This is a genomic window from Neobacillus sp. KR4-4 (genome assembly GCF_042136325.1).
In the GTDB taxonomy this organism is placed as follows: Bacteria; Bacillota; Bacilli; order Bacillales; family Cytobacillaceae; genus Neobacillus.
The window spans coordinates 57672-115342 of sequence record NZ_JBHHJU010000016.1 but is presented as its reverse complement, the minus strand read 5'-3'; the positions used below and the strand labels follow the sequence as shown (position 1 = coordinate 115342).

The 57671-nt window shown below is 39.9% G+C and carries 43 protein-coding genes (1 of these 43 only partly in view); 2 read left to right on the top strand and 41 right to left on the bottom strand.

The genetic code is table 11. The annotated features are described in order from the left end of the window. Nucleotides 1-58: 58 nt before the first annotated feature. From glpK to ACE198_RS16870, 25 genes are all read right to left on the bottom strand, one after another. Nucleotides 59-1549 carry a glycerol kinase GlpK gene (gene glpK, locus ACE198_RS16990; RefSeq protein ID WP_375376356.1) on the bottom strand — a complete coding sequence of 497 codons (1491 nt, stop codon included), beginning with the start codon at nt 1547-1549 and terminating at the stop codon, nt 59-61. Between the two features lie 25 nt (nt 1550-1574). Next, nucleotides 1575-2399 carry an MIP/aquaporin family protein gene (locus tag ACE198_RS16985; protein ID WP_375376355.1) on the bottom strand — a complete coding sequence of 275 codons (825 nt, stop codon included), beginning with the start codon at nt 2397-2399 and terminating at the stop codon, nt 1575-1577. Nucleotides 2400-2752: 353 nt separating this feature from the next. Then, the gene (locus ACE198_RS16980) at nt 2753-3316 is read right to left on the bottom strand and encodes a glycerol-3-phosphate responsive antiterminator (protein WP_098570968.1); all 564 of its coding nucleotides are present in this window, start codon (nt 3314-3316) and stop codon (nt 2753-2755) included. 330 nt (nt 3317-3646) lie between these two features. Next, complete coding sequence (locus ACE198_RS16975; RefSeq protein WP_375376354.1) at nt 3647-5839, bottom strand: alpha-galactosidase; 2193 nt, start codon at nt 5837-5839, stop codon at nt 3647-3649. Between the two features lie 201 nt (nt 5840-6040). Then, nucleotides 6041-7078 (bottom strand): sensor histidine kinase, encoded by a 1038-nt coding sequence (locus ACE198_RS16970; protein ID WP_375376353.1) that lies wholly within the window; start codon nt 7076-7078, stop codon nt 6041-6043. Then, nucleotides 7075-7749, bottom strand: coding sequence for a response regulator transcription factor (locus tag ACE198_RS16965; RefSeq protein ID WP_375376352.1), 675 nt, complete (start codon nt 7747-7749; stop codon nt 7075-7077). The genes ACE198_RS16970 and ACE198_RS16965 overlap by 4 nt, the downstream gene beginning before the upstream one ends. 19 nt (nt 7750-7768) lie before the next feature. After that, a complete protein-coding gene (locus ACE198_RS16960) occupies nt 7769-9520 on the bottom strand; it encodes an ABC transporter ATP-binding protein (protein ID WP_375376351.1) in 1752 nt (583 codons plus the stop codon). A 196-nt stretch (nt 9521-9716) separates the two neighbouring features. After that, a complete protein-coding gene (locus ACE198_RS16955; RefSeq protein WP_375376350.1) occupies nt 9717-11333 on the bottom strand; it encodes an ATP-binding protein in 1617 nt (538 codons plus the stop codon). Nucleotides 11334-11465: 132 nt separating this feature from the next. Further along, nucleotides 11466-12881 (bottom strand): sigma-54 interaction domain-containing protein, encoded by a 1416-nt coding sequence (locus ACE198_RS16950; RefSeq protein WP_375376349.1) that lies wholly within the window; start codon nt 12879-12881, stop codon nt 11466-11468. 128 nt (nt 12882-13009) lie between these two features. After that, nucleotides 13010-13795, bottom strand: a complete 786-nt coding sequence (locus tag ACE198_RS16945; protein WP_251461378.1) for a 3-hydroxybutyrate dehydrogenase — start codon at nt 13793-13795, stop codon at nt 13010-13012. Nucleotides 13796-13847: 52 nt separating this feature from the next. Beyond that, nucleotides 13848-15281, bottom strand: coding sequence for a GntP family permease (locus ACE198_RS16940; protein WP_251461376.1), 1434 nt, complete (start codon nt 15279-15281; stop codon nt 13848-13850). Between the two features lie 461 nt (nt 15282-15742). After that, entirely contained in the window at nt 15743-17206 is a 1464-nt protein-coding gene (locus tag ACE198_RS16935; protein WP_375376348.1) for a PstS family phosphate ABC transporter substrate-binding protein, read from the bottom strand. Nucleotides 17207-17353: 147 nt separating this feature from the next. Beyond that, the gene (locus ACE198_RS16930; protein WP_375376347.1) at nt 17354-18589 is read right to left on the bottom strand and encodes a Zn-dependent hydrolase; all 1236 of its coding nucleotides are present in this window, start codon (nt 18587-18589) and stop codon (nt 17354-17356) included. Nucleotides 18590-18847: 258 nt separating this feature from the next. Beyond that, nucleotides 18848-19030 (bottom strand): multidrug transporter, encoded by a 183-nt coding sequence (locus ACE198_RS16925; RefSeq protein WP_375376346.1) that lies wholly within the window; start codon nt 19028-19030, stop codon nt 18848-18850. A 235-nt stretch (nt 19031-19265) separates the two neighbouring features. Further along, the gene (gene mglC, locus ACE198_RS16920) at nt 19266-20288 is read right to left on the bottom strand and encodes a galactose/methyl galactoside ABC transporter permease MglC (RefSeq protein ID WP_375376345.1); all 1023 of its coding nucleotides are present in this window, start codon (nt 20286-20288) and stop codon (nt 19266-19268) included. A 12-nt stretch (nt 20289-20300) separates the two neighbouring features. Further along, complete coding sequence (gene mglA, locus ACE198_RS16915) at nt 20301-21806, bottom strand: galactose/methyl galactoside ABC transporter ATP-binding protein MglA (protein ID WP_375376344.1); 1506 nt, start codon at nt 21804-21806, stop codon at nt 20301-20303. A gap of 355 nt (nt 21807-22161) precedes the next feature. Further along, nucleotides 22162-23223, bottom strand: coding sequence for a galactose/glucose ABC transporter substrate-binding protein MglB (gene mglB / locus ACE198_RS16910; protein ID WP_098570981.1), 1062 nt, complete (start codon nt 23221-23223; stop codon nt 22162-22164). 241 nt (nt 23224-23464) lie between these two features. Beyond that, nucleotides 23465-25051, bottom strand: a complete 1587-nt coding sequence (locus ACE198_RS16905) for a response regulator (protein ID WP_375376343.1) — start codon at nt 25049-25051, stop codon at nt 23465-23467. Next, nucleotides 25026-26510, bottom strand: a complete 1485-nt coding sequence (locus ACE198_RS16900) for a sensor histidine kinase (RefSeq protein WP_375376342.1) — start codon at nt 26508-26510, stop codon at nt 25026-25028. The genes ACE198_RS16905 and ACE198_RS16900 overlap by 26 nt, the downstream gene beginning before the upstream one ends. Continuing rightward, complete coding sequence (locus ACE198_RS16895; protein ID WP_375376341.1) at nt 26507-27508, bottom strand: sugar-binding protein; 1002 nt, start codon at nt 27506-27508, stop codon at nt 26507-26509. Before ACE198_RS16895 ends, ACE198_RS16900 begins: the two co-directional genes overlap by 4 nt. 108 nt (nt 27509-27616) lie before the next feature. Further along, nucleotides 27617-28609, bottom strand: coding sequence for a LacI family DNA-binding transcriptional regulator (locus ACE198_RS16890; protein WP_375376340.1), 993 nt, complete (start codon nt 28607-28609; stop codon nt 27617-27619). 3 nt (nt 28610-28612) lie between these two features. Beyond that, nucleotides 28613-29671 (bottom strand): aldose epimerase family protein, encoded by a 1059-nt coding sequence (locus tag ACE198_RS16885; protein WP_375376339.1) that lies wholly within the window; start codon nt 29669-29671, stop codon nt 28613-28615. 80 nt (nt 29672-29751) lie between these two features. Further along, nucleotides 29752-31236, bottom strand: coding sequence for a UDP-glucose--hexose-1-phosphate uridylyltransferase (gene galT / locus ACE198_RS16880; RefSeq protein ID WP_375376338.1), 1485 nt, complete (start codon nt 31234-31236; stop codon nt 29752-29754). 11 nt (nt 31237-31247) lie between these two features. Next, entirely contained in the window at nt 31248-32237 is a 990-nt protein-coding gene (galE, locus tag ACE198_RS16875; RefSeq protein ID WP_375376337.1) for a UDP-glucose 4-epimerase GalE, read from the bottom strand. Then, nucleotides 32238-33419 (bottom strand): galactokinase, encoded by a 1182-nt coding sequence (locus ACE198_RS16870; protein ID WP_375376336.1) that lies wholly within the window; start codon nt 33417-33419, stop codon nt 32238-32240. 283 nt (nt 33420-33702) lie between these two features. Between ACE198_RS16870 and ACE198_RS16865 the strand changes: the two genes are divergently transcribed. After that, complete coding sequence (locus ACE198_RS16865) at nt 33703-34881, top strand: ROK family transcriptional regulator (protein WP_251461363.1); 1179 nt, start codon at nt 33703-33705, stop codon at nt 34879-34881. A gap of 45 nt (nt 34882-34926) precedes the next feature. Here the strand turns inward: ACE198_RS16865 and ACE198_RS16860 are convergent, their stop codons facing one another. From ACE198_RS16860 to ACE198_RS16785, 16 genes are all read right to left on the bottom strand, one after another. Then, nucleotides 34927-35970 carry an aldose epimerase family protein gene (locus ACE198_RS16860; protein WP_375376335.1) on the bottom strand — a complete coding sequence of 348 codons (1044 nt, stop codon included), beginning with the start codon at nt 35968-35970 and terminating at the stop codon, nt 34927-34929. 156 nt (nt 35971-36126) lie between these two features. Further along, nucleotides 36127-37935, bottom strand: coding sequence for a glycoside hydrolase family 2 protein (locus tag ACE198_RS16855; protein WP_375376334.1), 1809 nt, complete (start codon nt 37933-37935; stop codon nt 36127-36129). A 31-nt stretch (nt 37936-37966) separates the two neighbouring features. Then, nucleotides 37967-38797: a carbohydrate ABC transporter permease gene (locus ACE198_RS16850; protein WP_375376333.1), complete on the bottom strand. Its 831-nt coding sequence runs from the start codon at nt 38795-38797 to the stop codon at nt 37967-37969. Between the two features lie 6 nt (nt 38798-38803). Next, nucleotides 38804-39694 carry a carbohydrate ABC transporter permease gene (locus ACE198_RS16845; RefSeq protein ID WP_375376332.1) on the bottom strand — a complete coding sequence of 297 codons (891 nt, stop codon included), beginning with the start codon at nt 39692-39694 and terminating at the stop codon, nt 38804-38806. A gap of 81 nt (nt 39695-39775) precedes the next feature. Continuing rightward, the gene (locus ACE198_RS16840) at nt 39776-41047 is read right to left on the bottom strand and encodes an ABC transporter substrate-binding protein (RefSeq protein ID WP_375376331.1); all 1272 of its coding nucleotides are present in this window, start codon (nt 41045-41047) and stop codon (nt 39776-39778) included. A 219-nt stretch (nt 41048-41266) separates the two neighbouring features. Then, nucleotides 41267-43504: an alpha-galactosidase gene (locus ACE198_RS16835; RefSeq protein WP_375376330.1), complete on the bottom strand. Its 2238-nt coding sequence runs from the start codon at nt 43502-43504 to the stop codon at nt 41267-41269. A 92-nt stretch (nt 43505-43596) separates the two neighbouring features. Next, nucleotides 43597-46632 carry a beta-galactosidase, LacZ type gene (lacZ, locus tag ACE198_RS16830; RefSeq protein ID WP_375376329.1) on the bottom strand — a complete coding sequence of 1012 codons (3036 nt, stop codon included), beginning with the start codon at nt 46630-46632 and terminating at the stop codon, nt 43597-43599. A 40-nt stretch (nt 46633-46672) separates the two neighbouring features. Continuing rightward, nucleotides 46673-47497: a carbohydrate ABC transporter permease gene (locus ACE198_RS16825; RefSeq protein WP_375376328.1), complete on the bottom strand. Its 825-nt coding sequence runs from the start codon at nt 47495-47497 to the stop codon at nt 46673-46675. Then, nucleotides 47490-48353: a carbohydrate ABC transporter permease gene (locus ACE198_RS16820; RefSeq protein ID WP_285851361.1), complete on the bottom strand. Its 864-nt coding sequence runs from the start codon at nt 48351-48353 to the stop codon at nt 47490-47492. Before ACE198_RS16820 ends, ACE198_RS16825 begins: the two co-directional genes overlap by 8 nt. A gap of 217 nt (nt 48354-48570) precedes the next feature. Next, nucleotides 48571-49857, bottom strand: coding sequence for an ABC transporter substrate-binding protein (locus tag ACE198_RS16815; protein WP_098570997.1), 1287 nt, complete (start codon nt 49855-49857; stop codon nt 48571-48573). 176 nt (nt 49858-50033) lie between these two features. Further along, nucleotides 50034-51797, bottom strand: a complete 1764-nt coding sequence (locus ACE198_RS16810) for a sensor histidine kinase (RefSeq protein ID WP_375376327.1) — start codon at nt 51795-51797, stop codon at nt 50034-50036. Nucleotides 51798-51810: 13 nt separating this feature from the next. Beyond that, complete coding sequence (locus ACE198_RS16805) at nt 51811-53370, bottom strand: response regulator transcription factor (protein ID WP_375376326.1); 1560 nt, start codon at nt 53368-53370, stop codon at nt 51811-51813. Nucleotides 53371-53539: 169 nt separating this feature from the next. Next, a complete protein-coding gene (locus ACE198_RS16800) occupies nt 53540-54259 on the bottom strand; it encodes a hypothetical protein (protein WP_375376325.1) in 720 nt (239 codons plus the stop codon). Nucleotides 54260-54261: 2 nt separating this feature from the next. Continuing rightward, entirely contained in the window at nt 54262-55011 is a 750-nt protein-coding gene (locus tag ACE198_RS16795; RefSeq protein ID WP_375376324.1) for a hypothetical protein, read from the bottom strand. Further along, complete coding sequence (locus tag ACE198_RS16790) at nt 54992-55894, bottom strand: ATP-binding cassette domain-containing protein (protein ID WP_375376323.1); 903 nt, start codon at nt 55892-55894, stop codon at nt 54992-54994. The genes ACE198_RS16795 and ACE198_RS16790 overlap by 20 nt, the downstream gene beginning before the upstream one ends. Further along, nucleotides 55891-56271: a GntR family transcriptional regulator gene (locus ACE198_RS16785; RefSeq protein ID WP_375376322.1), complete on the bottom strand. Its 381-nt coding sequence runs from the start codon at nt 56269-56271 to the stop codon at nt 55891-55893. Before ACE198_RS16785 ends, ACE198_RS16790 begins: the two co-directional genes overlap by 4 nt. Before the next feature lie 237 nt (nt 56272-56508). Here ACE198_RS16785 and ACE198_RS16780 point away from each other — a divergent pair, with 237 nt between their 5' ends. Further along, nucleotides 56509-57671 carry the 5' portion of an MFS transporter gene (locus ACE198_RS16780; RefSeq protein WP_375376321.1) on the top strand. It continues 40 nt past the right edge of the window, so the window shows 1163 of its 1203 coding nt (coding positions 1-1163); its start codon is at nt 56509-56511; the stop codon falls past the right edge of the window.

Here is a 57671-nt window from a genome sequence, read left to right as displayed (position 1 = left end):
CCTCTCGAGTTTCTCCCGCCAAAATATTAACTTAAGTATAGCTTACCATACATTACGATTATTTAAAAGCCCTAGCTGCGTTTACAGCCTTTTTCCAACCTGTATATAAATTGTTTCGATCCTCTTCAGCCATATCTGGTGTAAATGCTTTATCCATATTCCATTGAGCAGCGATTTCTTCTTGGCTTTCCCAATAACCCACCGCTAATCCTGCTAAATAAGCTGCTCCTAATGCTGTAGTTTCTCTTACTTCTGGACGCTCCACTGGTACATCTAATACATCGCTTTGGAATTGCATTAAGAAGTTATTGGCAACAGCGCCGCCGTCTACACGCAAAGTTTTAAGCGAAATACCTGAATCCGCCTCCATTGAAGTTAAGACATCCTTTGTTTGATAAGCAAGGGATTCTATCGTTGCGCGAACAAAGTGTTCTTTGGTGGTACCACGAGTTAAGCCAAAAACCGAACCACGTACATCACTATCCCAATAAGGTGTTCCTAACCCAACAAAGGCAGGAACTACATATACACCATCTGTTGATTTTACGCTCGTTGCAAATTTTTCGCTCTCTTCAGCATTTCTAAACATACGGAGCCCATCACGAAGCCATTGGATGGCGGACCCAGCAACAAAGATACTTCCTTCAAGTGCATATTCTACTTTTCCGTTAATACCCCATGCAATTGTTGTTAACAGACCGTTCTCTGATTTTACTGCTTGTTCTCCGGTATTCATTAACATAAAGCAGCCAGTTCCATAAGTATTTTTCGCCATTCCTTTATCATAGCATGCTTGACCGAATAACGCTGCTTGCTGGTCACCCGCAACTCCGGCAATTGGCACATTACAGCCAAAGAAATGGTAATCAACTGTTTCAGCGTATACTTCTGAAGATGGGCGTACTTCCGGAAGCATTGAAGCAGGAACTGACAAAATTTCTAATAACTCTTCATCCCATTTAAGGTCATGAATATTGTACATCAATGTTCTCGATGCATTGGAGTAATCTGTTACATGGGCTTTTCCACCAGATAGTTTCCAAATAAGCCATGTATCAATCGTTCCAAATAGCAGTTCTCCACGCTCTGCTTTTTCTCTTGCACCTTCTACATTTTCAAGAATCCATTTCACTTTTGTTCCAGAGAAATAAGCATCAATTAAAAGGCCTGTTTTATCCCTGAATAATTGATCATATCCTTTTGCTTTCAATTCTTCACAAATCGCTGCTGTTTGGCGGGATTGCCAAACAATGGCATGATATATCGGCTGGCCAGTTTTTTTATCCCAGACAACTGCTGTTTCCCGTTGGTTTGTAATACCGATTCCAGCCACTTGTTCTGGTTTTACATTAGCCCCGGCCAAACAAGAAGCCATTACCGCTAGGATCGAACCCCAAATTTCAATTGCATTATGTTCTACCCAGCCTGGTTGAGGGAAGAATTGTTGAAATTCCTGCTGAGCGACTTGGACAATCTTTCCTTCTTTATTAAAAAGAATAGCACGTGAACTTGTTGTACCTTGATCTAAGGATAAAATGTATTTTTCCATATATAAACTCTCCCTTTAATTAAAATTATGCACTGACTTTTTCTACTCGGACCGTTTCCTGATGTTTCTTTCCCATTACAGAAGCGATTGCAAGAACAACTACAATTGCCCCTATTATAAACCAAAGACTCATTTCTGTTTTACCGAGAAAGGCAGCTTTATAAAATAATCCTCCCAAACTTCCTCCAAGGATTGGGCCTACAATGGGTATCCATGAATATCCCCAATTAGAACTTCCTTTTCCCGGAATTGGAAGAAGGGCATGTGCTAACCTTGGACCAAAGTCACGGGCGGGATTGATCGCATATCCTGTTGTTCCCCCAAGACTCAAACCGATACTAACAATAAGGAAGCCTACCACGAGTGGATTTAGTCCATCTGCAAATTTATTTGCACCGATTGCTAAGATTCCTAAAACAAGAATAAATGTACCAATAATTTCACTAATTAAGTTTGCAAAAGTATGAGGAATAGCAGGACCTGTTGCAAATGTTCCTAATTTTGCCCCTTGATCTTCTGTCACTTTCCAATGTGGAAGATATTGAAAATAAATAATTGTTGCTCCAATTATTGCTCCAATCACTTGACCGAAAATATAAGTTGGGACCTCTTTCCACGGAAGATCGCCGGTAAATGCTAACGCAACTGTTAATGCAGGATTTAGATGTGCACCACTAAATTTACCCACTGAGTAGGCAGCAACTGCTACCGCAAACCCCCATCCAAAGGTAATAACAATCCAACCACTGCCATTAGAGAGCGTTTTCTTCAGATTCACTCCTGCGCACACGCCAGCGCCTAATGTAATTAAAATTGCCGTGCCAATTAATTCACCCCAAAAAGCTGTCATAATTAACCTCCTCTTTTAAAAAAAACATCTTTACCTTGGAACTTGTTGTGAATAAAACGAAAAAAGACGCACAGAAAATCCCCCGTAAAAATGGGGTATTTCCGTGAGTCTCTAAAATCTTCTTCACATATTATCAACTTAGTTAATATTATAAAGGTAGACTGAAAGCGTTGTCAACTAGATTCATAAACAATACACATCTTTCTAGCATCCAGTATTTTTTCATTCTTACCTTGATGACAATCAACAATCAAACTCCTTAAAAAAGCGTAAAGGCATACAAATAATGTCTTTACGCTTTTAAGCTTTATTTCTATGAATATACTAGGGCCAGTGAAACTGTTAGTTTCATCCTAATTTTTCGGTTCGAAATATTTCCATAATTCTTTATTGGATGTTGTTATCGTAATTGCTCCCGCTTCATAGGCTTGTTCTACTTCTTCAATGGTATCTATTAATCCTCCAGCAAAAACTTCTTTATTCGTACGATTCCGGATATCTTTAATTATTTTTGGCATAATTCCCGGTAATACTTCTATATAATCCGGATTTGTCCGTTCGATTAACGCAAAACTCTTTTCGATCGAGCTAGTATCTAGTAGAAACATACGCTGAATCGATTTTACACCTTTTTGTCTCGCTTTAAGAATCACGCTTCCTTTAGTAGAAATCAGGCCAAATGGTTTAAATTCCTGACAGATATATTCTGTTGAGTATTCATCACTCTTCAATCCATGAACTAAATCCATGTGAATGATTAACTTTTTATGGTTGGCCTGAGCCATTTGAAAAATGGGTTTCAGTCTGGAAACATGTATGTCTAAAATTACAATATATTCATAGTTCCTTGACATCATTTTTTCGAAATCTTCTATTTTTCGAATTGCCGGTAACACCTTTTGTCCAAAAAAACTCATCCCATTGTTCACCTCTCACCTTCAGTCTCTTCTCACCATTTTATAATACTTTTTTACTTCTATACAGTCTTTACAGAAAATACTAATCTAGACCCTCCCATACTTCATTCTCAAGGGTTTAGTCGTACATACAAAAAAGCCATAAAAACGCATAGGAATAGTAATGTATCATTCCCATTTGTTTTTATGGCTTTCTCCAAGTCTCTAAGCCTGGCTATGATATTTCTATATTAAGCATACCAAATATATTCTTTTCCACAGGTATATAGATTGTCAAACTTGTTAATTTTAATTGAAATATTGACCTAAAAGCTCGGATTTTTTGTTTGATTACTTTTCAAACGCTTCAATGTGGTAAACACTCGAATAAAAATCTCTATTTATCAGTGGCAGCGTTAAGCCAATGTTCATTAACTCATCGCCCGCATATTCCTGTTCTCCCCCATTTACTCTATAAATCTCACACGGACGTAGCCCGCGCAACTTCAGCCGGAAAAATGGCGGATTTGGTGTTGCCAAAGTTTTATAGTAAAAAACTCCAGCCCTTTCCTGGTTCGGTGACACATACATCCAAGCTGTATCCATTCCATCAAACGGACTTAACAGCCTGTATAAGTCCCCAAAACAGACAATATCCTTGATTTGATGATATCGTTTGATTTGCTCCATTACAACCTTCTTATCATCATTACTTAGTTTGTCGATATTTAATTCGAAGCCCAAATTTGCCGCCATTGCCACATGGCATCTCATTAAAAGCGGTGTAATTCTTCCCACTTGATGATTCGGCACATCTGATACATGTGCCCCCATGGTAATCGCAGGATAAATGAGGCTTGTTCCGTATTGAATCTTAAGCCGTTCAACAGCATCTGTATCATCACTCGTCCAGGTTTGCGGCATGTAATAGAGCATGCCAGGATCAAAGCGGCCGCCCCCACCGGAACAGCTTTCAAATAAAATCTGCGGAAATTGTTTGGTCATTTTTCCCAGGATTCGATACAGTCCAAGCATGTAACGGTGTGCAGTTTCTTTTTGCCTATGAGGCGGCAGCGCAGCTGAACCCACCTCAGTCATATTTCGATTCATATCCCATTTGACATAGGAAATTTTAGCACTGCTAAATACACGAGTGAGCGTTTCGATTAAAAAATTACATACGTCTTCCCTGCTTAAATCAAGAATTAATTGATTTCTAGACTGTGTCCGGTTCCTTCCCGGCACATGGATACACCAATCGGGATGTTTACGGTACAAATCACTGTCAGGAGAAACCATTTCCAGCTCCACCCATATCCCAAATTGCAGCCCTTTTTTTTGGATATAATCAGCCAATCCATCTAAACCATTGGGAAGTTTTTTCTTAAAAACATACCAATCACCCAACGAACTTTTATCATTGTCACGATGCCCAAACCATCCATCATCTAATACAAACAGTTCAATGCCTAATTCTTTTGCTGCATCCGCAAGGTCGAAAAGTTTTTTTTCATTAAAGTTGAAATAAGTGGCTTCCCAGTTATTAATGAGAATTGGACGTGTTTTGTCACGGTATACGCCACGGCAAACTCTTTCCCTCAGTATTTTATGAAAAGTCCTGGACATTCCTCCAAGCCCTTCCGAGGAATACACCATTAGAGCTTCAGGAGTCTGAAACGTTTCCCCCGGCTCCAGCACCCATGTAAAATCAAAAGGGTTTATGCCGATGCTGAGTCTAGAAGTTTGAAATGGATCGACTTCGATGGAAGCTTGAAAATTCCCGCTATAGACCAAACTGATCCCATACACATCTCCTTGCTCTTCGTTGGTGTCTTTCGCAAGGAGCGCAACAAACGGATTATGCTGATGGCTGCTTGCACCTCGAGCTGATGAAATCATTTGAATTCCGTGGTTAAGCGGTCGCCTTTCAATGTGACGCTCTCGCCCCCATGTTCCATAAAGGTGAATCCAATCCCAATTTGACCGATGAATGTCCACTGACATACTCATACATTTATGTATTTCCACATCAAGGCTCCCAAAGTGCTCAAAGGAGACCGATCTTGTTATCACATCAAAATCACGATAAATTGTATAATGAAGATTCATCCCGATCCCAAGCATGGCATCTACCATTGTCAGCACTAATGTTTCAGCTTCAGATTTATCCTCGACATACGCAGCAGGCAATCCCTTAAGTGGATGTTTTCCTTGAAAAATTTCATGAGAATCATAGACAAATTCCGTTACTGTAGTCCCGTCAGCGGAGCGGATCTGATATGCCGGCGAGCGAAAGTCCCCGTTCCCAAAAGCAGGGTATTCCTGTGGCAGCGTATCAAGTGAAAATTGCGGAAAATCAGGTTCCGTCGTCGGAGAAAAAGGCCTGCGTTTAAATGCTAGAATGGAAGACGGCTGGAGCGCATGAACCCTCTTGCCCCAATACAAATGGGCAGGATATTTATCGTGGACAATTTGAATCAAATAACTAATCTTGTTATTGTACAAATGGAAAATCCCAGCCTTTTCATCCCAATCAATTGGCACCGGCGCTCACTCCTTCATATTCGCTGAATAGCCAAAATTACTTATCTTACAATAAATATGATTTGCCATATGCCTAACAGAACAATTTATGAAAAAGAGGTGTAAAAAAAGGTGTCAGGCACCGTTCGTGGACATTTGTCCACGAGCGGTGCCTGACACCCATTACTAACACCCATTACTGACACCCATTATTAACACTCATTATAATGTAATTGTAAAGGTGGTTCCCTTCCCCTCTTCGCTTTCAACAAGGATGGTTCCTTCGTGCATTTCGATGATTTTTTTGACGATGGAGAGCCCTAACCCACTGCCTCCTTTTGACCGGTCTCTTGCCTTATCGGCTTTGTAGAATCGTTCAAATACATGAATCTGGTCTTTTTTCGAAATGCCAATCCCCGTATCTGATATTTTCACGATCGTTTTGTCATCCACTTTTTCGAGATGAACACGAATCATCCCCTGGCTCGGTGTAAATTTAATACTATTGTGAAAGAGATTCGTCCAAACCTGGCTCATCAAATCTTCATCTGCAATGATGGCGGCCTTCTCCATTGAAACATCCAATTCCAGACCCTTTTCCAGCCAAAGCGGTTCACAGGCTAAAATAATCGTCCGTATTTGCTGATCTAATCGATAACTATGCCGATCAAAGGGATGATGCTTGGATTCTAACGAAGTTAATTTCATGAGATTATCACTTAATTTCGAGAGCCTTCTACTTTCCGTTTCAATGATACTGAGATAATGGTTTCTCTCTTCTTTTGTTAGCTGATCGTATTGGAGGGCTTGGGCAAAGCCCATTATTGACGTCAATGGTGACTGAATTTCATGAGAGACATTGGAAATAAACTCCTGCCGCATCTCTTCCAACTGTTTTAATTGCTTAGCCATATGATTGATATGGTCAATCAGTTTGGTAAATTGATTTTCTCTTCCAACCTTTAAATCGAGGTATACATTAAAATCACCTTTGGCAATCCTGCTTAAGGCATCAAGTATTTCATGAAAGAGATTGTGACGCTTGGAGTTCGTAAATAAACTAATAAGAAGCCCCACAAACGCCATCGTTAATAAACTACTGACAACCTCCGCCATATGACGAAGATAATCAGATGTATGAAGATGGAATAAGCGATAGATTCCGGAGACGATAAAGTAACCTGCGGAAAAGCCCAACGAAACAAATACAATAAAGAAACAGACCCCGAATAAATGCTGGAAAAACCGTTTGACCTTCATGGTTTTACCTCAAACCGGTAACCTAATCCCCGAATCGTCTGAATTCGAAACGGGAATTCTTCTTCTGAGAACCTCTCCCTTATCCTTTTAATATGCACATCGACCGTTCGCTCGTCTCCCTCATAGTCGTAACCCCAAATATCTTCAATTAATACCTCTCTTGAAAAGGTCTTTCCGGGATAGCTCGCTAATTTAAACAACAGTTCAAATTCTTTCAACGGAATGGTAATTTCTTTATTCTTAAAAGAAATTTCATGTGTTTTGCGATTCAGCATAAAGTCATTAATAGTTATCGTTTGTGAGACCGTTATTTTATACCGCTTCAATACAGCTTTGACTCGGGCCGTTAATTCGGCTGGATCAAAAGGTTTCACTAGATAATCATCGGCCCCAAGTTCAAATCCCTTTACCTTTTGTGAGGTTTCACCTTTGGCGGTTAACATTAAGATTGGCATATCACTAAACTCCCGAATCTCTCGGCACAATTCCCAGCCATCCATATTCGGCATCATAATATCAATGATCGCTAAATCAATTTTTAATTTTCCCATCAACTCTAACGCTTTCATCCCATCTGATGCTTCGTACAGTTCGAATCCCTCTTTTTTCAAAAAAAGAAGCACAAGTTCGCGAATATTAGCGTCATCGTCGACAATTAATAATTTTGTCATCGCTCCTCATCCTTTCCATCTATTGAGCAGGTTCGCTGATTCGTAATTGCTGTTCGGCAAATTCACGATATAAGGAGTGAGTTTGGACTAGTTGTTCATGCGTGCCGCTGCCGGTTATTTTCCCTTTATCCAAAAAGATAATTTGATCAGAGTCAATAACGGTCGACAAACGATGAGCAATCACGAGTGTAGTTCGTCCCTTCATTAAATTCTGTAATGCTTGTTGTACTACTTGTTCAGATTTGCTATCAAGACTAGAGGTCGCTTCATCTAACATCAATAGTTTCGGGTCCCTTAGAAAGGCTCGTGCAATCGCAATTCTCTGCCGTTGTCCTCCCGATAATTTGATCCCTCTTTCTCCTACTTCGGTGTCATATCCATTTGGCAGCTCGGCAATAAATTGATCGGCATAGGCCATTTTTGCAACCCTTATTAAATCATCCTCGTCCACTTGTTTATCCATTCCGTAACAAATATTATCACGAATGGTTCCTGCAACAATCGGGCTTTCCTGTGATACATAACCAATTTGGCTTCTCCAAGAATACAGTGAGAATTCATTAATCGGCTCCTCCCCCAGGCGAATTGTTCCTTGCTGCGGTTGATAATACCGCTCCAATAATGAAAACAGTGTCGTTTTCCCGCTGCCACTCGGACCAACTATAGCGGTTACCTTGCCAGCATCTATGGAAAAATTGATATCATTTAGTACGGAATCCCCATTATTATATGAATAATGCAGCCGCTCCACCGTTATGGGTTGATTCATATTTTGGACATCCCTTTTAGAATCATCTTGTTCCTCATTCATATCTATAATGGCAATAATCCGCTCGGTCGCACCGGTTGCCTTTTGAAATTGGGTAAAGAAGGAGGCTAATTGCCCCATTGGCATAACGATTTGAAAAAGATACATGATAAAAGCAACTAAATCACCCGCCATCAATGCACCTGAAGATACTCTCATTCCACCAAATCCTAGAATGACGACTAGTAATACCATGATTACTAAACCAATCAATGGAGAAATCAGCGCTTGAATTTTTGCTTCTTTCAACCCATATTGAAACAACTTCGTAATACCATTTTTACCATGCTGATATTCAACTTCCTCCGCATTCGAAGCTTTGACTAGGCGTATTTCAGATAATACTTGCTGAATGACGGAGGTAAACTGTGCTGTTTCGGTTTGCATACCTTTGGACACCTGATGCATTCTTCTGCCAAGTGTCATTAAAATAACCGCCGCAAGCGGCAGGGCAATAAACATTAACAAAGCCATTTTCCAATCCAAGAGCAGTAAGACAATAATCGAACCAATGATGGAAATGGTCCCTGATAGAAAATTGGCGAGATGGTCGGTAATTAATCCTTTTACCACTGCTGTATCATTCGTCATTCGGCTGACCGTGTCTCCTGTTTGATTTTCATCATAAAACGGTATTGGTAAGAGGAGCAGTTTCTTCCATAAACGGTCTCGAATCCCTGCCACAACCGATTGTCCGATATGATTTAATATATAGATGGATATCCCGCTCGCAACGGCTTGAATGACGAGAGCGCAAACGAGAAGAATGATTCTTCCAGTGCTTAATGATCTAAGAGAAAAATCATTGATAAGATTTTTAGTGAACAATGGGACAAACAGCCCCACCAAGGTGGTTCCTACACTTAATATAAGTGCCATACCCAAGAGCAATTTAGATGGCTTGGTATGTTGAACCAATCGAATAAACTGACGCCATCCCCTCTCGTTCTTCACATCTGACATATTTCTTTACATCCCCTCTATCGATCACATACTTCCTCTTTCATTCACTATTACAAACTAAATTATACAAAAATTATATGAATTGAATATGAACATTAAAAAGGTGTCAGGCACCACTCGTGGACATTTGTCCACGGGTGGTGCCTGACACCCCATTAACACCCCATTGACACCCCATTCTTAACACCCAATTGTCTCAACTGGCCGACGGAAATTTTATTTCAACGTTGGTTCCTGCTTTTTCTTTACTGCTAAATGTAATGCTGCCATGGTGTTGTTTTATGATTTTATGGCTAATCATTAGGCCAAGGCCTGTTCCTTTTTCTTTTAATGTATAAAATGGTTCTCCTAATCGAGGAAGTAATTCTTCAGGGATCCCGCATCCCTGATCCTGAATAGAAATAATACATTCATCATCTGGCCCCTTGCGAAGGCGGACGAGAATTTCTCCCCCTTCCTTCATTGCTTCCATAGCATTCTTTAAGATATTTAGGAAGACCTGCTTTAATTGATTTTTCTCACAGGTAATATAGTAGGATGATTCCTCAAAATCCAGCTTTATCTGGATATTACTCATCAATGCCTCAGGGGCTAGAAGTTCAAGCGTCTCTTTAATTAATTCAAGAATATTCGTCCGGTCTAATTGAACTGCTTGCGGTTTTCCTAAAGTTAGCAGTTGGCTGGTAATGGTTTCAATCCGATTTAATTCACTAAGAAGCAAATCATCAATCGAACTGCCCCCTCTTTTATAAAGTTGCATGAAGCCTTTTATGGTAGTAAGCGGATTTCTTATTTCATGGGCGACCCCTGCCGCTAACTCCCCGACAATCGATAGTTTCTCCGAGCGCAGTAGTATTTCTTCTGCCTGTTTACGTTCCGAAATATCTCTGCTTATAATGACGATATTTTCAACTGCTCCATCTTCTCCCAAGACGGGCACACAGCGTGACTCAACTTCAATCCATCTTCCATCTTTGTGCCTCATTCGAAATTCAATGGATTTGATCTCTTTATTATCCAACATCCATTTTATTGTATTTTTAAATAATTCAACTTCGTCCCTATGGATTAAATGGTACTTTTCCAATCTTTCTATCTCCCAGCCCTGATATCCTAAAACACTTTCATGTGAAGGAGACAAGTAAATCACTGACTGTTCATCATTCAAAACTAGGATAAGGTCTGATGTATTCTCAGCAATAAGACGGTACTTTGATTCACTTGCCTCTACTAGTTTATACATATCTGTTAACCTATTATTTAATCTATGCAGCTTTTCATAAGACTCAATGAGTAAAGCGCCAATGATCACCCCTAACATCACAAATAACAGATATTGTAAATGAAAGATAGGGTTATCAATAAATATCTTAAAAGTAAAGACCGTAATCCCATAAATCACACAATAGCCAGCAAAAAATATGATGATTTTTTTGATAACCGTGAAGTATTTAGTATAGAAGTATATAATTGAGAAACCCAACATCAACAATCCCCAGCCAGTTAGAACTGGATCCCATTGTCCGCCTGTCCACAGCCTTGCAAGTAATGAAAACAGTCCAGTTAATAATCCTGCGAGTGGCCCGAGATACACAAACATGAGTATAACAGGGGCATATCTGATATCGTATGAATAGCCTTGCTGCTGGAATGACAGTAAAACGAGAAGTACGGAAACCACCCCCGCATATACAGATGTCCAGAAGCGAGCAAGTTTAAATGATTTATGCTTAAAGAATGAGGAAATGACTAAAGGTGTACTAACCAGAAGTGAAAAAATTGCAAGATTAAAAATATAGTCTAACAGGATCATTAAGCTTCCACCCAATCTAACTATTTTCGAATAATCCCTTTTATCTTAAACTAATATTATGACTATTACCATAGTAATAATACGCTTTCAAAAAAAGGGAATAATTCCCTGTTTTTAGCAGGGGATTTGATCCTATTTAATAGCATACAATTTGCACTTTTCATAAAAACTAGTTTTTCCAATTTCAAGTAGTTTAGCAGCTTCTTGCTTATTGCCATTTGTTACGTTTAGTGCATTGATCATTGCTGCCTTTTCCGCAACCGCAAGAGTTTCTCTTAATGAGGAAATCGGTAATGCTGATTTCCTAGCTGGCTGATTATTCTCGTCTGTAATATCATGATGTGTCTCCAACTCCATGTCACGCAAGTATAAAGGCAGATGGGCCACTTCAATTGTTTTTCCATCTAAGACATTGATCGACCGTTCCAATACATTCTCAAGTTCCCGGATGTTTCCTGGCCACGAATGCTGCATTAGTCTATCCTTTACGGAAGCAGACAACTCGATCCCTTTACGATAAAATTTTCCTTCTAATTTTTTCAATAAACTTTGGGAAATAAGCGGAATATCCTCTTTTCGTTCTCTTAGAGGGGGAATGTCTATTTTGATGACATTTAATCGATAGTATAAATCCTGACGAAAGGTTCCTTCCTCCACCAACTTCTCTAAATCACGGTGTGTAGCTGCGATAATACGAACATCTACAACTATCGACTTTTGCCCCCCCACCCGCTGCACCTCTTTTTCCTGCAAGACTCTTAAAAGCTTACTTTGCATCGAGAGTGGCATGTCTCCAATTTCATCTAGAAACAGTGTCCCATTATTAGCAATTTCAAACTTACCCTTCTTGCCGCCTTTCTTTGCCCCTGTAAATGCACCATCTTCATATCCAAACAGCTCTGATTCTAGTAAATGTTCTGGTATTGACGCACAATTAATTGCAATAAAAGGCAGGGAGGCACGCATGCTGCTATTATGAATGGCGTGTGCAAATAATTCCTTTCCAGTACCTGACTCTCCTATCAATAAAACGGATGAGTTGCTTTCAGAAATTCTTTCTGCTAGTTTTTTAGTTGCTGTAAACGCAGCACTATTCCCAATTAAATGGTTGAAACGGTATTTACTTGTTAGCTCTTTTTCAGCTTTTGTTTTATAATACTTTAATTCTTCAACAAGTCCCTGTATTTTCGTTTTATACATTCGCCATTCTTCCGGGGTGCGAAACATGACCGTTCCGACCGCGCCGACTACTTTTCCAGCCTCCATTATAGGAAGACGATTAGCAATCATTTCACTGCCATTGATGGGATGAAGTGCAGCAAGTTCTTTTTGCCCTGTCTTGGCGACGATGTGCATTCGCGAGTTTTGAATGACATCCTGTACAGGCCGGTGGACGGCATCTTTCACGGTTGTTCCTAAAAACTCGCAATATGCCTCATTTATATAAAGAATAATCCCTTCGTGATCTACCACGACAATTCGTTCCGCTATTAGATTAATAATTTGCTCGTACCAATTATTAGGAATCCCCTCAAAACCAGGATACATTCTTTCCCCACCTTTACCGTTTTGATAAAACCATTATACCAAACGGATTCTTCACTTTAGAGACTAGATTTTTTTCCCATACAATATGAAAATCCTATTCGAATATCCGAATAGGATTCTTCCATACCTTATTGAGCCGTGTAGCCTCCATCGAGAATGACCGCTTGGCCAGTAACACCTCTTCCTTTATCGCTTGCTAGAAAGACAGCATAGTCAGCAATTTCTGATACGGATAATAATCTCCTTTGTGGAACTAGCGGGAAGAGTACTTCCTCAATGACACGATCTAAGCTGACATTTCTAGTTTTAGCCAAATCCCCTAGTTGGTTTCTGACTAGCGGTGTATCGACATAACCAGGACATAAAGCATTTACTGTGATTCCATTGGCTGCGCCTTCCAATGCAGCAACCTTTGTTAAACCAATGACACCGTGCTTGGCACTATTGTAGGCCGCCTTACCAGCAAACCCAATGACACCATTAATAGAAGCCATATTGATGACTCTTCCAAAGCCCTGTTTCTTCATGATTGGGAACACATGTTTAATCCCGATGAAGGGGGCCGTTAACATGATTTTGACCAGTAATTCAAATTTTTCTGTAGGAAACTCTTCAATGGGTGAAACATATTGCATCCCTGCATTATTGACTAAAATATCAATGCTTCCGAAAGTTTGATAAGCAGACTCAAGACTATTTTTAAATGCCTCTTCATCAGTTACATCACATGGGGCTGCTAGTGCTTCAAATCCTTGCTTCCTTAGTTCGGAAGCTACTTCTTCACTTTTACTAGCATTTAAATCAGAGATGACTACTTTTGCTCCTTCCTCTGCAAAGGTTTTTGCAATCTCTAATCCAATTCCACTAGCGGACCCGGTAATAAATGCTGTTTTTCCTTTTAATGCCTTGCTCATTCGAGCATCCTCCTTAATAACAGAAAACTATGCTTCTAAATTTGAATCCTCATTAAATAATCCCAAATAAAGTGTAGAGACCGATAACAAAGAATACAGCCACGGTTTTTATGATCGTAACAGCGAAAATGTCGCGATATGATTGCTTGTGTGTTAATCCAGTAACAGCCAGTAATGTAATAACAGCACCGTTGTGTGGAAGTGTATCCATCCCGCCTGATGCCATGGCAACAACACGGTGCATTACCTCTGGGGGAATGTTCGCTGCTGCAATTGCTTGATTGTATTTATCAGCCATCGCTCCCAATGCAATCCCCATACCACCCGAGGCAGAACCAGTAATCCCTGCAAGGGAACTAGTTGTTACCGCACCGTTAACAAGCGGATTTGTAAAGGTACTAGAAATTCCATCACTGATTTTTGTAAATCCAGGAAGAGCAGCAATAACCCCTCCAAAGCCGTATTCAGCACCTGTGTTCATGGTTGCAAGCAAGGCACCAGCAATACTTAGGTTTAATCCTTCTTTAAAGTTTACCTTTACTCGCTTCCAATCAAAAGCAAGTGATGTAATAATCCCAACGACTAGAGCCATTTCAATTGCCCAAATCGCGGCAACAGTAGGAACATCTATTACATACGCTTTTAGACCAATGGCGGAAAAATCAAAACCGTTCGGATACCATTTTGGAATGTATGTGATGAAAAGTTTATTGGTAACCCCTACTAATATAAGCGGTACAAACGCCATTATTTGTTTTAAAACAGATTGCTGAGAAGTTAAATCTGGAACCTCTGTTTCCTTCTGATTGGCTTCAGCCAATGCCGCTGCATTCTCTGTCCCAAATCCAAAGTAACCTTCCCCTGCTTTTGCAGCCTTTTTCCTGCGTGTTTCAAGATATAAGAGCCCTAGGCCTAGGACAAAAATAGCACCAATAATTCCAAGAGTTGGAGCGGCATAAATATTTGTTTTAAAGAATTGAATAGGGATTACGTTTTGAATTTGCGGTGTTCCCGGCAGAGCATCCATGGTAAATGTGAAAGCACCAAGCGCGATTGTCCCTGGGATTAAGCGCTTAGGGATATTCGCTTCCCTGAACATTTGAGCAGCAAATGGGTAAATAGCGAAAACAGCTACAAATAAACTGACACCGCTATATGTTAAAATGGCGCCCAATAATACGATGGTTAGCATCGCACGTTTTGCACCAAGCCAGCGGACAATTGTCTTAGCGATGGATTCAGCAATCCCTGACATTTCAACCACTTTACCAAAAATCGCTCCTAATAAGAAGACCGGGAAGTAAGATTTAATAAATCCGACCATTTTTTCCATGAAGACGCCGGAAAAGAACGGTAATACATGGCTGGGGTCCACAAGTAAAACAGCTAAAAGTGCACAGATGGGAGCAAATAAGATAACAGAAAAACCCCGATAGGCAACAAACATTAATAGTCCAAGCGATAAAAGAATAATCAATAATTGCATTTAAATCCCCCTTTTTAAGTTTGAATTGAGCTTCAGTCCCTTTTAGTAAGCGCTTGCAAACTGAAGTTCACTTTAATATTTGCAAGTTCCATGCCAATTCTATTTGTTAATTTTTAAAAATATAAATTTTCAGTATTATCACACTATCATTATATTAAATATAAAACGTGCTCACAATAATCCACCATTGTACCAATTTCATATTCCGTAATTCCGGAAATTATTTACGCTTTCGATTCCGGAAAAGCGGATTTTTTCCGCATTTCTGGAATTTATTTTAAAACTCAAAAACTGTGCAGCCAAAAACGTTTAAAGGATAACTGGAAATGGCAGTTACTTAGAAAAAATAAAGACGAACCCTTAATAATCAAAAAATCTTAAAAAAGCGGACAATCACAAAAAGAAAAGCGAAGAGCCTATTTATGCGCTCCCCGCCTTTTTACTTACACGAAAATGACTTCTTAATTCTTAGTTAGTTTTATATAACCAATCTCTTCAACGATCTCTTGGCCTTGTGGTCCCTGCATCCATTCCAGGAATGGCTGGATCGATTGCATTTTTTTGTTGTCCTTTACTGTAATAGCATAGAGCGAGGCGGTGAAAGGGTATTTACCGCTCGCAATGTTTTCAGGATTTGGTTCAATCCCATTAATCGCCAATAGCTTGATATCTGTATTTGCCTTCATTCCCGTTGCATAGAATCGAAACGAAAAGCCTATTGAATTGTCATAGTTTCGGTAATCGGCTACCTGCTCGATAATTCCGCCCATCCCTTCAGGTACATCTTCCTTCAGAGGCTTCATGATGGGCGTGCCGCCCATGATTTTCTCCAGAAGCGTTTGACTCCCAGAATTTTTAGGACGCTGGAAGGCAATAATTTTTTCATCCTCGCCGCCTAGTTTTGACCAGTTTTTAATTTTTCCTGTGTAGATGCCTTTAATCTCTGAGACAGCTAGGCTATCCACCTTATTATCTGGATTGACGAAAAAGACAAACGCTTCCTTCCCTATTGGGGTCATAACTAGTTCTTTACCTGCCTCTTTCGCCATTTGCTGCTGTTCTTTTGACGGCTCTGCTCCAAAGTAAATATCAACATCACCTTGTAAAAGCCGCTCATAGGCATAAATCGTATTAGTAAAGGTGACAACTTCCCCGTATTCTTGATACACTTTTTCAATATTTTCATAGGCTGCATTGGCAAAAGCAGAATACACAGGAAATGCGGCTTCTGCTCCATCTAATATAGGCATTTCACTTTGGTTTTTAATTGTAAAGGTTGAAGCAGTTTTCAACTTCGGCAGGATATTATCTGGATTATTCACATCATAAGGATAGAGATCAGTACTAGAATATCCTCCTCCATATTCAAACCCATAGGATGGAAGGACCGTTTTACTGCGATGCCATTGAACAGCGGCACCTGTACCGATTGCAAGCATAAATATCATTATCACTGACAGGAAGCGTTTTTTATTGAAATCTGGGAGCTTTCTCTCCTTTATTATGGCAAGCGCTGCTCCGAAAATAAAGGAAAGCTCGTATGCTATTGGTGCCCCCAGAAATAATCTTCCTTCTCCCATAAGCATGGCAATAAAATAGTTTGGCGCGTAGACCAAATGAAAAATACTATAAAACAGCCAAGCATCCGCCCCGTAAAACCCTTTGGTAATCAGCATAAACAGGGCCCAAAGGAACGCAGTATAGGCAAGCGGAATAAGAACAAGGACGATATAGTCCTTTAGGTTTTCCTGCTTCAAGTGCTTCCTGCTTACGAGGAACCCGGTCAAACACCCAGCAACTATTAATCCAGGTAGTGCGGCAAGCAAAGTATTATCAAACACCGTCATAATCGCGAATGCGAAAAAACTAAAAATCAGTGGCACGATTCCAAAATACAGTAACAAGAACTTTACTATTTTCCCCATGTCCGGCTCCCTTTTGATATTTTTTCGATGATTTTATATAGTGTAATTTTACACTTTATTATAACTTTTTACAATAAACTCCTACATAAAAAAAGACCCCTCCGCATTGCAAAAGGGTCTTCCTTAAAATCTATGATTTGTCATTTCTTATTTTGACAGCATGGTCAAAACTGTATCCAATAAAACATTAATCCCCTTTTCACAGTCTTCCCACGTCGTTAATTCCTCTTCACAATGGCTCTTGCCATTAATGCTTGGAACGAACAGCATCGCAGTAGGCACGAAGCTGGCAATGAACTGGGCATCATGTCCTGCACCTGAAACCATTTTTCGGTTAGAATATCCGAGTGATTGTGCGGATTCTTCAAATAGTTGACAGATCTCTGGTTGGAACCAGACTGTGTCACGCTCCCATAATTTTGTTGTTTTTACCTCACAGCCTTCATGAAGTGAAGTTAAACTTGGAAGTGATTCGATAAAGTTTTTAACCGTACGGACAATTTCCATATCTTTATGGCGCGCTTCTAGAGTAAAGACAACCTTGTTCGGAATGACCGTATGAATGCTTGGGTACACACTCACCCTGCCAATCGTGAAGACTAAATCTTCATCCAATCCCCCTAACCGCCTGCGGATTTCATTGATTAAGTTATTGGCAGCAAACAGGGCATCCTTTCTCATATTCATTGGTGTAGTACCGGCATGGTCGGATTCTCCCGTTACTTCAATCTCATAGCAGGCCATTCCCACCACACATTCTACAACACCAATCGAGAGATCCTCTTTTTCAAGAATCGGGCCTTGTTCTATATGAAGCTCCAAAAGGGCCGTTGCCTCTTTCAACCGATTCCCTACTTCGCCTTCGTACCCGCTTGCCTTTAAAGCCTCACCAAAGGTAACTCCCTCTGAATCTACCTTTTTCAGCATTACTTCCTTATTAAATTTACCAGAGAGCACCCCTGATGCCATCATCGATGGTTCGAACCTTGCCCCTTCTTCGTTTGTAAAATTAACAATGGTAATTGGGATTTGTGGTTTTATTTGATTCTCGACCAACGTTCTGACTACTTCTAACCCAGCGACAACCCCCAGCACACCATCAAATCGGCCGCCTTTTTTTACCGAATCCAAGTGGGAGCCAATCAGAATGGGCGGCTTATCTTCAGTCCCAGCTAATGTCGCATACATACAGCCCATATCATCTACCGTGACTGTCAGCCCTAACTCCTCGCAGCAAGAACGAAAATAATCTCTTACCCGAATATCTTCTTTTGATAACGAAAGCCTTGTGACTCCATTGTTTTCTGTCCGGCCAAAGTTTGCAAATTGTTCTAATGTCGTTTTTAGTCTTTCTCCATTAATCAATAACTTTTGTCGTTGCATGATTAAACACTCCCTTTTTTTTGAGTGAGATTACGAGAATGATTCATTGGTTAATAAATCTCATGGAGGATTAAAACGGAATTTTGCGGAATATGAACATTATGCAGCTCTTGGACCTAAATTTTGCTCATCTGAAGCCTGTGTTAAACTTGTCTGTTGATTTCCGTTCCAGGCACTTCTCTTTCCGCGGGCGTGCCGGGGAGCCTGTCCAGCTACAGCGCCTAGCCCCTCGAGGTCGCTTCGGTCCTGCCGCTGAAGTCAAAGAACGACTTCAACGACAGGCCCTCCAGCGCTTGTCGGGGCTGAACAAGGCGCTTCCGCATTTCTTTCTCCTCGTCGCTTTGCTCCTGCGGGGTCTCCCCTGCCCCGTACTCCCGCAGGAGTCTTCGTGCCTTCCACTCCAATCAACAGAGTGCTAAAATCAACATTAACCTTTAACACAGCCTAACTCTAAAATTTATGTAAATATTCAGTCAATACCTTTATTATACACCACGGCCTAGCCCTGTCATTAGACAAAACATCAAATCCCACCTACAAAATATTTGATAGTTTGTATAAAAAAAGGTGTCAGGCACCGCTCGTGGACAACTGTCCACGAACGGTGCCTGACACCAAAACTGACACCAAAACTGACACCAAAACTGACACCAAAACTGACGCCAAAACATTAAATTTATTTTTTCTTTGCGTGTTTGCGCATGTCGAAGGCTACTGCTACGACGATGATTAGTCCTTTTACGATGAATTGGATGTATGGACTTACGCCAAGGAAGGCTAGACCGTAGTTGATGATTTGGAATATTAATACCCCGGTTACTACGCCTGGGACCGATCCGATACCACCTGAAAGTGATACCCCACCGACTACGCAGGCTGCGATGGCATCTAATTCGTACATGTTTCCTGTATTGTTTGTTGCACTGCCTACACGACCCGCCTCAAGCGTACCTGAAAAGCCATATAATAGACCTGCAATCATATAGATAATGATTAGGTTTCTTGCCACGTTAACACCTGAAACCTTTGCCGCTTCAGGGTTCCCACCGATTGCATACATGTTTTTACCTAATTGTGTTTTATTCCAAATAACCCAGATAATTACGGTTGCTGCAATTGCATAAATAACCAAATAGGGAAGTTCATAGGATCCAATTGGAATCCCGCGTTGGGCAAAGGTTGTAAATTTTTCGCTTAATCCGCCGATTGGCTGTGCGCCATAGGGCGGGCGGTCAAAGTAAATAGAAGTGATTCCGTATACACCAATCATCATACCTAATGTAGCGATGAACGGCGGCACGTGTAACTTGGCTACAATTACACCATTTAATGTAGAAATTAAACCTGTTGCAATCATGGCAATCAAAATTGGGACAATTAACGGTAATTCTGGAAGGTTCGGATACATTTTATAAGCATAATCACCAGCTTGCAGCATAGATGCAGACACAACAGCAGCGAGTCCGACCATCCGTCCTGCGGATAAGTCTGTTCCAGCGGTAATCAGAATTCCGGCCATCCCTAGGGCAATAATAATCCGGGAAGAAGACTGACTAAGGATATTGATAAGATTTGTTACTGATAGAAAGTCAGGAGAAGCGATTACGATTCCAATGACTAGCAGGATTAAAAATACATATATCACATTATCAAAGAGCAACTTGGTTATACTGCCTTTTTGTGCGGCTGATTTATTCATTTGCATCTCCTCCTAATACAAAGCTGCTAAGCTCATGATTTCTTCTTGGGATGTTGTTGCCGTTTCGACAATCCCAGCTGCTTTACCATTACTCATAACCAAAATTCGGTCAGAAACGCCCAGAAGCTCTGGCATTTCTGAAGAAATCATGATAATTCCTTTTCCTTCAGCAGCTAACTCATTAATTAACTGGTAAATTTCGAACTTCGCCCCAACGTCAATTCCACGTGTCGGTTCATCGAGCAATAAAATTTCCGGTTTGGTTAACAGCCAGCGTCCAATAATGACCTTTTGCTGGTTACCACCTGAAAGACTGCCGATAGATGTCTTTTGTGATGGGGTTTTTACTTTCATCGAATCAATCACCCATTGCGTATCGTCAGCAACTTTGCGGTCGGATAGGAACCCGCTTTTAGTTTTATATTGCTTCATGTTTGAAATGATCGAGTTAAAACTGATACTCAAATCAGGGAAGATCCCTGTTGATCTTCTTTCTTCCGTCACAAGGGCAAAGCCGTTTTTGATAGCATGCTGCGGCGAATGATTTTTGACCACCTTGCCATTTAATTCAATCGATCCTGATGTGATCGCCCTTATCCCAAACAGTGCTTCAACAACCTCTGTCCGCTTGGATCCAACTAAGCCGGCAATCCCTAATATTTCGCCTTTTCTTAGCTCAAAACTTACATTAGAAAAAGAAGGTTGTGTTTCTGCCGTCAGATCTGAGACTTTCAATATGACCTCCCCAGGCTTATTAGCCTTAGCAGGGAAGCGCTGTGATAAGTCACGGCCAACCATTAGTTTGATGATTTCGTCTGTGGTGAGGTCTTTGGCACTTTTGGTTGCAATATACTGACCGTCACGCATGATGGTTACTTCATCAGAAATCTTCAAGATTTCCTCCATTTTGTGAGATATATAGATAATCGCTACATTCTCACTTTGCAGTCTTCTAATGATTCTAAATAGATGATTTACTTCGGTTTCTGTTAAGGATGAGGTAGGTTCGTCCATTACAATAATCTTTGAATGATAAGAAACCGCCTTTGCAATCTCTACCATCTGCATTTCGGAAACGGATAGCGTACTCACCTTACTGCGCGGATCAATATTGATGTCTAAACTTTTAAATATCGCTGCTGTATCTTCATACATTTTCTTTTCATCTATGAAAATACCTTTTTTCGGATACCGGCCGAGCCAGATATTATCCATAACATTCTGTTGACGGACCTGATTTAGTTCTTGGTGCACCATCGATACGCCATTTTCAAGTGCCTGCTTTGAATTGGCAAAGGAAACCTCTTTTCCATCAAAAAGGATTTTCCCTTCATCCATCGAATAAATCCCAAATAGGCATTTCATTAGTGTTGATTTTCCAGCACCATTTTCGCCCATTAAAGCATGGACCGATCCGGGCTTTACTTTAAGGGGCACATTATTTAAAGCTAGCACCCCAGGGAATCGTTTCGTTATGTTTAGCATTTCAAGTAGATTGGTAGTTCTGGATTCTGACATGAGCGAACCTCCTTGTTAAACCATTTGAAGATATAAGACACTCATTAGGTGCCTTATATGAATTTTTTATTTAAATACGGTGTCCAGCTCCCATTTCGAAGGAGTCTTACTCCGAACGAAAGAAAAGCGTACCCTTTTCCTTCGTTCGAAGAGCGCCTTGGGGCTGTTTCAGCCCCTGGGGAAAAATGAACCCTTTTTTCCTGGACAAGGCGCTTCGACTGGATTAATGCTTACAGTCTAGCTGCAGCGCCTAGGGGCTCGGGGTCATAAGCCAATCCGACAAGAAGGTTAAAGAACAACCTTCATGCCGGCTCGTCTTACGCCTGTCGCCCCTGGACAAGGCGCTTCCGCTTTCTTACTTGTATGCGTCTTTACCCACTTGGATATTATCTTTTGTAATTTCAATGTAAGGAACACGTACGGCTTTATTATCATCAAGCTTCCATTCTGTTCCGTCTAATACGTCTTTACCGTTTGCTGCATTAGTTGCAAGCTCAATTGTTGCTTTACCTTGGTTTTTAGCATCGTTTAAGACCGTACCCACCATTTTGCCCTTTTCAATCATTTCAAGTGCTTCTGGAATCGCGTCAACACCTACTACTGGCATGAATTTATCGCCAGAGAAATAGCCTGCTTTTTCAAGAGAAGCAACTGCACCTAACGCCATTCCATCGTTGTTAGCAATAACAAACTCAATCTTGTCACTATACTTAGCTAACCAAGCATCCATTTTTTCAGTAGCTTTTGTTGCATCCCACATCGCAGTATCCATTGCTAATTCTTCTACTTGGATACCTTTTTCTTTTACAGTATCGACTGCAAATTTTGTACGTGCTTCTGCATCCGGGTGCCCTGGCTCGCCTTTTAATAACACGTATTGAAGTTTTCCATCTTTGTTTTTATCATATTTATCTTTGTTAGCTTCCCAAGCTTTTGCAATCAGTTGACCTTGAAGAACACCTGATTCTGAAGAGGTCGTTCCAACATAGTAAGCTTTATCATAGCCCTTTAATACGCTTGCATCTGGCTCTTTGTTGAAGAAGATAACTGGAATATTTTTTGGCTTCGCTTTATCGATAATCGTTTGAGCCGCTTTTGGATCAACTAAGTTGATTGCTAGAGACTTAGCTCCTTTGGCAATAAGTGTATCCACTTGCTCAATTTGTTTTGCTTGGTCGTTTTGAGAGTCATTCAACATCAGCTTTGCTTTGCCATCTGCGGAAGTCTCCATTGCACGACGAACGTAGGACATAAAGTTGTCATCAAATTTGTAAATGGTTGCACCAACAGCTGGAAGACTGTTGTCCTTACCTGATCCAGAATCCTTACCACTTGTCGAATCACTGCAGCCTGTTGCTAATAGAATACTAGATGCAACTGTTAAAGATAGAATTAACCCCTTTTTCTTTTTAAACATGTTGTCATTCTCCTTTTACTATTTAGTAAGACCCTGGTAAGCAGCACATCGCTTCGCTAACCTTAGTGTAAGCCCTTACACATATGTTAGCATGGAGGGATTCCCCTCAATAGGTCAAAAGTCTAGCACTAATTTGCGATTATCTAGACTTTTTTGCAAACGCTTTATTATAAAAAATTTCTTCTTTCCACTAAAAATTGACCAATCCACGAATGCAGATTGATCTCATAAGCAAGAAATATTAACCTACTGTTACTTTGCGAAATTCAGTTGGCGATAAGCCAGTGTGTTTCTTAAACACTCGGCTAAAATAGTTTGGGTCCTTATATCCGATGGAGTAGCATATTTCCTTCAAGCTTTTTCCCGGATCAACCATTTCAGCCTTAGCATGTTTAATTCTTATTTCCGTTAAATAATCAATAAAGGTCATTCCGAACCGATCCTTAAATAATTTACTAAAATAGAAAGGACTAAGTTCCACATATTCCGCTACCTGTTCCAATGTAAGAGAATCAGCATAGTGAATTTCGATATATTCCTTTGCTTTATGCAGCATTCCCTTGGCATGATCATTTCTCCAAATCTGAACCTGATGAACCACCGCCAATAAATGGGCTTTCCCTTTTTCGAAAATCGCCATAATATCTTCAGACTCTTCTATTGCAGGTGTTCGTTCATAGCTAATCCCTAAATCATGAAGCATTCGTGAAACGAGAATAAACATCTCGTCAAAGGCTTTTTTTACTGACGATCCTTTTATATTCTTATCCTCAGCCAGCATCTCTGCGAACGATTCAAAAATGAACAATACTTGATTGACGTCTCCCTGTCTGACAGCCTCTAATAGCTTTTTCTCAATCTCTAATACTTCCGAAGAGGAGGACAGTTCAGCCGAGCCTTGTTTCACTGCAAATAAATACTTACGCTCAGGGGTCTTTGCCATCTGCTGCAAAGCCATAAGTGCTTCAAGATAGGACTTATTTAGCTCGTGGGCATGATTATATGGAAGTCCGACTCCAATCCTTAGCTCAGCATGATAACTCTTTTTTTCAAAAAGTCGGTTCAGGCTATCGATGACAGCCAGTGCATTTGTTTTAAAATGGACCTTTTCCGTTACTTTTTTACAAAGGAATAAAACAGGTACTTGTGAATCTGTTAGCGGGCCAACCATCATTTCCTGTTTCATCATGACAGAATTCAGGGTATCCTTAAGCCATAAATACCAGTTCTGCTTTTGATCTGCGGATAATTCAGTCATTCCTTTCGGCCGCAGCGAGAAAAGCATAATATACCCTGAAGTAATTTCTACCCCCAGGAGCTGGCCCCATTCATCAAAAGTGATATCCTGAACTTGATTTACTAAAACCGTCGATACCCATTCTTTTTGCGCGATGGATACTGCACGATCCAGGTTATCTCGTAAACTTTGTTGTTCTTCTCGCTGTTTGCTTTCTTCAAGGATTTCAGCACAAACCCGCTCTAATGCCGCAAGTATATCTTGCTTTCTGCTTGGTTTTAAGATGTATTCCTTAACCCCCTGCTGCATTACTTCTTTCGCATATTCAAATGTATTAAAGGCGGAAACCATAATAAATCGAATCGAGGGATTGATTTTTTTTATAGCTTTGACCGCCTGTACACCATCAATCCCTGGCATTTTTATATCCATAAAAATAATATCTGGTCGGTGTTCCGTGGCCATTTCAATTGCGATTCTTCCATTGGGGGCTTCTCCAATGACCATTACGTCCTCCGAAGATCGGTTAATGATTTTCGTTAATGCCGTTCGCTCCAAAATTTCATCATCCACTATAAGTATTTTTAACAAGTACACTTCCCCCTTTGGCGACGCCCGGAATTGTTAGTCTAAAATTTGTTCCGTACAGAGGCTTGGATTCAATTTCTACTATGTCATTTCGCCTATAAAAGAGCTGCAGCCTTCTGATCACATTTTTTACACCAATACCATTTGATTGACCTTTTGATTTATCCGGCTCGGACCCCTCTTCCGGTTCAGTACCTTCTACGTAAGTAAGCAATCTTTTTTTAGTACTCTCATCCATCCCTGCCCCATTATCAATGACCTCCACATGGATCCGATCATTATGTTGGTAAATACGGAGCCTGATTACCCCATTCTCTTCGTAGGATTCTACTCCATGCATGAAGGCGTTTTCTACTAATGGCTGCAGAATTAAACTAGGGATTTCAATATCCAGACAATCATCCTCGATCTCCGTTATAAATGAAATCCGTTCCCCGAACCGGGTTTGTTGGATATAAAAATACTCTTGGACAATTCTTACTTCTTCTCTTAAGGTTGATGCTTTATCGAAATCAGTTAAGTTATACCGGAGTATCGCAGCCACGGCTTCTATTAATCTCGAAGTCTGTTCTGCTTCCTCCAAATACGCCATCTTTGAAACCGTATTCAACGTATTGAACAAAAAATGAGGATTAATTTGGTTTTGGAGGCTCCGTAACTCCAATTCTTTAAGAAGCTTATCCAATTCAGACTTTTGTTTAATTTCAGTGACTAGCTGACGTAAATTGGTTCTCATTTGATTGAAGGTTTCTGTTAGTGGCTTTAATTCATCTTTTGTTGTAACCTTAATATCCTCACCGGATAAATTCCCCTTTGAAATTTGCTTTGCAGCCGCAGATAACAGACTAATTGGTTTTGTAATCCCGCCAGAAATCCAGAGGGCAAGCAAGGTACTAAGGAAAAAAGCTGCTGCAAATAGTGAGATGGACAATAGTTTATAGTAATGGTTCTGCTTCTCCATTTGAGCATAAAATTTTTGATAGTCAGTCAGTTTATTATTTAATAGTGCCAGCGTTCTCTCTTGGAGAAAGGAGGCGATTTTCAAAACTCCATTAAAATGATTGGAATAACTGTTTATATCATCCTTCTCGAAAGCACCTACCGTTGCATCGCATTCATCTAAAAAGCTATCAATCATGTTTTTATAATTAATATATGAAATATCATGATTGTCCATTTCTTCATTAAGCCGCTTTTGGTCAGTAATTAACTTGAGCTTTTCCTTCTTATAATCACTTAGATAAGAAGTTTCCTTATCTAAAAGATAGCCACGCAGATTTTCGGTAATCAAATTTGTTCTCTTTGAGATATCATTGAGAAGCAGAAATCGTTCAAAACTATCGTCATATTCCATAACTAACTTCTCACTGCTTTTATAGAAAAAGAAGCCGACAGATGTTAACAACACTACTAGGACAATGAAGTATAGGAGTAATTTCGAGCGAATTTTAAATAATCTCATTTTCTCTCTCCCCTTCGGTCCAGATGACTTAAGGGCAAATCCCCAACTCTTAGAATCTTCGTATTCGTATGGACGATAGGGTTAACGGATTTTCCTTCAATATGATCGATCATCATTATTACAGCCCGATACCCCATTTCATAGGGCTCCTGCACTACAGTTGCGTTTATGGTTCCTCTGCGGATGTATTCCAATGTTTCTGGCAAGGTATCGAATCCAACAATATACATTTTTCCAGGTTTAACGAATTTATCGACTACTTGGGCAATCCCAATACCGTCTAATGCACTTGTCCCGAAAAAGGCATTGACCTCTGGATGGTCCTTCATAATCTGATACGCCTTTTCTGCCGCTTGGACTCTGCTAATTTCGGATTCTACTACATCGATAATATGAATGCCTTTTTCCCCTTTAACCGCATCTTGAAAGCCTTTTACCCGCTGTTTCTGATGGTTTGCATAAAATCTTCCAGTAATAATTGCGACATTAGCCTTTCCTTTTGTATCTTGAATCAATGCCTTTCCAGCGAGAAATCCAGAATAATAATTATCTGTGCCAATATATGCAAGTCGTTTACTATTCGCAGCATCTGTATCGACAGTAATGACTGGAATCCCGCTAGAAACTACTCGGTTAATTAGTGGAGTAAATTGTTCATCACTCAATCCTTGTGTTAAGATTCCATCCACCTTAGAGGCAGCTGACATTTCAATCGTCTTTAAATGGTCTTCAATATTCCCTTGCTTAGGCCCTGCATATTCCAACAGGACACCATATTTATCTGCAGCCGCTTTTGCACCTTGCTCTACAAGTCTCCAATATTCATTATCTAGCTCTTCAGGGACTAGAACAAAATGATAGTCATACTCTTTAGATTGCTTTTTCTCTGCAGGCAAATCATGCGTAAGGACCTTCGACCCATAAAAAACCGCAAATGAGCAGCTTACCACGAAGAATACAGCTCCAAAAATATATGCCAGCACCGATAACCTGCTCATGAATCCGCTCCCATTCCTGTACCTATCTAATTACAAACATTATACGGAACATCCCATATTTCGACAATGGCAAAAAAACTCATCAAATTTTTTGATGAGTTCTCTTCTTTAAAAACTGCTATTCCTAATAATCAACTCTGTGGCAATAATTATTTTCTTGACTGTTTTTCTGCCTGCTATTCTCTCCAAAAGAGTGTCAACGGCGGTTTCACCCATAATTTCAGTATATACCTTCACTGTGCTTAAGGATGGGAAGACATATTTAGAGATGCTGATATCATTGACCCCTATGATGTTCACACGATCAGGAACGGAAATCCCTTCCTCCAACAGCGCCCTTAATGCGCCAACCGCTAGTGAGTCATTACCCGCAAAAAATGCGGTGGGTAATTGATCCCCTGGATGTTCATGTATCGCCTTCTTCATCAACGCATGACCATCATCAGCAGTAAAGTTACCTACATACATATAATCTTCATTGGGCAATCCTTTTTCTGAAAAAAAGCGCTTGAAGGTCAATTCTCTAGGGTCCTCAATAAAAGAGGTTTTATCCTTAAAGACTTCTCTGCCGCCGATATATCCGATTCTCTCATGACCCTTTTGAATAAAATAATCAAGCACTTTTTTAGTGGCTCGTTCAAAATCAATAACAATGGAATCAAACATATCTTCATTTGGCGAGGTATCCACAAAGACAATATTTTTGGTAATCTTAACGAGATCATTCACTTGCTTCCTGCTAAATTTTCCAATCGCAATCAGCCCTTGAATATCATCTTCCTTCAAATCCCCATAGTTGTCTTGAAAATACTTATCCACTTGAATCCCATGTTGCCGGCATTGGTTTTCAACACCCAGCCGGATGGACATGTAATATAAATCGTCAAGTTCTTCCTTTTCGGTATACCATTGCAAAAGAGCAATTTTACCCGCCTCTTGCTTGCGCGCAGTCTTCTTTTTATAAGATAGCTCCTCTGCCACTTCGAATATCCTTTTCTTCGTTTCATCACTGACAGAAAGAGTGGTGTCATAATTTAAAACACGGGATACTGTTGCAATCGATACCCCTGCAATATGTGCAATATCTTTGATGGTAGCCATAAATCAGTCTCCTAATGTATTAGCAAAAAAACGATACACTGTTCTGGAATGGTATACTTCCTCTGGATTTAAAATGACAGAAGGAAACTCTGGATGATGGATGGCATCAGGAAACCCTTGCGTTTCCAGGCAAACACCCAAATAATTCTCCGCTCTGACACCTGAAATAGAATAAGGACCTTCTAGAAAATTCCCTGTATAAAGGACAACGCATGGCTGATCGGTCGTAATAAGAAGCGAGCGGCCGCTTTCTTCGTCGCTTAGAATCATCCTATTTTCTCCCTCTTGTCTAAAAACAAGTGGGTGGTCATAACCTTTTCCGACAAGTACGTTTTGCGGATAAGATGAATTCAGCCCAGAACTCAACCTTCTGCCATACTTAAAATCAAAGGGGGTATTTTTAGAATCAATCAACTTACCAGTAGGGATAAGATCGTCTCTCAACTCTAAAAATCGATCACTATCTACCTTAAGAATGTGTTCCGAACAATCTCTTTTTATATTCCCACTTAAATTAAAATACGAGTGATTCGTTAAGTTGACTAACGTTTTTTGATCAGTTTTACTTTCGTAAGAAATATCGAGTTCATTTTTATTATTTAGAATGTACGTAACAGTGGTGTCTAGATTGCCAGGATAGCCTTCTTCACCGTCAGGGCTATGATAAAAAAACTTCAGCCCGACAGCATTTTCTTTCTCAATAATTTCAGTTTTCCAAATCACAGAGTTAAAACCCTTCTTGCCTCCGTGCAGATGATTGGGGTAGTTATTGTCTGCAAGCTGATATTCTTTCCCGTCCAATTCGAAACTTGCACCGCCAATTCTTCCGGCAACCCGGCCGCAAACTGCACCGAAATAAGGTGACCATTCTGTGTAATCTTCGAAGTTATCAAAACCAAGTACTACATTTTCAAAGTTTCCATGGCGGTCAGGGACGATGATTTTCGTAATGACACAACCAAAATTCAGACAAGAGACCTCCATGCCATAATCGTTGACTAAAGTATATTCTGTAACGGACTCTCCCTCGTAACTGCCGAATATTCTATCTAATATTTTCATCGATATCACTCCATATTTTTCAGAAAGTAGTTAATTACAGTTTCCCCTTACACTAAAATCCCAAAATTCGATTCATTTTTTTATAAAGAAGTGATAAAACGCTGGAATCCTGCGTTCCCTGCCTCATCCCGCTTAAACACACCTGCGTCTTCCAAGACTCTTAAGAATTTCTTTCCTACTTCTTCTCTCACAAGGCGTTCGACATTCGCTTCATTAGCAATATCTTGATAGCGTGCTTTTAGCGCTTCTGCCCAGGTTAAATGGTAATCTGCTACATCTGATGCTTTACTTAGGATGTAATTTTCTACTTCTCCGAGTTCAGCCTTTAATCGTGCAGGTAAAACAGCCAGCCCCATTACTTCAATTAGGCCGATATTTTCCTTTTTAATATGATGGACATCGGCATGTGGGTGGAAAATACCCAGCGGATGCTCCTCACTTGTTCGATTATTACGAAGCACCAAGTCCAGTTCAAAAACACCTCCATTTTTCCGGGCAATCGGGGTCACTGTATTATGCGGCGTCTCTCCGGTCCTCGCCAAAATTTCAAGCGTCGCATCACTGTAATTTTTCCATTGCTCAAAAATATGTGAACCCGCTTCAACAAGCGCGCTTATTGAAGCAGAACGGAGGCGAATAACTGACATCGGCCATTTAACCACGGAACAATCTACGTCTGGATAACCAGCCATATTAAATGTCCAGTCATCATCGGCTTTCGCCATCGCAAATTGATAATTCCCACCTTGATAATGATCATGGGTTAAAATCGAACCGCCGACAATTGGCAGGTCCGCATTTGAGCCCACAAAGTAATGCGGAAATTGTTCAACAAAGCTCAATAACCGTAAAAAAGACGAGGCACTAACGACCATATCGGTATGTTTTTCTGATAGGACAATACAATGCTCATTGTAATACACATACGGTGAATATTGGAAGTACCACGGCTGATCTAATAGATTGATGCGAATCATTCGGTGATTGGAGCGGGCCGGGTGACCGACTCTGCCTGCGTATCCCTCATTTTCAACACAGAGCAGACATTTCGGATAATCCGTTTTTTGCACTGACAGCTCGAGTGCGATACTTCTAGGATCCTTTTCAGGCTTTGATAAATTAATCGTAATATCAAGTTCACCATATTCTGTGGCGGTTTTATACTCGATATTGTTACGAATACGCTTCATTTGAATGTAATTGTTATTTTTACTTAACTCATAAAAATACTCGGTTGCTTCCTTTGGATCTTGCGTATATTTTTCATAAAACACTTGATTGATAGTGGATGGGCGTGCAGTAAAACAGTTCATTATTTTACTTGAAAAAATCTCTTTTTCATCAAATAAATCTTCAATGACCCCTTGATTGCAGGCATAGTCCACGATTAATTCAAGTAAATCTGGGATTTCAAAGTGATTGCTCTCCGCTAGTTCCTCTTCCTTAAACTCAGTTAGCTTAAGCAATGCCAAAATTTGATTGCGCGCATAGATTTCATCTTCCCGCTCGATTAATTGAGTGGTAATAGCTTGATTAATTAATTGTTGTATAAGTTTATAAATCATTATGATCCCCTCTATTTCTGATATCCATTAGGGTGATGCTGATGCCAGTTCCAGGCATTACTGATAATTTGTTGAATCGATGTTCTTGAAGGATTCCATCCCAACACCTTTTGTGCTTTTTCCGAAGAGGCAATTAACGTACTCGGGTCACCCGATCGACGCTCACCGATTCTCACAGGAATATCAATACCCGTCACTTCTTTAGCCGTCTCAACAATTTCTTTTACCGAGAATCCTTTGCTTGAGCCAAGATTGAAAACATTACTCTGACCGCCATTTTGTAAATAGCGGAGGGCTAATATGTGGGCATCAATTAAGTCCTCGACATGAATATAATCTCGGACACAAGTGCCATCTGCCGTATCATAATCCTCACCAAATATCGTCACTGCTGGTCTTTTCCCAATTGCTGCCTCCAGAACAACTGGAATCAGGTGAGTTTCCGGGTTATGGTCCTCCCCAATTTGTCCGTCACTTCTTGCTGATGCCACGTTAAAATAGCGAAGCGAAACATAGTTAAGGTCAAAAGCCTTTTCACACCAAGCCATCATTTTCTCCATAGCCAGTTTGGTTTCACCATACGTATTCGTTGGAACGGTTGCAGCCTCCTCTGTAATCGGGACAACTTTTTGCTCTCCATAAACCGCGGCGGTTGATGAAAAAACGATATGCTTAATGCCAAACTCTTTCATCATTTCAAGCACGATTTGTGTTCCGTAGACATTGTTATCAAAGTATTTTAACGGTTCAACCATCGACTCTCCGACAAGGGAATTCGCGGCGAAGTGCAAAATCGCTTCAATACTTTCTTTTTCAAAAACAGAACGCATAAACTCGCGGCTGCGGATATCTCCTCTATAAAAATTAGCCTTTGGATGAACTGCCTCCTCATGGCCCGTTTGCAAATTATCGATGACAACGACTGAATAACCTTGATCAAGTAACTGGTATACAGCGTGTGAACCGACATAGCCTGCACCGCCTAACACAAGAATACTCATTTAAATTGTCTCCTCCAGTCGAATTTCCTTCGCCCCATCACCAATGCTTGCTGCATAAAATTCTGCCTCGTAGCCAATCTTGTCCAGATAAGCAGCTCCTACGTTCTCAATAAAGTTATCAACTTCTCCATTTCTAACAATCGCAATTGCACAGCCGCCGAATCCTGCACCTGTCATGCGCGCACCAAGAACACCTGTCTGTTTCCATGCCGCTTCAACTAAAGTGTCCAATTCCACTCCTGTCACTTCATAATCATCTCTTAGTGATACATGTGATTGGTTAACTAATTGTCCAAATGCTTCTAGATTTCCTAATTTAAGCTCTTCAAGTGCCTTAATTGTTCTCATGTTTTCGTAAACAGCATGCTTGGCCCGTTTGCGAACTGTTTCATTGGTAATCAGATATTGATTTTCATCAAACTCCGCTTCCGATAATTGACCAAGTGCCTCAATTGGCAGCTTTTGCTGTAGCTGCGCAAGTGCCTCTTCACATTCTCCTCTTCTTTCGTTGTATTTCGAATCAGCTAATTCCCTGCGTTTGTTCGTATTCATGATTAATATTTTGTAATCTTCAAGGTGAATCGGTGCATACTCATATTTCAACGTTTGGCAATCTAGTAAGATACCTGCATCTTTCTTTCCCATGCCAATCGCAAACTGATCCATGATTCCGCTGTTCACGCCAATAAATTCATTTTCTACCCTCTTGCCTATCTTGATGAGATCAAAGCGCGGAATTTCTAAATTAAATAGGCCATTTACGAGCACCCCAGTTAAAAGTTCAATGGATGCTGACGAAGAAAGTCCTGCACCATTGGGTATATTCCCTTCAATTACGCAATCAAATCCGGCTGGAATTTCATATCCTGCCTCGAGAATATAACGGACCATCCCTTTTGGATAATTAGCCCAATTATGTTCCTTCTCATAGTCTAGTTCGCTTAAGTTAAATTCGATGATTCCTTTTTCAGGAAAGTTGGTAGAGCAGAGGCGAATCACTTTGTCTTCCCGCTTCCTTGCTACAGCGTAGGTACCATAGGTAATGGCACATGGAAACACATGACCTCCATTGTAATCTGTATGTTCGCCTATTAAATTAATCCTTCCAGGCGCAAAAAAGGCTTGCTTTGGCAATACGTGAAACATATCTAAAAATACTTTATTAAGTGTGATTACGTTCATTTTAAATTCCTCCAGCAGTCTTGGTCTTGTTAGTTACCTTTTTATTATTAACATAATTTTACTACCCATAGTAAAATCCTTCAAGTATTTTACTAAAATTTTTACTTAAATTTTACAAACAAACTATGAATAGAATCTTGCAGGAGGTATTTTTAACTTGGTATTTGTGTTAAAATTGGTAGGAATAAATAATACCTTTTTAAACAAATCCTTAAGGGTACTAATGATAATAAAGGCGTGATGTCATTTGAGTTTCGACCCCAAAACTGGAAGCTTCGAAAAAATGAAGTTACTTAATCAATCAACGGTTTTAAACATGATTCGATTAAAAGAGCCGATTTCACGAGCGGAAATTGCCAAATTAACAAAATTAACCCCGCCCACCATAAGTTCATTGGTTGCTGAGTTAATTGAGAAAAATCTTTTAATAGAGGAGCAATCAACAAGCGCAACGTCAGGCGGTAGAAAGCCAATTCTCCTCCGTATTAATTACTCCGCTTATTATATTATCGGAGTCTATGCCGCAGCGGAGGTTATACGCGTTATTCTTACCACGATGGACGGAAAGATTGTAACCGATTTCAGTAAAGATATTATTAAATTGCCAACTAAAACCGAATTTATGAATATGATGATCGAGTGCATTCATAATGTCCTTCAATCTAAACATTTCGAAAGAGAGTTAATCCTTGGAATTGGTATTGCCATGCATGGACTTGTTGATTCTGAACAAGGCTTGGCCATTTTTTCTCCACACTTACATTTGGAAAATATCCCTCTGAAGGAACGAATAGAAAAAGAATTTAATATCCCTGTTATTGTCGAGAATGATGTACGAGCATTAGCGATTGCTGAAAGCTGGTTTGGGCAAGGGAGAGGGGTTTCCGATTTTATCTGTCTTAGTGTGGGACGGGGGATTGGTTCTGGAATCTTTATAAATAGTGAAATTTATAAAAGCACGTTCTATACAGCAGGAGAAGTCGGACATACAATTTTAGATGTGAATGGTCCCCTATGCGAATGCGGTAATAATGGATGTTTAGAGGCCTATGCATCAGAAATTGCTATCTTAAAAAAGGCTAAGGAAGATATTAAACATCATCAGGATACCATTCTCACAGAATGGTTGAAAGAAGGCAGTACTGAACTCTCCTTAAATATGGTCTATACAGCTGCTAAGCAAGGGGACCCATTTGCTATAACACTCTTAGAAAAGGCTGGTCAATCCCTTGGACTAGCCGCAGCAAATATGATTAACATTCTAAAGCCTTCGAAAATAATCCTAGAAGGGAGTATTTTCAAGGTAGGAGATTTTGTTTTGTCTCAACTAAAAAAAAGAATAGAGAAATATACTTTTAAAAGTTCACATGAAGAAATTAAAGTGGTTTGTTCGGAATTAGGAAAAACTGGTATGGTATTGGGAGCTGTAACATTAGTTTTAAAGAAATTATTTAAAACATAAGGAACATAAAAAGAGTTGGATCATAAGATTCAACTCTTTTTTTGTTCAATTTGTAAATATGTATTTAGTAACGGAATAGTATCCCTGATCCTTTTCTAAAATGGCCGATGGGAAATGCGGATGATTGAGCGAGTCTGGAAGACCCTGTGTTTCTAAACATAAACCAAGGTATTTTCTGGAGTTGATACCTTGAATAGAAAAGTCATCAGCTAGTTGGTTACCCGTATAAAGAACCACGGCAGGCTGATTTGTTTCAATGATTAATCCTCTTCCGCTCTCATCATCAAACAGATAGATTTCCTTATTGTGATTATCCGTTAATAGAAATGGATGGTCATATCCATTTCCTGCAATTATATTTTGTCTGTCATTTGTGTCAGTTCCTTCAATAATCTTCCGGCCGGATCGAAAGTCAAATGATGTATTCTCTACAGGAAGAATCTCCCCTGTCGGTATCAATTCTTCATCCAACTCAAGGAATCGATTACTTTTTAGGGTCAACTTATGATTAAGAACGTCTCTTTTTAAATTGCCGCTTAAATTAAAATAAGAATGACTGGTAACATTAACCACCGTTTTTTGATCAGACACACCTTCATAGGATATTTGAAGCTCATTATCGTTATTTAAGGTATAGGATATTTTCATCTTTAAATTTCCAGGATACCCTTCTTCTCCATCCTTACTTAAATAAGTGAATACAAGGGTCAAAGAATCTTTTTCTTCTACTACCTCTGTATTCCAGATCACCTTATCGAAGCCTTTTATCCCGCCATGGAGGTGATTGCCATTGTTATTTTTTGCGAGATGGTACGTGGTACCTTCTAAGGTAAATTCCGCATTAGCAATTCTGCCCGCATGCCTGCCGACTACGGCGCCGAAATAGGGAGAATGCTGCTGATATTCTTCGATTGTATCAAAGCCTAAAACGACATTTTCAAGGGTTCCGTTACGATCAGGAACGACAATCCTGGTAATCGTGCAGCCATAATCGATGGTACTTACTTCCATGCCCTGATCATTAATCATCGTAAAAGTTGTTATTGTCTGTCCATCAAGTTCTGCAAATTTTTCTTGTATCAAATTCATAAATATAACTCCCTCCGGTCTACAGTTATATAAGAAAACTCGCCGACTGGCGAGCCCTCTTGAAATAATATGGCTGTGTTAAACTTGTCTGTTGACTTCTGTTCCAGGCACTTCGCTTCATAGCCAATTTTATAAAAGCAAGCAGAATAACCTAACTTAAGATTTTACAATATTGGAATGCCACATATCATTTATTTCTTTTATTTTTGCTAATTCACATTTTGGTTTTCTGTTATAAGATACTAATCCGTTGATTTCCTGCTCTACGTCTGTTAACTGTGTGTAACAATAGCCATGTAGACCCTTTGAAGCATAGACCGCTTCCATTACTCTGCGATAATCTGCAATAAACTCTTCCTCATCCTTTACAGATGTATAGCCCCAGCCACTGTCTTCACCGACCTTGAATCCTATTCCTCCGAATTCTGTTAACAAGATAGGTTCACCTTTATGTTCAAATCCATCTGCATAAATTCCTCGGCCAGCTGGTTTTGAGCTTAAGAGATTTTCTTTTGTGAGTAAGGATTCTTTAAAGTTTTCATATTTTACCTTTTCATCGCTGGATCCATGATTATAATTGTGAATCGCACAGATATCGGTTTCTGTAAGCTCCCAGCCATCATTTGAGATGACTAATCGTGTTGTATCTAATGAATGAATAAGGTGGTACATCGCTAAAGAGTGGTGCTGCTGTTGTTTGTTCGCTTTAATAAAAGGCACTCCCCAGCTTTCATTGACAGGCACCCAGGCGACGATGGACGGATGATTATAATCCCGTTCAATGATTTCAATCCACTCTTTGGTTAATCGAGATGCAGCGTCCTCACTATAGGACGGGAAGGCTGCACATTCCCCCCATACCAAGAATCCTAATTTGTCTGCCCAGTAAAGGAAGCGAGGATCCTCCACTTTTTGATGCTTTCTGCAGCCATTAAAGCCCATTTCTAAGGCTATTTCAATATCCCTTTTTAAAGCCTCATCCGTAGGAGCGGTTAACAACCCTTCCGGCCAGTAGCCCTGATCAAGAACTAATTTTTGATAATAAGGCTTGTTATTTAAATAAACCATGCCATTTTCAATATGGACCTTTCTCATACCAAAATAGGATTCTATCTCATCTAAAATCGCCTGATTATCCCCATCTTTTAATGTGAATTTGATATCAAATAAATTAGGATTTTCTGGTGACCAGTTCCATCCAGTATGGTGGAAGGCAGTTCTGAAGATTTGGCGATTATATAAATTAACCGAACGCTTATTATACGGTTCAAATACCTCAATCGTATCCTTTGCTACCTTTTCACCCTGAAAACTAATTTCGATGTCTGCTTGTTTGTTAATACATTCACCAGAGACCTCAAATTCTACAATTATATCTCCACGGTCAATATCGGGTGTTAATCTTAATTTTGAAACATGTGTAGGGCTAACCGGTTCAAGCCATACACTTTGCCATATCCCCGTCGTTCTCGTGTACCAGATGGAATCCGATTGTTCAATCCAGAATTGCTTTCCTCTGGGAATCGTTTCATCTGTGGATGGATCTTCGACTCTGACAACCACCTTTTCATTGCCCCAAGTTAAATGATCAGTAATATCGAACGAAAAGGAAACATTGCCGCCTTCATGGAAACCAACATACTCCCCATTTACATAAATCCATGCACGGTAATCTACTGCCCCAAAATGCAGGATGATCCGCTGATTATTCCAATCCTTAGATACAGTGAATTCTCGGGAATACCATACAAAGTCATGGAATGATGGATCATTAATACCGCTTAGTTCTGTCTGATACGCAAAGGGAACATTAATTTTCCGATCAAAAGTGCCCCCATTTTGAAACCACTTTTCCTTTAAACCAACATTATTATCATCAAAAGCGAAGTCCCATTCGCCATTTAAATTAACCCAATCTTTTCTGACCAATTGCGGTCTTGGATACTCATTACGAGGTATTGACATGTTGTTCTCCATCCTTCCTGAAAAAATAATCCTATTTAATACCCGATTGATTCACGCCTTTAATAAAGGAACGTTGACCAATGATAAACAATAATACAGCAGGTATGGTTGCAATCGATGTCAAAGCCATTAACCTGCCCGGTGATGAAACAAAGCTTCCCTGCTGCATGATGGCAATACCTGTTGTAATAGTTCTCATTTCTGGAGAATTTGTCGTTACAAGAGGCCATAAGAAATCATTATATATACCCATAAATGTAAAAATAGCTAATGTCCAAATAACAGGTCGTGCTGATGGCAGAACGATTTTTACAAAAACTTGCCATTTATTTGCACCATCTAGAAATGCTGCTTCTTCCAGTTCTTTTGGAAAGCTGCGAAAATATTGATATAGAAGAAAGACACCAAATGCATTTGAAGAATATGGAAGAATCAATACTGCATAAGTATCTAATAGACCAAACTTATTAAACTCCATATATAGTGGTAAAAACGTAATTACCCAAGGAATCGTCATCGACCCAATAAAGATGCTAATTAACAATTTTTTAAATGGGACATCCAAACGAGCTAGACCATATGCTGCAAGTGTGTCAACAACTAGAACAATTAATGTCCCAATAATCCCAACAAAAAGGGAGTTGCTCATCCATTGTAGGACTGGAGTATCTGAATTTCCTGCTAGGCTATACTGATAATTTTCAAGAGTAAAGACTTTCGGAATCCACTTTAGCCCTGCTGTGAAGGCTTCCTGATCCGTTTTAAAAGAAGTAGCCAGCATCCATAAAATTGGAACGATAAAAATCAGGCCAACAATAATCGCAAGAATAACTATGAAAACTTTAAATGGTGTTTTTTGCACGCTGACCTACTCCTTTCGATTAGTGATTCGGAATTGCAAGATTGAGATAACGATCATAATCAAAGCCATAAGTAATGACATGGCAGCTGCATTCCCTAATTGACGCTGCTTAAAGGCTTCATCAACAATATTCATTAATAAAACCTTTGTTGAAGTCCCTGGACCTCCGCGTGTCATTAAATAAGGCTGCCCGTAAATATTAAATGAGGCAATCGTTGATGTAATAACAACAAATAGCATTGTAGGTTTAATACTAGGGATCGTGATATGAATAAACTGCTGCCAGCGGTTGGCGCCATCAAGAGAACCGGCTTCATATAGTTCTTCAGAAACATCATTTAGTGCGTTGATAAAAATAACCATGTTAAAACCAATTGTCCACCATAAAGTCGCGATAGCAAGTGAAATCCAGGCCCAAGGCATGTCTGTTAACCATGGAATTAATGGCAGATTCATCTTTTGTAAATATTGATTAATTAACCCGCTGTTTGTATCTAGGATCCATAACCAAATAATTGCAACCACTGAAACAGAAACAGAATAGGGAATAAAGTAAACTGTACGAAAAAAACCTTTGAATTTACCAGGTAGTGCATTTACTAACAATGCTAAACCTAATCCAACCACAACCAATAAAGGAACACTATATACAACGAATTGGAAGGTGTTTTTAAGACCCTCGAAAAACAGTTCATTAAGATAAGAATCAGTGTCAAAGATCTTTGCATAGTTCTTAAATCCTACAAATTCATGGACAGGGTTTAATAGATCCCAGTTATGCAAACTTATCCATGCCCCATATCCAATTGGAATTAAAAGAAAAATAACAAATAAAATCAAGTAAGGGAGTACAAAAAGACTTGAAGTCAATTGTGATTTCCAGCTTGTACTTCTCATTTACCTTCCTCCTTTCGGTTTCCTACTAGTGGAAAAACAAGAGACGAACGGGTTTCAACCTCCGTCCGCCTCCTTTAATGATTACTTATTCAAAACTTGTTCCGCCTTTTTATTGGCATCATCTAATGCTTTTTGCGGATCCTTCTTGCCTAAAAGAGCAAGGTTCACTTCAGCCCATAGCGGGTCAGACAATTGACCCCAGTTGGCAACGGCAGGAGCAAACTTAGCATATTTAAATTCTGAAGCTACGATTGGCTGTTGCTTCATCTTTTTAAATTCTTCACTTTGTTCATAAATTGCCTTTGAAGCAGGTGCTTGTCCTGATTTAGCCCACTCCATTGTGTTTCCAGCAACATATTTTAAGAAATCAGTAATACCATCTAATTTTTTTGAATCTGTAACAGTAGCAGGTACCACGAAATTGTGCCCATTTGCATAAACTGCTTGTTGTTTTGTTCCTAATTGCGGCACTGGAGCAACTCCATAGTTAATTCCGGCTTTATCCCATTGTTCCATCATCCATGGACCATTTAAATGCATCGCGTTTTTACCTTGTAAGAATAATGTTACTTCACCATCTTGTTGAACATTTTCAGGTGACACCTTTTCTTTATGAATCAAATCACGATAGAACGTTAACGCTTCAACCGCTTCTGGGCTATTGTAGTTTGGCTTACCATCTTTCATTAATTCGCCGCCATTTTGGAATAAAATAGTTGGGAAAATGAATTGGTTTGGCCAAAGAGTTGGTACTACAAAACCATATTGATTCTTACTAGAATCTGTTAGTTTTTTAGCAGCGGCTAGGAACTCCTCACGATTTGTCGGTGCCTTTTCTGGATCTAAACCGGCCGCTTTAAATAAATCTTTATTATAGTACATAATTAATGGATGAATATCTAAAGGAATGGTATAGTGCTTACCGCCAATATCGCCGGCCTTCCAAGCAGTTTCAGCATAATCTTCTGCTTTAACGCCTGCTTTTTCGACAGTATCAGTTAAATCCTTTAATAAATTCTTATCTGCATAATTTTTCAGCTGATCAGTATGCATAATTAATAAATCTGGAGCATTTTTTTGTCCAGAAAAAGCAAGGTCAACCGTCTTATAATAGTCAGACTGGGGAACAACTTGGAAATCTACTTGATACTTAGATTGTGACTTATTGTAGTTTTCAACAATCGTCTTCATACGCGGACCATCTGCGCCAGAGAATGGCGCCCAATAAGTAATTTTCTCCCCATTTCCGCCTTCTGAAGTATCTTTGTCCTTCGCACTTGAGCATCCCGCTAAAGATCCGAGAGCTAGCGCAGCAGTTAAAGCTATACCAAGCCATTTCTTTTTCTTAGCCATTTTTATCCCCCTTATTTAGGTAAAAATTTTTGTCTTCTTCTAGCATGAGGAAATATTTATAAACTATTCGTTCCCCATTAGTTAATTAAATTAATTTACTTTCTGGTATTATCATAATCTTGGAAGCGCTTTTTGTCAAAACATATTTATTATTTTGTGAATAAAATTAAAATGGCCTCGGTACAGTCCGAGGCCATCTAGTAATTCACCCTGTTAAATTTATTTATCGTCTGTACTTTTTAAATAAAAGACTTGTGATTGGAAGTCTCCCCCGCGTTCAAAATTGCCGCCATTGACACCATTAAACTCTGTGGGAAGCTGCAATCCCACAGACATTAGCTCATCACCATAATAAGTTCTCTCGATCCCGGCAATCCTGTAGTCTTTTGACACGTCTAATCCACTAAGTCGCAGCATTTGCTGTTTCTTAGGATTCGGAGTCGCTAATACTTTATACCAGCCAACTAATGCCTCCGACTGATCTTGGCTTACCACCATCCATGCCGTTTCGTTATTTGAAAATGGATTCAACAAGCGATAAAATTGACCATCACGAATCAACTGTCGATGCGCTTTATAGAAGGCAACCTGTTGTTTAATTTCTTCACGTTCTTCTTCGGTCAATTTGAGTGGGTCCAATTCATATCCAAATGTTCCAAAGTAGGCCGTGTTTGCCCTTGTTTGTAATGGTGTGGACCGTAATGTCTGATGATTCGGAACATCCGAAACATGAGATCCCATACTATAAACCGGATAGGCAAAGGATGTACCATACTGGATTTTAAGCCTTTCAATCGCATCTGTATCATCACTCGTCCAAGCCTGCGGTGCATAATACAACATCCCAGGGTCAAACCGTCCGCCCCCCCCCGCACACGATTCAAACAACACTTGTGGGAACTCGCTTGTTAATCGCTCATAGAGATTATAAACTCCTAAAATATAACGGTGGAAAAATTCACCCTGCTGATGAACGGGTAGGTTATTCGAAAAAGCTTCGGTGATGTTTCGATTCATATCCCATTTAATATAGGCCAGCTTTGTTTGTTTAATAATCGTGGACATTTTATCATATAAATAATCCACGATTTCCTGTCTTGAAAAATCTAGGACCAGCTGATTACGTCCCAATGTATAGTGCTGACCTGGGATACCTACGGCCCAATCTGGATGCTCGTTAAATAATTCACTATTCGGACTGATCATTTCTGGTTCAAACCAAAGTCCAAACTTCATTCCGGTCTCATTAATTTTCTTTGCTAGGCTCTCCAGTCCATTGGGAAGCTTATTTAAGTCAACATGCCAATCACCAAGGGAGGAGGTATCATCGTTCCGTTTTCCAAACCAGCCGTCATCAAGGACAAGCAATTCTATTCCTAGTTCACTTGCAGATTTAGCAATATTCACTAGTTTTTCCTCATCGAAATCAAAGTAAGTGGCTTCCCAGTTATTAATTAGAATGGGACGTACGGCCTTCTTCCATTGACCTTGAATCAAATGCTCACGGTAAAGAGAATGGAAAGCCTGACTCATCCCGTTTAATCCGTGATCAGAATAAACCATGATGACTTCTGGGGTTTGAAATGAAGCTTGCGGTCTTAAATTCCACTTGAAGCCAAACGGATGAATCCCAACCGTAAGTCTTGCCATATCGTAATGGTCGACTTCTACTTGCATCAAGAAATTACTGCTATAGATAAAATTAAAGCCATATACTTCCCCTGTATGTTCCGTTGCTTCTGGCCGCCTTAGTGCCAAGAACGGATTATGGTGGTGAGAACTGGCCCCGCGCAGACTGGAAATAGACTGAATGCCTGTTTCAAGTCTTCTTTCCTTTAGATGCCGTTCCCTTGACCATGTCCCCGCTAAATGGGTAAATACAAAATCTTTATCCGGAAGGTCGAGCGATGCTCCCATGAATCGATCAATAACCAGCTCTTCGGCACCCGCATTTCTTATCGAAGCACTTCTCGTGATGACAGGTTTGTCACGGAAAATAGTATAATTTAACTGCAATTCCGCTTGCAGGAACTCATCTTTTAAGAAAATTTGAAGTGTACTTGCATCTTGATTGTCCTCTGTATAAGTTGCTGGGAGACCTTCAATACGAGGTTTTCCTTCAAGGATCTGATACGATTCATATGTGAAATTTGGAATATGATTTGCTGTGGTTTTACTAACGCTGATTGCTGGTTCGCGAAAATCCGAATTTCCGTAGGCAGGGAATTCCTGACGCAGCGTCTCTAATCCAAATGCTGGGTCGGCAGCATATACATGCGTGGTTGCTCCTGTTGGAATATCATACACTTGCAGATGGGAAAAATCGTCTCTGTGGCGTAACGCCCTACCGTAGTAAAGATGGCCTAATTGCCCATTTTTCATGACGTGAAAAATATAACTTACTTGGCCATTTGTTAAATGAAACTGCTTGTCCTCTTGATTCACATGAATAAGCATCGCTTTCTCCTTCAACATTTTGACTTCTTATCTGATTTTATGGAAAAGAGCCTGTAATCTCAGGCTCTTTCCCTTGTAGTGCTAAATATTGATTAGATTCTATTGATCACAAACTCGAATTCCATGTCTTTGTCAGCATGGATCAGATGTTCATCATGCACTGGTGCACCCCAGCTGTCGTCCCCGCCGACGCCCATCTGCTTGCCTGCGACCGTAACAACGGTGTAATGAACATTTGGCAACTCATATTGATGTTGAGCATTCTCAAGTTCAAAGGCGGTGTATGGGGAAAAATTGCACTCTAATGGTTCAGCCGCTGCTGATATTCTGATCCCCTGTCCCTGCTTATTCGTTACATTAACCCGGCGGACCCCTGTTCGGTTGCCCGACTCTTGCGGCATCACGTATCCGGATAAATTATCTGATACTTTGTTCTTAAAAATACCCAGTCTTGCCCCCATAGCACGGTCCGAATAATTTTCTTCCGGTCCCATCGCATACCATTCTAATTGGTCATAATCGGCAGGAACCTTAAAGGAAAGGGCAAAAATCGGCAGTTGCGGAAGATTTTCTGCCCCATGATAAACTGACTTCACTCGGACACTGCCATCGGCAAGAACGGTATAACTTACTTTCACATCTACTTCTGCACTTATTGCTAGTTTATAAGTAAACGCGATCGATACCTGACCTTTCCCTTCTTCGACCTCTATCCCCGCACATTTGCGTGTTAGACTAGCCGCATACCAAAGACCCGAATGAAACCCTTGTGAATAACCGCGGTCATTATCTGTGGTCGCGCGCCAGAATAACGGGGCCGGTGGAAGAGCAATCATTTCTTTCCCCGCATAGTTAAGCGAGACAAGACTGCCCACTTGCTTAGAGAAGATGATGGTAAAGTCACGGCCGTGAACACCGATATTAACGTCGCCAGTGACAACCCTTAATTCCCCGTTTACCTGAACCGGTTCCTCAGAAGATTCCACCTGATACACAAATTGTCCAAACGCGACCTCATAGCCTGCGTCCGCCCAAAGCTTATTTTCCTTCAGCCTAAAAGCAGTTTGAATACAATACTCGCCAGCAGCGCTTGTGTTTTCGGCCGGTAAGTTAAATTCCACGCGCCCTTCACTCTGAGGTGCCACCATCACTTCAAGTTGATTTCGATACACTTCCTTACCTTCATGGTAGAGAACATATTCCAAATGATAATCGGACGTATCTTCGAAAAGACCTTCATTGTGAATGGTCACTCCGGATTGATCCGGTACCAATTTGATGTTTTGATATAAATACTTTACTTCCTGCATCTTCGGTGAAAGTTCCCGATTGGCGTACACAATCCCATTGGTACAGAAACCGTAATCAGTAGGACGGTCATCAAAATCGCCGCCGTAGGCTAAGAATTCTTTTCCATAACGGTCTTTTTTGATAATGGATTGATCAATATAATCCCAGATAAAACCGCCTTGATACATTGGATACTTCTTCTCTAAATCTGTATATTTGTACATTCCGCCAAGTGAATTTCCCATGGCATGCATATACTCACAGCTAATGTATGGCTTCTCGGGATTTGCATTCAAATACTCCTCAATATCAGCCGGCTTGGCATACATGCGGCTCTCCATATCACTAGTATCATTATATTCGCGGGCATGAAATACACCTTCGTAATGAACCAAGCGGCTTGGGTCCACTCTTTTGAAATATTTAGACACGTTAAGAATGACTTCACCTGCATAGGATTCATTCCCACACGACCATATCAGGATGGACGGATGATTTTTATCCCGTTCAACCATAGAAACAGCCCGATCCATTACAATATTCTCCCATTCCGGCTTATTCCCGGGAATGTTCCAGGACGGCTCGACTGCCCCCATCTTTTGCCATGATCCGTGCGTTTCCAGGTTCATTTCATCGATAACATAGACACCGTATTCGTCACATAAATCGTACCAATAACTCTGATTCGGATAATGAGACGTCCGGACTGCATTAATGTTATTTTGTTTCAGTGTTTTAATGTCCCAGAGCATGTCTTCCTTCGTAATCGCACGGCCGGTCCGGCAATTAAATTCATGGCGATTTACGCCCTTGAATACAATCCGTTCACCGTTAAGGTGCATAATTTTATCGATAAGTTCAAATCTACGGAAGCCCACTTTCTGTGGAATCACTTCTACTAAATTGCCTTTTTCGTTATAAACCTGTATATAAAGCTTGTATAAATTCGGTCTTTCTGCGCTCCATAATTTTGGACCCTCAACATCCATTGCTGTTGACCATTTTCCGTCACCAGATTCAATCGTACAAGTAGATACTAGGCTGCCTTCTCGATCGTACAACTCTGTTACAATTTTTGAAGGTGAAGAGCTGCCAGACAAGAGCTTGAGGTCTACTTTAAGCGTCCCTTTCGTAAAAGCTGCATTCAATTCTGCACGAACATCTGCATCAAAAACATGAATCTCTGGTACAGTATAGAGATAGACATCACGGAAAATTCCTGAAAAACGCCAGAAATCTTGATCTTCCAGCCAGCTTCCTGTGCTTCGCTGGTAAACCTCGACCGCTAATTTATTTTCACCTTCTGTTAGAAATGAGGTAAGATCAAACTCAGCTGGCGTGAAGGAGTCCTCACTATAGCCGACGAACTTCCCGTTTAGCCACACATAAAACGCTGATTCTACTCCCTGAAAAGAAATGTACACCGGCTTATTGGTCATGTTTTCTGGTACAGTAAACATCTTCACATAACTGCCCACCGGATTATGGTCTTGTGGAATTTCTGGCGGACGAATCTCGTTTAGGCCGTCCCATGGGTACATGGTATTCACATATTGAGGTTTTCCATACCCCTGAAGCTGGATATGCCCAGGAACGGTGATGTCCCCCCAGCCAGCACAATTAAAGTTCTCCTGGTAAAAATTCTCCGGACGATTGTTCGGATTAACGCTATAGCTAAATTTCCAATTTCCGTTTAGGTCATGGCGCAAAGCCATTGGACCTTCAAGTTTTGCTTGTTCCAGCGTTTCGTAATATATGTGATCGGAATGTGCAGGCAGTCGATTCACAGCAAACACATTCACATCCGTAAGCCAATCTAGTTTTGGAATTGTTGACATCATGATCACTCATTTCTATTTCTATTTTTCCAAGTACCTACTATTTAACAGATCCCATCATACCGGCAACGAAATGCTTTTGCATGATAAAGAAGATTAGTGCTGCTGGTAAGGTTGCTATTACAATTGCTGTCATAATCATTCCAAAGTCAGGTGAGTAGCTTGAACCTAAGTTTGAAATTAATAGTGGGATCGTCTGGTTTTCAGGTGACTGCAATACAACCAGCGGCCATAAATAACTGTTCCAGCTTGCCATAAAGGTTATGATCGCCGCAGCTGCGTAAGTGGTTTTCATGGTAGGAACATAAATCTTAAAGAAACATCCTAATTCCGAGAGGCCATCAATTCTTCCAGCTTCAAGAATTTCTTTTGGAAACATTTTCGTGCTTTGTCTAAAGAAAAAGATCAGGTAGGCGGTTGTAACGGTCGGCAAAATGACAGCTGCGATTGTATCAATCCCAATGATCGAGAAGGATTGTGAGATGGAAGCAAACATTCTAAAGAGCGGTACCATCAAAGCCGCAAAAGGAATCATCATTGAAACTAGTAATATATTAAACACAAAATCCTTTGATTTACTTTTATAAATTTCAAATCCATATCCCGCCAAAGATGCAACCAGCATCGCAAGGATGGTTGTTAATACCGAGATTTTAGTTGAATTGATTAATGCAGGCACAAGATCAACAGTGTCCAGAAGATTGCGAAGGTTCTCCATAAAGTGACTGCCGGGAAGCATCCTTCCTTGCGTTACATCAACAGACTTGTTTGTCGAGCTTACAATCATCCATAAAAATGGAAACACAGAGACAATCGCTGCGATGGCTAGAACGGTATAACTGAATGTATTTTTTAGCTTACTCATTTTTATCACCTGCCGCTTTAAACTGAATGATCGAGAAGATAACAATCATAATTACGATTGCATAAGAGACGGTGGCTGCATACCCAAAGTCCGGAGTATATTTAAACGATAAGTTATAGATATACTGAGAAATAGTCATTGTTGCATTACCCGGACCACCCTTAGTAATATTCATGACCTCGTCAAATAACTGCAGTGTACCAATTGTTGAAGTGATTGATGTAAATAGAATAATCGGCTTCAACATTGGAATGGTTATTTTGAAAAACTGTTGAACTGGCGAAGCGCCATCGATTCTAGCTGCTTCATAGATGGACTCATCAACGTTTTGAAGAGCAGATAAATAGAAAATCATGTTGTAACCGGTCCAACGCCAAGTAATCGCCACAATAATCGCGATTTTCGCCCAAAAAGGATCGGTAAGCCATTGGATGGGTTCTGAAATGATTGCAACTTTCATTAACATCATATTAATAATTCCATCTTGTCCAAACAAATATTTAAAGATGACCGAATAGGCAACAAGTGAGGTTACACATGGTAAGAAGATGGCTGTACGAAAAAAGCCCTTAAACTTTAACGCTTTATTATTTAGTAGAACCGAAAGAAATAAAGCTAGTAAAATCATAACCGGTACTTGAATGATTAGATAAATGACTGTATTTTTTACCGTGGTTAGGAATGTTGGGTCTTTAAATAACCGCGTATAATTATCGATACCTGTAAAGGTTAGATTTGCACCAACACCTGTTTGAAAGGATAAAATAAGAGCCTGAATCATTGGGTAGAAGTAAAATAAAAGAATCATTACGGCAGCGATAATAACAAATGACCAGCCAATGATATTATTTTTCAGCCGAGTTTTGCGGCCGCCGGAATTTGATTTTAGAAAGGCTTGAGTGTGGTTTTCTTTCGCTGTTATCAATTCTAGTCAACTCCTTACATTGTGAGTTTAAGAAAAGAAAACGCCTCAGAAAGTCGCCTGATGGATCAGTTAGCTCCAATACATGAATGGCAGAGCCGGCGAAATTCTAAGGCATAATCTCTTTAAAAGTAGATTGTTACTTGTTGTGTTATTTAATTTGTTCTTCTGCTTGCTTTTGAGCATCCTCTAATACTTTATCTAGATCTTTACCTTTAAGGTAATCTTGCATTCCAACAGCTAAAATGTCTTCAATGGCATATGTGTGCATACCATAGTTAACTTGAGGAATTTTCTCTGTCCAAGCAGCAAAGTCAGAAACTACTTTTTGTCCTCCGAAGAAATCATCCGCAGCTTTATAAGCTTCGCCTTCAGCAGCTGGCTTGTAAGTACCAATAGCGCCCATTTCTTTATTTAATGTCTGATAAAAATCAGCATTGGATCCAAATGTTTTTCCTAAGAAGTCCGCAGCCTTTTCTTTACCATCGATGTTTAACACGTACCAAGAGCTGCCGCCTAGGTTAGAAGCGTTCACGGAAGTTGCAATGCCAGATTGTTTTGGCATCGGAAGAACCGCCCATTTGCCGGCTTGTGATGCTTCAGCCTTGATGGATGGAGTTATCCAGTTACCAGTTGGAACAGTTGCCACGTCACCGCTGTTAAATCCTGCAACGAATTGACCCCAGTCAGAAACCGGTTTTACTAAATCTGCGTCTAAAATCGCTTTATATGTTTGGAATGCTTCCTTTAAAGCTGCGTTGCCTGCTAAGTCAGGTGTAACGCCGTCGTTCTTTAAGTACCAAGAACCGCTTGTTTGAATCATCATACGAATAAGACCAAGGTCTTTTGGATCCTGTGTAAGCATTGCTTTCCCAGTTGCTTCTTTAACCTTCTTACCTACTTCAATGTATTTATTCCAGTCCATGTTTTGTAAATCTGCGACTTTGTATCCCGCTTTTTCCAAATAGTCAGTTCTTACATATAGTCCCGTTACACCTGTATCAAATGGAAGGCCATAATTTTTGCCATCCAAGCTGGTAGGGGCAATTTTATACTGTGCGAAATCATCCGCTTTAAAAGAACCCGTTAACTCATGGAACATATCTGGATACGCTTTAAGGAAGCTTTGCGCCCGATAATCTTCAATTAATACAATATTCGGCAATCCCTTTGTAGTCCCAGAACTTAAGCTGGTATTCAACTTTTGAATAATGTCATCTTGCGCATGTTCAATTACTTTAATGTTTACATCTGGATTCTCAGACTTATAAGCGTCTTTTGCTATATTCATTGCTTTAATGTTGAAATTTGGATCCCATGCCCAAACCGTTACTTCATTTGTATCTTTGCCTTTGTCGGAAGTCTCTTTATTTGATCCCGAAGAACAAGCAGTTAGCATCAGTATACTAACTAAAAAGAGTGCTAGTACTTTTTTCATTGATATTCCCCCAACATCCTATTTTATGTAAGCGTTATCTCACTTACAAATATAATGTTATCACCTAAAAGGACTAAATCGTTAGGACGATATTTTTATTGGATGGTAATATCTTTGTAACATGAACACGCTTCCATTTAATTCATTTGGATTATTTTTAGATTTTATGACTATTTTTACTTTATGGAAATCGGAAGCTCCAGTCGTACCTTTGTCCCTTCACCTAATTCGCTGGATATCGTGACCCCATACTGTTCCCCGTAAATAAGTTGGATCCGCTCATGAACATTCCGGACGCCAATTCCGGAAAACATTTGTTGTTTGCGCTTCGTATTAGGGAGTTTATTTTCAGAAGAAACCTCCATACCATCTCCATTATCAACAACTTCACAGATTAATACATTTTCCTCCTGCCAGACAAGAACATTGATGTACCCGCCAGGCTTATGATTGAAGCCGTGGAAGAATGAATTTTCCATAAAAGGCTGCAAAATCAGCTTAGGTACATGATACTCTATACAATCTGGCGCGATAAAATAGTTCACTTTAATCCGATTACCGTACCTTTTTTGATTAATTAGGACATAATTTTTTAAATTATCTACTTCTTGTCCAATCGTATTTGTCTCACTGACATTGCCAATTGTATTTTGAAGCAAAGAGATCAATGCATTAATGGTCGCTTCGGTTTCTTCTTTACTACCCTGCTGCACCATAAATTTTATGGAAGTCAGCGTATTGTACAAAAAATGTGGATTGATTTGCTGTTGCAGTGCTGCTAATTCCGCATTACGCTTCTGCTTTTGAGATTCTACCAGCTGGTCGACATACTGATGAAGCTCATCCAGCATGGAATTAAAGGCATTGCCAATTTTCATGGTTTCATAGGTGCCGCTTGCAGAGACATATTGATGGAAATTATGTTTTGAGGCATCTTCAATCTGCTTCACCAGACTCGATAATGAATTGGTCAATCTCCTTGTGGCGAGCAGGACAATGATTAATGCCACAAAGACAATTCCCATCGAAATGAGCACAATAGCTTTTTTATCAATTAGGTCTCCGACTGCTTTTTGCTTGTCAATGATATTAAACAAGTACATATCAAAAGAAGGAAGGTACTCCATTGAGATAATTTGATCCTTTCCCATAAAGGAATCAATAATATAACGGTCTGAGCTCTTTTCGATTTTAGTTGCATAGCTCAGAAAGCCCTTTGGTGCTTGTCCAATGAGCTTTGACAGATTGCTCGACACAATGACACCATGCTTGTCTACAACAAACACATTATTCCCGGGACCTGTATAGCTTGTGAAGAACCTTCTAAATTCACGTTCATCAAACGCAAAAAACATTGAACCATAAACCGTACCGTTGATTCGCTCCATTAGCACCTTTGATGCAACAATGAACTGGCGATTCGTTCCATCCTTCCGCATGTCCAATTGGTAGATCAGCTTCTTCGGCTGCTTAAACGTATTACTAGTAAGGACACTAGTCCTTAACTCTTCATCTGTTATTGGCCAGTACGTACGATCCGTTGCAAAGCTGAACCCGTTTCGGCCCATAACAAAAATGCTTTCCTCATAAGCATCTAAATTGGTTTCGATCCGCTTTAACTGTTGACCTGTATTAAAATAGGCATTTAACTTCTCTTTATTGCTAAATTCCTCCGACATCAGAACTTTTTTAATTGTAGTGCTTTGAAGGAGATTGTTCGATGCAAGAACGACTGAATAATTAAAGGATTCGAAGCTCTCCTTTACCTGATTCATTACTTTTGAGTTCGTCACGCTAAACTTTTTAATAAAAAATTGCTCCGACATCCGAATGGTTGTCCATGTAATCGTGATCGAAACTGTGATAATCATCAATACTGTAATGAAAAACATAACGATAAATAAACCGTTATGTTTAAAACGTTCGGGAATCAATCTCATAATTCACCATCTCTTATCTTAGTTTTTGCTGTCTTTTGTATTGGCTTGGAGACAATCCCTTGATTTTCTTAAAAACTTTACAGAAATAGCTATGATCCGAGTAACCTACCATTCCACTAATTTCGGAGATCGATTCCGTTCCCTCCATAAGCAGCTTCGTCGCTTCCTCAATCCGGATTCGATTTAGATATTCGATGAATCCTTCCCTGCTATGTGTTGAAAAATAGTTAGAAAGGTATGATGGATTAAAATGAAAATGCTTTGCCACGCCTGTTAAGGTAAGCGGCTCGGCATAGTGTTCTCCAATATACTCCATTAATTTTTTTATATTGATATCTTCCGGCTCGCTTTGCACCGAAAAAATGCATTTTTTCGCTTCTTCAATAAAATGATTCAATAATTCAACTGTAGCCGTTGCTGAAGGCGCTTCATCAATCGATCGAAAATAGGAATACTTCGCATTTTCCAAATCAGATACATCATATTTCATATTACTTAGGAGAATGGTAATGTTGAAAATAATGTTGCCAAAGAAAGCTTTATATTCAAGGACGTCCATCGTATAACAAGAAGACATGACTTGGATATGTTCTTGTAAATACTGAAAGGCTGAGTCAAAATGTTTTCGCTTTAACTCCTCGGTAAACCAATCCAAATTGAATTTTTCAGGTTTAGAAGGCAGGTTAGGGAGATCCTGCACCATTAACAATGGTTGATTGAAAAAATAAAAGCGATAATCAAACAATTTTATAAGACTTTCCTTGTACATGTTCCCTACTAATGAAAGGTCGGTAAACGCCTCCGTCAAAACAAGACTAATTCCCGGAATGTTCTGATCAAGTTGGCGGGCCATTTTAATGGCCTCGGGAAAATTCTCTATATTCATATTCATTAAGTATCCAATGATGTTTTCTTCCAAACTTAAGGGCTCGAGAACAGCTTGGCTTTTGTTATGCTGAAATGCCTCTTCGATTTCCCTTTTGATACTAGTTTTGAATTCTGTACTTTTTTTAGATTGATGGTGGTTTCTTAAATCTACTCCGATTAAACAAAAGTGGCTAAACGGAAAAGCCTGAGATACTAAATCTGGATTATAATTTACTTCATAACCTGAAATAAGTTTATCGATAATCTGCCCAATCGGGAGATTTCCTGTTAATCTTTGGTCCATTTTTTGAAAGGCAGGAATTCGATTAGCGGCCGTTTTCAGTGCCTTTAAAAGGCCTTCTGCATTAAGCTTCGGCTTTAATATATAATCAACAACACCGCTTTGAAAGGTGGAACGGACATAATCGAATTCGCCAAAACTGCTTAAAATAATGATTTCTTTATGAGGATATCTTTCCTTCACAATTCTGGTTAATTCCTCCCCATCCATGATGGGCATCACGATATCTGTAATGATAATATGCGGATCGGTAGCTTCGATTAATTCAAGGGCCTCTTGACCGTTCGAAGCCTCGCCAACAATCATAAAACCCTCTTGTTCCCAATTGATATAGTGCTTAATCCCTTGTCTGATTAACATTTCATCGTCTACAATAAGTGTTCGGCATAGTTCCCCGACTGTCAACGGAATCCCCCCAGAAGATGACCTGTACAATTCGATATTTCAATATTTTAATTATACTATAAACAAACTCAATCCCTTTTCATAAAAATTGAACCAATTAGTTGCACTTTAATTAAACGTTTGATTAGTTTTTTACAACAAAAAAAGATAGCCTAAACGGCTACCCAATTTACTCTACAAACTGAATATTCACTTCAGATTGGCTATTCAATTCCAGATCTTTCGGAATTCGCAAATAGAGAATGCTTTGACCCTCATAAAAACTAGATTGATGTTGAAATAACGAAGGCACACCCGTAAATTGGGTAACCGGAAAGATCTGATTAAAGATGGAGAAATTAAGTTTAGCCTTCTTTGAGTTGTGTAAAGTTAATAGATCCCCTGCTAATGTCAGACGGATTGGGTTTATCACCTTACTGATATCCATGTCATTTACACTTGATCTCGTTCTATAGTACACAGCTTCAATCTTATCATCATTCGTTTTCTTTCTTTCTACAAAAATCTGTGTCGCGAAAAACTCTTCAGTTCCAACTGATAGATTAAGTTTTGGCTCACGATACTCGAAATCCCATTTTTTCTCTATGAGGTTTCTATCGATTTTAGAAATTTTTCCTGCAACAGCTGCATCGAATAAAGTCTTCCCTTCTTTTTCTATGGCGTCGATAGGTGCTTTTTTTAAATCAGCCATACTTTTTCCGTTGATAAACGGAACCACAATTGTACAAATGAGTAATAGTGAGATATATCCTCCAAAAATCCTTCGGGCCCAAGAGCTGGAAACAGACTTCCCCTTGTTATTGACTGTCCTCCTTATACCTTTGGCTGTGAAGATGGAGATAATAACGAGAATAAATAAAATGGGTAATAGACTCCCTATATTCATCATGGTTATTGTTTAACCTCCAATCGGGTTGACAATACAAGGGCACTGGCAAAGACCAGCGTGCAACTAATAATGATTTTGGTCATAAATAATAGGATAGAAGATTCTGTAAAGATAAATCCGAAGAAGTTGCTCACGATCCTTGTATTCCCGCTAACCCCGCCAAGAAACAGGGCACCGAAAAATAACGCCGGCACTAGGACAACGAATACTTTATGAATCTGGACAAGCGTTCCGAGCAAATATCCGAGCGCACAAAATAGGAAAATATAAAGGCTTGTTGTGCAGATGCCTAATATAAATTCATTAAGTGAACCCGCTGCACTTGTACTAGCAACCATAAGTTGACGATCAAAGATATACATTATCACCTTCAGTAAATTGGGTGACAGCATGGCTGCCAGCCCGCCAATGATGCTTGCTGTCAGCAAAAACAGTATATTAGAAAGGTTATGGCTTAGTCGGTTAGTGACAAAGGTGAAGTCATCATTCCGATACGCTTTTGTCGTAATGATGTTCGCTATGATAAACCCCCATAGCATGGTGAAGAAAGCCACCAAATCAGCCGAATAATAATGAACCTCCACCTCAAGTGTTTCACTGCTTGATCCCGACATGCCCACGCCGTTTAGTGAAAAAAGGATTGCCAGCAGTTGGAGAAAAACAAGGTTCCAAAACACCTGAACATAGGCCTTCAGTTTATAGGAATATTGTTTTTTCACAATAGAAGTTAGACTAACCGTGGTTAAAGACATCATCAATTCCCCCTTCGGTTTTACTAGTTAGATAGACACACAAGTCACTAGCAGAAACTGGTGAAAGCTCAATCCCAGCGATACGAGCCCTCTGCACTTCTTGCTCAGAAAACTGATTCCTCACGACAACGTACGATTGGTCAAGACCGATGGACTTTGTGTGAATGATTTCTTTATCTACTGTCCATTCATTGAGGATAGCTGTCTTTCCTTGCGTTCCAATCGACCACTCCTTAAAGTCTTCTGACGGGAGATGAAGATGCTCTTTTCCTTCTTTAATTAAAAGGATATCTTCAAGTAAATCCTCAACTTCATTTAAATGATGGCTTGAAATAATATTAGAGCGTGGATAGGAGATATAGTCTTTGAGCATAGCACGATAAAAATCATTTCTGACTCCTGCATCCATCCCCGTGGTCGGTTCATCAAAAAATGTTAATGGGCACCGGGCAGACAATCCTAAGATGCTATTGAAGGTGCTTTTCATTCCCTTTGAGAGGTCTTGATAATAGTGTGATGGGTTAAAAGAGAAATAGTCAAAAAGACGATTAGCTAACTCTGAATTCCAATTTTCATAAAAGTTTGCCGCGACAACTAGGATTTCCTTAAGATTTAATGCTGCAGGCAGATTCATTTGGTCATGAATAAAGATAATGTTGGCCGAAACCATTAGATTATTAAATGGCTTTTCGGAGAACACCTTTATCTCGCCAGATGTCTCCTTTAGATGGCCTGCAATGATTTTTAGAAGTGTTGTTTTCCCTGATCCATTTCTTCCAATCAGACCGGTAATTTTATTTTCTTCGATACTAAATGACAGGTTATTTAATGCTTTATTTCTTCCGTACTTTTTGGTCAATCCATTGCATGTAATAACACTCATTTCTCTTCCCCCCTTAAGTCTGCCGCTTTAATCATTTCAATTAATTCTCCTTTACTTACGCTTAATCGTTCCGCTTCAAGAACAATTTCCTGAACTAACTTTTTTAACGTTTCATTCTTCCGTTTGGTCAGGATCATTTCTTTGGCAGCGCTGGTTACAAACATGCCCAAACCGCGTTTTTTATAAAGGATATTTTCATCCGCTAATATGTTGAGCCCTTTTGCAGCGGTCGCTGGATTAATATTAAAGATTTCTGCCAGTTGGTATTGAGAGTATATCTTTTGATCACTTTCAAAATTACCATTCAGAATCTCACGCTCAAGCCACTCCGATATCTGTAGATAAATCGGCTTGGTCCCATCCAAATTAAGATTCAAGCTATCACTCCTCTCCCAACATAGTGCATTAGTGTTGTAATGCAGTATATAATAATTGGAAATAAAAAACAATGGGCTAATTACCAATATTTTCATTTTGCGTCATCATTTGGTGTCAGGCACCATAAAAAGACATTTGTCAATGAGTGGTGCCTGACACCCTTTTCTGTTACTATTTTTGATAGTATTATATTTTCAGATTGTTCGATTTGAGTAGAGGATTGAGGGAAACTGCGTATGTTACGGAATAAGAATGTTTGGATTTTGTTGACAGGGGAATTTATCGCGGGGCTTGGTTTGTGGCTCGGTGTGATTGGTAATTTGGAATTTATGCAAGAGAAGCTCCCATCAGACTTCTTAAAATCGCTTCTTCTTGCTGCAGGCTTGCTTGCCGGGGTTGCGTTTGGCCCCTATGCAGGCAGACTTACCGACCAAGTAAGTAAGAAAACGGTTATGCTTCTGGCAGGATTTGTAAGGGCTGTCAGTGTTGTCTTCATGTTAATTGCGATTGCAACAGGTTCGATCTGGTGGATGGTTGTGTTTCTTGTCTTGCTGCAAATTTCTGCAGCATTTTATTTTCCAGCACTACAAGCAGCCCTGCCACTTATCGTGTCCGAAAAGGATTTGCTTCAACTAAATGGTATCCATATGAATGTTTCAACACTTTCCCGTATTATCGGCACAGCGGTAGCTGGAATTTTGTTGGTTATTCTGCCTTTATCGATGCTTTATGTTGGTTCTCTCGTAGCGTATATAGGTTTATTTATCCTAACTTGGTTCTTAAATATTGATGAATCAAAGGATCTTCTGATAGCAAAGAAAAGCCGCACTGAAAAAACAAACTTTAAAGACGTTTTTCCAATTATTAAAGGTCTGCCAATTGTCTTGATGACGCTTATCATGACTCTCATCCCGGTCCTCTTTCTTGGTGGATTTAACCTTGTGGTTATTAACATTAGTGAACTCCAAGACAGTTCAGCCATAAAAGGCTGGATTTACACAACAGAGGGAATCTCTTTCATGCTTGGCGCTTTTCTCATTAAGTTGATTAGTGGCCGGATATCCCCCTACATCATCTTATTTGCTTGTTCGTTTTTGATTGGGGGTTCCCAGCTGCTTCTCTATTTAGCTGATGTACCGGTATTATCTGTCGTGGCTTTTGCCTTTTTTGGATTTTCTGTCGGCTGTTTTTTCCCGACAGCTGCGACCATTTTTCAAACAAAGATACCAAAAGAGTTCCATGGCCGCTTTTTTTCATTTAGAAACATGCTAGACCGTGTTACCTTTCAGATTGTCCTGCTCATTAGCGGCTTTCTCCTAGACCTAATCGGCCTACAGCTTATGTGCGTACTGTTCGGCGGCATATCTATAATCATGACCACACTCTTTTATACCAGGCA

Coding starts and splice junctions, on each gene's coding strand:
- glpK (WP_375376356.1), bottom strand. CDS start 1,549: ATGGAAAAATACATTTTATCCTTAGATCAAGGTACAACAAGTTCACGT.
- ACE198_RS16985 (WP_375376355.1), bottom strand. CDS start 2,399: ATGACAGCTTTTTGGGGTGAATTAATTGGCACGGCAATTTTAATTACA.
- ACE198_RS16980 (WP_098570968.1), bottom strand. CDS start 3,316: ATGAGTTTTTTTGGACAAAAGGTGTTACCGGCAATTCGAAAAATAGAA.
- ACE198_RS16970 (WP_375376353.1), bottom strand. CDS start 7,078: ATGAAGGTCAAACGGTTTTTCCAGCATTTATTCGGGGTCTGTTTCTTT.
- ACE198_RS16965 (WP_375376352.1), bottom strand. CDS start 7,749: ATGACAAAATTATTAATTGTCGACGATGACGCTAATATTCGCGAACTT.
- ACE198_RS16960 (WP_375376351.1), bottom strand. CDS start 9,520: ATGTCAGATGTGAAGAACGAGAGGGGATGGCGTCAGTTTATTCGATTG.
- ACE198_RS16955 (WP_375376350.1), bottom strand. CDS start 11,333: ATGATCCTGTTAGACTATATTTTTAATCTTGCAATTTTTTCACTTCTG.
- ACE198_RS16950 (WP_375376349.1), bottom strand. CDS start 12,881: ATGTATCCTGGTTTTGAGGGGATTCCTAATAATTGGTACGAGCAAATT.
- ACE198_RS16945 (WP_251461378.1), bottom strand. CDS start 13,795: ATGAGCAAGGCATTAAAAGGAAAAACAGCATTTATTACCGGGTCCGCT.
- ACE198_RS16940 (WP_251461376.1), bottom strand. CDS start 15,281: ATGCAATTATTGATTATTCTTTTATCGCTTGGACTATTAATGTTTGTT.
- ACE198_RS16935 (WP_375376348.1), bottom strand. CDS start 17,206: ATGGGGAAAATAGTAAAGTTCTTGTTACTGTATTTTGGAATCGTGCCA.
- ACE198_RS16930 (WP_375376347.1), bottom strand. CDS start 18,589: ATGCAACGACAAAAGTTATTGATTAATGGAGAAAGACTAAAAACGACA.
- mglC (WP_375376345.1), bottom strand. CDS start 20,288: ATGAATAAATCAGCCGCACAAAAAGGCAGTATAACCAAGTTGCTCTTT.
- mglA (WP_375376344.1), bottom strand. CDS start 21,806: ATGTCAGAATCCAGAACTACCAATCTACTTGAAATGCTAAACATAACG.
- mglB (WP_098570981.1), bottom strand. CDS start 23,223: ATGTTTAAAAAGAAAAAGGGGTTAATTCTATCTTTAACAGTTGCATCT.
- ACE198_RS16900 (WP_375376342.1), bottom strand. CDS start 26,510: ATGAGATTATTTAAAATTCGCTCGAAATTACTCCTATACTTCATTGTC.
- ACE198_RS16895 (WP_375376341.1), bottom strand. CDS start 27,508: ATGAGCAGGTTATCGGTGCTGGCATATATTTTTGGAGCTGTATTCTTC.
- ACE198_RS16890 (WP_375376340.1), bottom strand. CDS start 28,609: ATGGCTACCATCAAAGATATTGCACATATTGCAGGGGTATCGATTGCA.
- ACE198_RS16885 (WP_375376339.1), bottom strand. CDS start 29,671: ATGAAAATATTAGATAGAATATTCGGCAGTTACGAGGGAGAGTCCGTT.
- galT (WP_375376338.1), bottom strand. CDS start 31,236: ATGATTTATAAACTTATACAACAATTAATTAATCAAGCTATTACCACT.
- galE (WP_375376337.1), bottom strand. CDS start 32,237: ATGAGTATTCTTGTGTTAGGCGGTGCAGGCTATGTCGGTTCACACGCT.
- ACE198_RS16870 (WP_375376336.1), bottom strand. CDS start 33,419: ATGAACGTAATCACACTTAATAAAGTATTTTTAGATATGTTTCACGTA.
- ACE198_RS16865 (WP_251461363.1), top strand. CDS start 33,703: ATGAAGTTACTTAATCAATCAACGGTTTTAAACATGATTCGATTAAAA.
- ACE198_RS16860 (WP_375376335.1), bottom strand. CDS start 35,970: ATGAATTTGATACAAGAAAAATTTGCAGAACTTGATGGACAGACAATA.
- ACE198_RS16855 (WP_375376334.1), bottom strand. CDS start 37,935: ATGTCAATACCTCGTAATGAGTATCCAAGACCGCAATTGGTCAGAAAA.
- ACE198_RS16845 (WP_375376332.1), bottom strand. CDS start 39,694: ATGAGAAGTACAAGCTGGAAATCACAATTGACTTCAAGTCTTTTTGTA.
- ACE198_RS16840 (WP_375376331.1), bottom strand. CDS start 41,047: ATGGCTAAGAAAAAGAAATGGCTTGGTATAGCTTTAACTGCTGCGCTA.
- ACE198_RS16835 (WP_375376330.1), bottom strand. CDS start 43,504: ATGCTTATTCATGTGAATCAAGAGGACAAGCAGTTTCATTTAACAAAT.
- lacZ (WP_375376329.1), bottom strand. CDS start 46,632: ATGTCAACAATTCCAAAACTAGATTGGCTTACGGATGTGAATGTGTTT.
- ACE198_RS16825 (WP_375376328.1), bottom strand. CDS start 47,497: ATGAGTAAGCTAAAAAATACATTCAGTTATACCGTTCTAGCCATCGCA.
- ACE198_RS16815 (WP_098570997.1), bottom strand. CDS start 49,857: ATGAAAAAAGTACTAGCACTCTTTTTAGTTAGTATACTGATGCTAACT.
- ACE198_RS16810 (WP_375376327.1), bottom strand. CDS start 51,797: ATGAGATTGATTCCCGAACGTTTTAAACATAACGGTTTATTTATCGTT.
- ACE198_RS16800 (WP_375376325.1), bottom strand. CDS start 54,259: ATGATGAATATAGGGAGTCTATTACCCATTTTATTTATTCTCGTTATT.
- ACE198_RS16795 (WP_375376324.1), bottom strand. CDS start 55,011: ATGTCTTTAACCACGGTTAGTCTAACTTCTATTGTGAAAAAACAATAT.
- ACE198_RS16790 (WP_375376323.1), bottom strand. CDS start 55,894: ATGAGTGTTATTACATGCAATGGATTGACCAAAAAGTACGGAAGAAAT.